This window comes from Psittacicella melopsittaci (genome assembly GCF_003585925.1).
GTDB lineage: Bacteria > Pseudomonadota > Gammaproteobacteria > Enterobacterales > Psittacicellaceae > Psittacicella > Psittacicella melopsittaci.
In genome coordinates this window covers 57,672-99,926 of the sequence record NZ_NRJH01000018.1, presented here as the reverse complement: position 1 = coordinate 99,926, position 42,255 = coordinate 57,672, and the positions used below count along the sequence as shown (strand labels likewise).

General features: G+C 36.2%; 36 protein-coding genes and 1 other RNA gene. 23 read left to right on the top strand and 14 right to left on the bottom strand.

Annotated features, from left to right (window positions below; all coding sequences use genetic code 11):
• The 5 genes from CJP74_RS08285 to CJP74_RS02530 form a co-directional block, all read left to right on the top strand.
• Positions 1 to 658: hypothetical protein (locus CJP74_RS08285; protein WP_427909962.1), on the top strand; the 658-nt coding region annotated here is incomplete at its 5' end.
• Positions 651 to 2,150, top strand: a complete 1,500-nt coding sequence (locus CJP74_RS02545; protein WP_119496714.1) for a helix-hairpin-helix domain-containing protein — start codon at positions 651 to 653, stop codon at positions 2,148 to 2,150. The genes CJP74_RS08285 and CJP74_RS02545, both read left to right, overlap by 8 nt.
• Positions 2,151 to 2,184: 34 nt before the next feature.
• Positions 2,185 to 2,763 carry a TerD family protein gene (locus CJP74_RS02540; RefSeq protein WP_119496713.1) on the top strand — a complete coding sequence of 193 codons (579 nt, stop codon included), beginning with the start codon at positions 2,185 to 2,187 and terminating at the stop codon, positions 2,761 to 2,763.
• A 13-nt stretch (positions 2,764 to 2,776) separates the two neighbouring features.
• Positions 2,777 to 3,421, top strand: a complete 645-nt coding sequence (locus CJP74_RS02535; RefSeq protein WP_119496712.1) for a stress protein — start codon at positions 2,777 to 2,779, stop codon at positions 3,419 to 3,421.
• A 247-nt stretch (positions 3,422 to 3,668) separates the two neighbouring features.
• Positions 3,669 to 4,247: a TerD family protein gene (locus tag CJP74_RS02530; RefSeq protein WP_119496711.1), complete on the top strand. Its 579-nt coding sequence runs from the start codon at positions 3,669 to 3,671 to the stop codon at positions 4,245 to 4,247.
• Between the two features lie 95 nt (positions 4,248 to 4,342).
• Here the strand turns inward: CJP74_RS02530 and rsmB are convergent, their stop codons facing one another.
• Genes rsmB through def form a run of 3 tightly spaced genes read right to left on the bottom strand, consistent with a single transcriptional unit; the run spans position 4,343 to position 7,505 of the window.
• Positions 4,343 to 5,881 carry a 16S rRNA (cytosine(967)-C(5))-methyltransferase RsmB gene (gene rsmB, locus CJP74_RS02525; protein WP_119496710.1) on the bottom strand — a complete coding sequence of 513 codons (1,539 nt, stop codon included), beginning with the start codon at positions 5,879 to 5,881 and terminating at the stop codon, positions 4,343 to 4,345.
• Positions 5,882 to 5,892: 11 nt separating this feature from the next.
• A complete protein-coding gene (gene fmt / locus CJP74_RS02520) occupies positions 5,893 to 6,912 on the bottom strand; it encodes a methionyl-tRNA formyltransferase (RefSeq protein ID WP_119496709.1) in 1,020 nt (339 codons plus the stop codon).
• 59 nt (positions 6,913 to 6,971) lie between these two features.
• Entirely contained in the window at positions 6,972 to 7,505 is a 534-nt protein-coding gene (def, locus tag CJP74_RS02515) for a peptide deformylase (RefSeq protein WP_119496708.1), read from the bottom strand.
• Positions 7,506 to 7,656: 151 nt separating this feature from the next.
• Between def and xseA the strand changes: the two genes are divergently transcribed.
• The 11 genes from xseA (at position 7,657) to CJP74_RS02460 (ending at position 20,280) form a co-directional block, all read left to right on the top strand.
• A complete protein-coding gene (gene xseA / locus CJP74_RS02510; protein WP_119496707.1) occupies positions 7,657 to 9,555 on the top strand; it encodes an exodeoxyribonuclease VII large subunit in 1,899 nt (632 codons plus the stop codon).
• Positions 9,556 to 9,561: 6 nt separating this feature from the next.
• Entirely contained in the window at positions 9,562 to 10,848 is a 1,287-nt protein-coding gene (locus CJP74_RS02505; RefSeq protein ID WP_119496706.1) for a DNA adenine methylase, read from the top strand.
• Positions 10,849 to 10,999: 151 nt separating this feature from the next.
• On the top strand, positions 11,000 to 12,976 hold the full coding sequence (locus CJP74_RS02500) for a S49 family peptidase (protein WP_119496705.1): 1,977 nt from the start codon (positions 11,000 to 11,002) through the stop codon (positions 12,974 to 12,976).
• Positions 12,977 to 12,993: 17 nt separating this feature from the next.
• Positions 12,994 to 15,039: a S49 family peptidase gene (locus CJP74_RS02495; RefSeq protein WP_119496704.1), complete on the top strand. Its 2,046-nt coding sequence runs from the start codon at positions 12,994 to 12,996 to the stop codon at positions 15,037 to 15,039.
• A gap of 140 nt (positions 15,040 to 15,179) precedes the next feature.
• Positions 15,180 to 15,854, top strand: coding sequence for an NAAT family transporter (locus tag CJP74_RS02490; protein WP_119496703.1), 675 nt, complete (start codon positions 15,180 to 15,182; stop codon positions 15,852 to 15,854).
• Positions 15,855 to 15,939: 85 nt separating this feature from the next.
• Positions 15,940 to 16,602 carry a nitroreductase gene (locus tag CJP74_RS02485; protein WP_119496702.1) on the top strand — a complete coding sequence of 221 codons (663 nt, stop codon included), beginning with the start codon at positions 15,940 to 15,942 and terminating at the stop codon, positions 16,600 to 16,602.
• A gap of 137 nt (positions 16,603 to 16,739) precedes the next feature.
• On the top strand, positions 16,740 to 17,579 hold the full coding sequence (locus tag CJP74_RS02480; protein ID WP_222986857.1) for a 5'-nucleotidase, lipoprotein e(P4) family: 840 nt from the start codon (positions 16,740 to 16,742) through the stop codon (positions 17,577 to 17,579).
• A gap of 60 nt (positions 17,580 to 17,639) precedes the next feature.
• Positions 17,640 to 18,503: a 5'-nucleotidase, lipoprotein e(P4) family gene (locus CJP74_RS02475; protein ID WP_222986856.1), complete on the top strand. Its 864-nt coding sequence runs from the start codon at positions 17,640 to 17,642 to the stop codon at positions 18,501 to 18,503.
• Positions 18,475 to 19,413 carry a tyrosine recombinase gene (locus CJP74_RS02470; protein WP_119496699.1) on the top strand — a complete coding sequence of 313 codons (939 nt, stop codon included), beginning with the start codon at positions 18,475 to 18,477 and terminating at the stop codon, positions 19,411 to 19,413. Before CJP74_RS02475 ends, CJP74_RS02470 begins: the two co-directional genes overlap by 29 nt.
• Before the next feature lie 64 nt (positions 19,414 to 19,477).
• Positions 19,478 to 19,864, top strand: a transfer-messenger RNA (tmRNA) gene (gene ssrA, locus CJP74_RS02465).
• A 14-nt stretch (positions 19,865 to 19,878) separates the two neighbouring features.
• Positions 19,879 to 20,280, top strand: coding sequence for a Ter macrodomain-binding protein MatP (locus CJP74_RS02460; protein ID WP_119496698.1), 402 nt, complete (start codon positions 19,879 to 19,881; stop codon positions 20,278 to 20,280).
• A 68-nt stretch (positions 20,281 to 20,348) separates the two neighbouring features.
• Here CJP74_RS02460 and dapD read toward each other — a convergent pair whose 3' ends face one another.
• The 3 genes from dapD to CJP74_RS02445 form a co-directional block, all read right to left on the bottom strand.
• On the bottom strand, positions 20,349 to 21,182 hold the full coding sequence (dapD, locus tag CJP74_RS02455; RefSeq protein ID WP_119496697.1) for a 2,3,4,5-tetrahydropyridine-2,6-dicarboxylate N-succinyltransferase: 834 nt from the start codon (positions 21,180 to 21,182) through the stop codon (positions 20,349 to 20,351).
• 99 nt (positions 21,183 to 21,281) lie between these two features.
• Positions 21,282 to 22,412: a DNA repair protein RecO gene (gene recO, locus CJP74_RS02450; RefSeq protein WP_119496696.1), complete on the bottom strand. Its 1,131-nt coding sequence runs from the start codon at positions 22,410 to 22,412 to the stop codon at positions 21,282 to 21,284.
• A 7-nt stretch (positions 22,413 to 22,419) separates the two neighbouring features.
• On the bottom strand, positions 22,420 to 23,433 hold the full coding sequence (locus tag CJP74_RS02445; RefSeq protein ID WP_119496695.1) for a MurR/RpiR family transcriptional regulator: 1,014 nt from the start codon (positions 23,431 to 23,433) through the stop codon (positions 22,420 to 22,422).
• A 145-nt stretch (positions 23,434 to 23,578) separates the two neighbouring features.
• Here CJP74_RS02445 and CJP74_RS02440 point away from each other — a divergent pair, with 145 nt between their 5' ends.
• From CJP74_RS02440 to CJP74_RS02420, 5 genes are all read left to right on the top strand, one after another.
• On the top strand, positions 23,579 to 25,138 hold the full coding sequence (locus tag CJP74_RS02440) for a glutamate ligase domain-containing protein (RefSeq protein WP_119496694.1): 1,560 nt from the start codon (positions 23,579 to 23,581) through the stop codon (positions 25,136 to 25,138).
• A 190-nt stretch (positions 25,139 to 25,328) separates the two neighbouring features.
• Positions 25,329 to 26,255 carry a helix-turn-helix domain-containing protein gene (locus CJP74_RS02435; protein ID WP_119496693.1) on the top strand — a complete coding sequence of 309 codons (927 nt, stop codon included), beginning with the start codon at positions 25,329 to 25,331 and terminating at the stop codon, positions 26,253 to 26,255.
• 155 nt (positions 26,256 to 26,410) lie between these two features.
• Positions 26,411 to 27,529, top strand: a complete 1,119-nt coding sequence (gene ispG / locus CJP74_RS02430) for a flavodoxin-dependent (E)-4-hydroxy-3-methylbut-2-enyl-diphosphate synthase (RefSeq protein WP_119496692.1) — start codon at positions 26,411 to 26,413, stop codon at positions 27,527 to 27,529.
• An 84-nt stretch (positions 27,530 to 27,613) separates the two neighbouring features.
• On the top strand, positions 27,614 to 28,867 hold the full coding sequence (gene hisS / locus CJP74_RS02425) for a histidine--tRNA ligase (protein ID WP_119496691.1): 1,254 nt from the start codon (positions 27,614 to 27,616) through the stop codon (positions 28,865 to 28,867).
• 62 nt (positions 28,868 to 28,929) lie between these two features.
• Positions 28,930 to 29,691, top strand: a complete 762-nt coding sequence (locus tag CJP74_RS02420; protein ID WP_119496690.1) for a YfgM family protein — start codon at positions 28,930 to 28,932, stop codon at positions 29,689 to 29,691.
• A 98-nt stretch (positions 29,692 to 29,789) separates the two neighbouring features.
• On the opposite strand, the gene deoD is transcribed toward CJP74_RS02420, so the two are convergent.
• The 6 genes from deoD to CJP74_RS02390 form a co-directional block, all read right to left on the bottom strand.
• Positions 29,790 to 30,503 (bottom strand): purine-nucleoside phosphorylase, encoded by a 714-nt coding sequence (gene deoD / locus CJP74_RS02415; protein ID WP_119496689.1) that lies wholly within the window; start codon positions 30,501 to 30,503, stop codon positions 29,790 to 29,792.
• A 41-nt stretch (positions 30,504 to 30,544) separates the two neighbouring features.
• Positions 30,545 to 31,768: a phosphopentomutase gene (locus CJP74_RS02410; RefSeq protein WP_119496688.1), complete on the bottom strand. Its 1,224-nt coding sequence runs from the start codon at positions 31,766 to 31,768 to the stop codon at positions 30,545 to 30,547.
• Between the two features lie 180 nt (positions 31,769 to 31,948).
• Positions 31,949 to 32,764: a deoxyribose-phosphate aldolase gene (gene deoC, locus CJP74_RS02405; protein ID WP_119496687.1), complete on the bottom strand. Its 816-nt coding sequence runs from the start codon at positions 32,762 to 32,764 to the stop codon at positions 31,949 to 31,951.
• 301 nt (positions 32,765 to 33,065) lie between these two features.
• Positions 33,066 to 34,184, bottom strand: coding sequence for a 1,4-dihydroxy-2-naphthoate octaprenyltransferase (gene menA, locus CJP74_RS02400; protein ID WP_119496686.1), 1,119 nt, complete (start codon positions 34,182 to 34,184; stop codon positions 33,066 to 33,068).
• 166 nt (positions 34,185 to 34,350) lie between these two features.
• A complete protein-coding gene (locus CJP74_RS02395) occupies positions 34,351 to 35,124 on the bottom strand; it encodes a DedA family protein (RefSeq protein WP_119496685.1) in 774 nt (257 codons plus the stop codon).
• A gap of 192 nt (positions 35,125 to 35,316) precedes the next feature.
• Complete coding sequence (locus CJP74_RS02390) at positions 35,317 to 35,931, bottom strand: hypothetical protein (RefSeq protein WP_147397044.1); 615 nt, start codon at positions 35,929 to 35,931, stop codon at positions 35,317 to 35,319.
• Positions 35,932 to 36,092: 161 nt separating this feature from the next.
• Here CJP74_RS02390 and nfuA point away from each other — a divergent pair, with 161 nt between their 5' ends.
• Both nfuA and CJP74_RS02380 read left to right on the top strand, forming a co-directional pair.
• Positions 36,093 to 36,683, top strand: coding sequence for a Fe-S biogenesis protein NfuA (nfuA, locus tag CJP74_RS02385; RefSeq protein ID WP_119496683.1), 591 nt, complete (start codon positions 36,093 to 36,095; stop codon positions 36,681 to 36,683).
• Positions 36,684 to 36,806: 123 nt separating this feature from the next.
• A complete protein-coding gene (locus tag CJP74_RS02380) occupies positions 36,807 to 39,290 on the top strand; it encodes a Tex family protein (protein ID WP_119496682.1) in 2,484 nt (827 codons plus the stop codon).
• Positions 39,291 to 39,333: 43 nt separating this feature from the next.
• Here the strand turns inward: CJP74_RS02380 and secF are convergent, their stop codons facing one another.
• Both secF and secD read right to left on the bottom strand, forming a co-directional pair.
• The gene (gene secF, locus CJP74_RS02375) at positions 39,334 to 40,347 is read right to left on the bottom strand and encodes a protein translocase subunit SecF (RefSeq protein WP_119496681.1); all 1,014 of its coding nucleotides are present in this window, start codon (positions 40,345 to 40,347) and stop codon (positions 39,334 to 39,336) included.
• A 16-nt stretch (positions 40,348 to 40,363) separates the two neighbouring features.
• Positions 40,364 to 42,220, bottom strand: coding sequence for a protein translocase subunit SecD (gene secD / locus CJP74_RS02370; protein WP_119496680.1), 1,857 nt, complete (start codon positions 42,218 to 42,220; stop codon positions 40,364 to 40,366).
• Positions 42,221 to 42,255: the final 35 nt, after the last annotated feature.

Genomic DNA, 42,255 nt, shown 5'->3' with positions numbered 1-42,255 from the left:
ATCAGCAGGGGCTGGAGCAGATCAAACTACACCACCAGCAGGGACTGGAGCAGTTCAAACTACACCATCAGCAGGAGCTGTAGAAGGTGAAACTACACCACCAGCAGGAGCTGGAGCAGTTCAAACTACACCATCAGCAGGAGCTGGAGAAGGTGAAACTACACCATCAGCAGGAGCTGGAGAAGGTGAAACTACACCACCAGCAGGAGCTGGAGCAGTTCAAACTACACCATCAGCAGGAGCTGGAGAAGGTGAAATTACACCAACAGCAGGAGCTGGAGCAGTTCAAACTACACCATCAGCAGGAGCTGGAGCAGGTGAAATTACACCACCAGCAGGAGCTGGAGAAGGTGAAACTACACCAACAGCAGGAGCTGGAGAAGGTGAAACTACACCATCAGCAGGAGCTGGAGCAGGTCAAACTATACCAACAGCAGGAGCTGGAGCAGTTCAAGATACAACTGCACCTCAAGCTGGGGAAGGTCAATCTGATACAGCAACACTTGCAGAAGAAACTCAAGCTACTGTAGATGAGCAAAAGTTAGATGATGACGTTCTAAAAGAGACAATGGAGTTCCAAAACAAACAGAAAAACGAACACACTTCTTCAGATCAAAGTACACCAGAAAGTGTAAATAAGGAGAAGGAAAATGAGTAAAATCGTTACTCTCACAGCAACGAATGGTGAAACTATTCAGTTTGTTGAAGAGGTAAAAGCACAAGGGGGAATGAAAGATGTTATGTTCTCCCCTAACAAAGACTATGTTGTAGCATTTTTCCGTGAACCTGCAGATCAAGCAACTAAAGAACGTTTAGAGATGATCACTGGTATTTACCGCGAAAAAATCTTTCTTCAAGAAGGTGGTGATTATCTAAAAAACCTATTTTGTTGGCCAACGGCTGTAGTGGAATATCAAGGTAAATTAGGGGTAGTAAGCCCATTCTACCGTGATTGCTTCTTCTTTACTTATGGTAGTCGTAATAACGATATGCTAAATATTAAAGGTAAGGATAAAGACGGTAAATGGTTTGCGAGTGCCTCTAACCGAAGTAAATTCCTTGATCCAAGAGAGCTTGGCGATTGGATGCTACACTTAAAAGTTTGCCTAATGTTAGCACGTGCTGTACGTCGTATGCACATGGCGGGTTTAAGTCACAGTGATCTAGGTTATAAAAACTGCTTAATCGATCCAACTACAGGACAAGCTTGTTTAATTGATATCGATGGCTTAGTTGTACCTGGTAAACACCCACCTACAGTAGTAGGTACCCCTGACTTTATTGCCCCAGAAGTTGTGGCAACACAACATTTAGATAAAAAGGATCCTAAGCGTATTCTTCCAAGTCGTACAACTGACTTACATGCTTTAGCTGTACTTATCTACATGTATCTTCTCTATCGTCATCCATTACGTGGAGACAAGGTTCACGATGTTAACGATAGTCAACGTGATGAAGAGTTAGGTATGGGAGAAAAAGCTCTTTTCATTGAGCACCCTACTGATACTAGTAATCGTATTAAAGTACAAAATTTAAGAAAAAGCGATCTTCCTTGGAAAGATACGACAAAAATTCCGTATACAGCTACGGGTGTTTACTTAAGTGATCTATTTAAGCGTGCTTTTATAGATGGCTTACATAAACCAAATGCACGTCCAACTGCCGATGAGTGGGAAAGTGCTCTAGTTAAAACTGTAGACCTTTTACAACCTTGTCAAAACCCAGATTGTGAACAAAAATGGTTTGCTTTTGATAATTCAAGATCACCTAAATGTCCTTTCTGTGGTACAAGTCACAAAGGTAAGTTACCTGTTCTTAACCTTTATTCAGCAGCACCTAATGGAAGCTATAGACCTGATAATCATCGGATTATGGTTTATAACGGCCAGTCGCTGTTTAAATGGCATGTTGATAACAGCATTTTCCCAAATGAAAAACTAAAACCCGAAGATTCTAAACGGGTTGGTTACTTTGTTTTTCACCATGGGGATTGGTGGTTAGTTAACGAAAACCTTCCTGATATGGTGGACGTTAGATCTAAAAAACCTATTCCTATTGGTGGGAATGTGAAGTTAGAAAATAATGCACAAATTTTACTGAAAAAAGGTCAAGGTGGACGCCTAATAGTTGTTCAACTAGCGGGTGTTTAAGGATTTTAATTTTATTAACAACGGAGAAATAAACATGGCTATTTCATTAACTAAAGGACAAAACGTATCATTAAGTAGAACTGATCCAAGTTTAACTAATGTACTTGTAGGTTTAGGTTGGGATGCTCGTTCTACAAACGGCAATGACTTTGACTTAGATGCAAGTGTATTCTTAACTGGTGATAATGGTAAAGTTTTATCTGATAGTCATTTCGTTTTTTATAATCAACCAAAATCTCCTTGCGGAAGCGTACAACACACAGGTGATAACCTAACAGGTGACGGTGATGGTGATGACGAAAGCATTTTAGTTAACTTAAGCACTTTACCAGCAAATGTTACTTCAATTTTTATTACCGTAACTATTCACGAAGCTGAAGCACGTGGACAAAACTTTGGTCAAGTGAGCAATGCATTTATCCGTATTGTAAATGAAAACACTAATGAAGAGTTAGTAAGATTCGACTTATCTGAAGACTATAGTATTGAAACAGCAATGGTATTTGGTCAACTCTACCGTCACAATGGTGAGTGGAAATTCCGTGCTATAGGTCAAGGTTACCAAGGTGGTCTATTAGCTCTTTGTCAACAATATGGTGTAAACATCCGTTAATTAGGGAGGACTAATGGTTTCATTAAATAAGATTACTCTTGAAAAAAAGGGTGATTCTCATAAAATTGACCTCTCAAAATCAGCGGATAAACAGATTACTATCAACCTAAACTGGAACCAAAAAGAATCAAAGGGGTTCTTTTCTAGCCTCTTTAAGGATAAATCTATCGACTTAGATTTAGGTTGTTACTGGCAATTACAAGACGGTACTGCTTCTTTAATTGATGGCGTACAGTTTTCCCATGGACGTGGTGGTTCACGCAATACGCTAACTCGACAAGGTTGTTATACCCAAGCTCCTTGGGTATGGCACTGTGGCGATGACCGTAGTGGTAGCTCAGCTCAAGGGGAAAATATTCTTGTAAATCCAGCAGGTGCACATGAGTTAAGAAAACTAGTAATTTACTGCTTTATTTACGAAGGTGCAGCTAAATGGTCTGACTCAGATGCTGTAGTTACAGTAAAAGTACCTAATCAGCCAGAAATTGTTGTAGAACTAGGTAAACAAACCACAGATAAAAAGTTCTGTGTAATTGCTTCAATTGACTTCTATGGCTCACAAATGTCAGTTAGTAAAGAAGTTACCTTCTTTGATGGACATGCAGACTGTAGCCAATACTATAATTGGGGCTTTGCATTCACTGCGGGTTCAAAATAATCCTTTTATTCGAACGTGATAATTTAGCAACTAAGGTAGACTTAGGTCTACCTTAGTTTGCTAGATTTATATCTTAGAGTAACAAGCAGTAAAAATTTTGGCCTTTGGTAATTTGGGAAAAAGAATAACCAATCTTATTTTATCTTGACATTAAAAGCTAGCGAAGAGAGCTAAAGTTTAAATAAGATTGCTTGTTTGACTTTAAGAAATATCTGTAATAAAAATACTATAAATATTGGAGAAGATAATGGCGATTTCATTAACTAAAGGACAAAACATTTCCTTAAGTAGAACAGATCCTAATTTAAAAAATATCTTAATTGGTTTAGGTTGGGATGCGCGTGAAAGTGATGGACAAGACTTTGACTTAGACGCTAGTGTATTTATGACTGGTGCTGATCGTAAAGTTCCTTCAGATAGTTATTTTATTTTCTATAACCAATTAAAATCTCCATGTGGTGGTGTTGAGCATACTGGGGATAACCTTACAGGTGACGGTGATGGTGATGATGAAAGTGTAATTGTTCACCTTGATCGCATTGAAGAGAGAATTACTTCTCTATTTGTAACCGTAACTATTCATGATTATGAAATTCGTAAGCAAAACTTTGGTCAAGTAAGTAATGCTTTTATTCGTCTAGTAAATAATGATACAGGGGAAGAAATTGTAAGATTTGATCTTTCTGAAGATTATAGTACTGAGACGGCAATGGTATTTGGTGAAGTGTACCGTAGAAACGGAGAATGGAAATTCCGTGCTATAGGTCAAGGTTACCAAAACGGTCTATACGCACTATGTAAAAACTATGGTGTAGATGTAGAATAATAAGTTAGAGAGAATTATTAGGTAGACCTAGGTCTACCTTTTTTTTACATAAAAAAATACCTCAGAACGATTAATTTGGTTCTGAGGTAAAAGATTTAATCTGCAGTTTTTGTTAGCAGACAATAGTAAAAGCCATCGCCACCTTTTGCGGTATTGATTAACTGCACCCCTAGGTTAACATCTATCCTATAGTCAGAGTCTATATGTTGGTTAACAAATGGAGTTATGTCTTCTACTTGAGCATTTTTAACTTGGCTTAAGAATTTTTCTACTACTTGTTCATTTTCTTGCCCTAAGATAGAACACGAAGTATAGAGGAGTTTACCTCCAACCTTTAAGTAAGCCCAAGATTTTTCAAGAATTTGGAATTGAATTTGGGCTAAGCGCTCAATATCATCAGGAGTACGGAGCCATTTAATATCTGGATGACGACGAATCACTCCTGTTCCCGAGCAAGGAATATCTAAGAGCATTAGATCTACGCCAGGCTTAGTTGCAGGTTGCTCAAGTTTATGTTGAGCATAAGCTTGCTCTATAGACTTTTCGAGCCAGAATTCAGGATAGCGAGCGTCTGCAGCTACTACTTGAGCTTGTAATTTGAGGCGTTGCAGATTTTCATAAACACGTTTGAGACGAGTTTTATCTATATCTGTTGCAATCATAAGCGCTTGCGGAACAAGATCAAGGAGATGGGTAGTTTTTCCACCTGGAGAACAACAAGTATCCAGAATCACTGGCTGGGTTAGACTATTGTCTTTAGTTAAGATTAAACTTGCTAATTGGGCATGTAAATCTTGCACAGAAAATAGACCTTGTTCAAAGCCAGGAATATCGCGTACATCTAAAGCTTGAGGTAAGAGAATAGCCTGTTCGAGCTGAGGATGGCTAACATACTCTATTTGGGCAAAGGTTAATAACTGCTTAAATTTCTCAGGCGAAATTTTATCTCGATTAACTCTTAGCCACATAGGAGGATTGTCATTGAGCACTTTGAGCATTTGGCTAAATTGAGGTTCAGCTACACGTTCGCTGAGCAGGTTATTTAGCCATTTTGGGAGCAGGCTTACTTTACTACTTGCCTCTAATAGACTTTCTTTTTCACGTAAGAATTTACGTAGGCAAGCGTTAATTAAGGAAGCAACCCCTTTACCAAATAGTTGCTTAACTATTTCTACATTTTCATAGACAACGGCATGTTGTGCTTGGTTCATATAAATATCTTGATATAAACCTACCATGAGAATGTATTGAGCAAAATAGTGCTCTTTTTTAAATGACTTATCTAGCAGTTGATTACTAATATAGTTTAATTGCGGTAAATAACGTAAGACGCCATAAACTAAATTAGAGGCAAAACCTAGATCTTTGCCCTTTAAAGCTGGCTCAGTAACCCCTGAAAAGGATAATTTGTCTTCCAGCACTTTTTTAATGCTTAGAGCCGCCTGAAACCTTGGGTTTTCATAAAGTTCTTTTTTTACTTTACTTAAGCCATATTTTTCTAAGGCTTCGACATGGACAAAGTTTGCATTGCTCGGCAATTTCTTTGCATTGCTTGCATTATCACGCGAGTTTTTTGCCTTAGCTTTAGGGCGAGGAGAAAAATCTTTTTTAGGCTTAATATGAGAAAATGCCATGTTAAAACTTATTAATTAATTTGTTTACCAAGAGCTAAAAGATTTGGGTAACCATTACGTAAGCTCTTAATATCGGTTGGTTTTTTGCCAGGAAGCTGGACTTGAGTTATTTCTAAGTAGCTGTCATTAGCACAGCGTACATAGATAGCTTTATCGGTTTGTAAACTAATAGTTCCTACTTGCGCTGAAGCTAGTTCTTCATACTTAGAATTAGCTTTAACTTCATCGAGGTTAGTTACTGCTTGAGCTTGGACAATTTTAATATCTTGGTTTTCTTGTTCAGGATGAGCAAAGAATAAACCTGGCCAAGGCGTGTAAGCACGGAGTTTACGTTCTTGAGTAATTGCTTCTTGATTTGGATCAAAGCGACCACTTTCTTTTTTGATTTTACGCGTATAGGTTTTTTTAGGCTCAGGAACATTTAGCGGATCTTGAGGCTTAGCGTTATCAAGATAATGTTGGATGTTATCTAGCACTTTAATTAAAATAGGTCCGCCCATTTGCGATAATTTAGCAAAGAGAGTTTCTGAGGTTTCTTTGGCATCTACAGCCACTTCTTCGCGATAAAGAATATCACCTGTGTCTAGAGTTGCATCCATTTTGATAATACAAAAAGCAGTGCTAGTATCACCATTAGCAATAGTATTTTGCACTGGAGAAGCTCCACGACCAAATGGAAGAAGCGAAGGGTGCACATTGATTGACTTATAACGCGGAAAATCAATTAGTTCTATTGGTAAAATATCCCCAAAAGCAACTACTACCATTATATCAAAGTCTAGTTTTAGGAGCTCTTGGTAATTTTCTGGATGACGTAAAGAAGAAGTAAATTGATATACAGGAATATCACGGGCAACAGCAAGTTCTTTAACTTTAGTCATTTGAACTTTTTTGCCACGTCCCGATACTTTATCTGGCTGGGTAACTACACCAATTACTTGGTGATGCGAATTTAAAATAGGCTCGAGAAAAGACGCAGAAAAATCAGCGGTACCAGCAAATAAAACTTTTAAGGAATTAGAATTGCTCATATGCCTCTTACTTTAGGGGTTATACGGAAAAAGGAACAGATCTAGCTGTTCCTTGTAGACTATTTAAGACGCTGTAATTTTTTCTTATATTTTCTTACTTTGTCTATAGCTTGATTACGTTTAAAGCTATCTAAGTGATCAAAGAACATTACACCGTTTAAGTGATCTATTTCATGTTGAATACAAATAGCTAAAATGCCATCTGCTTCAAGCGTATGTTGTTGTCCTTGTGGATCATAGTAAACACAAGTAATGCGTTCGGCACGAGTTACATAATCACGTACATTAGGAACTGATAAACACCCTTCTTCAATTGCCGTTTCCCCTTGAGCAGAGGTAATCTCAGGGTTAATCATAATGTATTGTTTACTTTTGTCTTCAGTTACGTCAACAACAATAATACGTTTAGCTAAGTTTATCTGATTGGCTGCAAGACCTATACCTTCACTTGCATACATAGTGCGAAGCATTTTTTCGCCTAGAGCTTGCAGTTGTTCACCGAATTCTTCTTCGGTGTATTCTTGAGCGCGAGCTCGAAGAATATCTTCAGGATAAATTTCAATTTCAAAAATATCTGTAAGTGTATCTGTCATAATAAAATAAGAAGAAGCTTGATCTTCTCAAGAAGGATTTGAAGAGATTTTATGATGTAGATTTTAACATAAAGAGGCTCAAAAGTCTTTTAAGGAAAAGAGAAAAATTCAGTATAATAAAGAGTAAGAAAAACCTTTACAATTTAAACATATGGACTTTGAATTAGATTTTAACGAAATTGAAGTTGAGGTTACTGAGACTAAACCTAAAATAAAGCCCATCTCGGTTTCAGCTCTATTACAAATGATCTACGCTAACTTTAGGGATAGATTTTGGGGAGTATACTTAGTTGCCGAGATTTCAAGTTTTAAAACTTCAGGTCGTCATGCATATTTAACTTTAAAAGACACAGAAAACGATGCGGTAATCAGTGCCACTCTGTGGAATTATAAAACGAGCATTAAAGATTTTGCTACTCGAACAGGAAGCAGAGAAGAAGATTTTTGTGATGGAGCTACGGTTGAAGTATATGGGGAAATGACCGTATATGAAGCACGTGGTAGCATGCAATTAAATATTAACCGCATGCGGATTGCTGGAGGTGTAGGAGAACAGCTGGCAAAAATCCAACGCATAAAAGAATATATTCTTGCGCAAGGCTGGCAAAGAAGTGAAAATAAAAAGCCTATTCCTCCTTTTCCTAAAACTGTAGGGATTATCTCTTCTTCGGCAGCTGCGGGGGTAAAAGATATGCTCAAGGTCTTTGCTGATGAAGGGGCAGATATAAAAATTATTATCTATGAATGTAATGTGCAAGGTGTTAATGCTGTACCAACCATAGTTAATGCTCTACAAACAGCAAATAGTGAACAGCGTTGTGATTTACTGATTATAGGTCGTGGTGGCGGTGCCTTTGAAGATTTATTACCTTTTTCTGAACTCGAAGTAGTTGAGGCAGTAGTTAGATCACAAATTCCGATTATTTCGGCAGTAGGGCATGAGGTAGATAATCCTCTGACCGATTTAGTCGCAGATTTTTCTTGTGTAACGCCAACAGCAGCTGCTAAATATGTTTGTGCTGCCCGCGTGCAACTGCGGACAATTCTGGTTGCTAGCTATAGAGCGATAGAAAACGCTAAAAACAATTATTTTGCTAACTTACAACGCATAGTACAAAACTTTGATCAACGCGTTTCCTATCTTGATCCGTGCAAAAAAATTAGTCTATATCAACAGCAATTTGCTCAAGCTTTAGCTGAGTTAGATTTTAAATTTGTCAATAATTTACAACATCGTAGAGCGGCTTTAGGGCAAGTACAGCAAAGATTAGTCTATAACCTCCAGCAACGTTTTATTGGTTTTAATAATTATTTAAGTTCGATAAGACAGGAAGTAGAAAAATACAATCCGCAAAGAATTGTCTTTAGTTATAGTCAAACTCTAGCTAATTTAACCAATCTCTTAAGTAGTGCTTTTAATCGCAAGATTTTTACCTATAAAAACCAACTTATGCAGTATCAGGCTCAAGTTAGTGCTCTAGGCGAAAGTGCGATTTTAAAGCGTTCTTATGAGCTAAATTTAAGTGAAAATAGATTTAAGAGCCTAGATGTACTTAAGAGCCTAAATTACAAACAAGAGAACTTACAAAATTTAGAGCAAAAGCTTAAACAACATGCTCAAGCTAAGCTTTTAGGCAAACAGCAAAATCTAACCGAGCATCAAAGCAAAATTGCTCGTCTGGACTTAGGCCGTTATTTAGCCGAGTTAGAGCATAGGGTGCAAAACTTACAACAACAGCTCGAATTTAAAGTAAGTGGCTTATATCGGAAAAAAGCTAACCTGTTAAGCAATCTGGTGCAAAAAGTTGAAATGTATGACCCTAAACTGCCTTTATCTCGGGGTTATGCCATGATCGTTGCCCAAGATAATCGCCCTTTAACTTCAATTGAGCAGGTTAAAGAAAATCAACAAATTGAGATTTTAATGCAAGACGGTAGTTTAGAAGCTCATGTTAACCGCATTAACGCCCAAAGTGAATTTGGGCAAAAGCTCTCGGCAAGTAAAAATCTCGAAAAACTAAAAACCCTACTTGAGGAATTAAAAAGATAGAATTTTATGAGTGCAGTTGAAAGCGATGATTTTAAAGAAGACGATCTATTTAGTAGTCAAAATATCGCTAAATATGATCAAAATATAGATTTCTTGTTAAATGTTCCTGCCAATACTAAAGTTCCTCTGCGTTATACGCCTCCTGCCTTAAATTATGGGGGAGAAAAGGATAAAGAACCGAAAAAGCAAGCTCAAGAGCAAGACTATACTTTTACCCCGCTATTTGATTTAGAAGAGGAAGTTGTAACCAAACCAGAAAAGGCTCCTAAAGAATTTGTTGCTTCTCCGTTTAGTTATAACTGGAGTAAAGCTTCGGTAATCGATCAAATAGTTAAATTATTTCCCCCGAATATAAACTTTTTCTATGATGTATTTTCTGGGGCTGGTAATGTTGGTATTAATACTAATGCCAAGGTAATAACCTGTGTTGATACTAACTCTTGTATGACCCAGTTATTACAATTTTTACAAAAGCATGACTTTGAAAGTTTAAGTCGCACTATCGACTTTTTTACCGAAAGATATAATCTCTCTAACTCGGCTGCTTTTGGTTATGCCCATTACCAAACTACATCTAATGATGGTTTAAATGTTTATAACCGGGAAGCCTATTTAAAACTGCGCAGTGATTTTAATCATTTACTGCGTCAACTTCGCATTAAAAACTTTTTACGTTTTATTGCCGATCAAAATAAAGAACAGCAGTCTAGTTTACGAATTAATAAGGCAACTAAACAGCACAAGCCAAAGCTTCAATATACCGATGACTTATTAATTCGCTTACTAATGCTAATTATTTTTGGTTTTAATAGTTTTGCTCGTTTTAATAGCAGTGGCGAATTTAACCTTCCGGTAGGCAAGCGAGACTTTAGTTATAAAACGCGAGAAAAGTTTAAAGCTTTCTATGAAGCAACCAAAAACAAGCATATAGAGTTTGTAGAAAATAGCTTTTTAGATTTAGATATTAATCAGTTAATTCAAGAACAGGCTTTTGTCTTTTTAGATCCACCTTGTATTTTAAATCAAGAGGATTTACAAGTTTCGACTTGGAGTGAAAAAGACGAAGAGGAATTATATTTATTTATTGAAGAGTTAGATAAGAACCAAATTCAGTTTGCTTTATCAACTTATATTCAATTTAATGGTAGATATAATTATGCACTCTTAGACTGGTGTCATACGAATAGATTTAATATAAACTTTATTCGTCGCGATACCGATGGACAAGAGTTACATAGTGAAGAAGAGTTTGCCCGTCGAACTCTTGAGGTAGTAATTACGAACTATTTTTAAGTTTTTAGTTAATAGATCTTAACATCTAGGGTTTTATGTGGTATAAAAGTATAAGAGTATTTAAAAATATTAATTATTTTTATAAACTTAGAGTATTACTAAATAAGATTTAAGATTAACTAAAAATTTTGATCTAAGGGTGAATATTAATATGAGTTTAAAGGGCGCAGTTTGCAAAATCTGGGCTACTGTTAAGTTCTTTGTTTCAATCGTATTTAATGTATATGCTGTATTAGGTGTAGTCCTGTATTTATCAGCAACTGCTATCTACGATAAGTACACTGAAACTCAGTACCCACTCAAGTCATCTACTCCAAAGGATGCAGTAGTTTTATTAAATTTAACCTCAGGGGAAATTAATGAAACTTCAGTATATGGCACTCCTGCTAGTCGCTGGGCAAACTTATTTGTTAACAGCCGTAGCAATCGTTTTTCTTTTAGTGAGCAAGTTTATGCACTTAAACAAGCCGCTACTGATGAAAAAGTAAAAGGAGTTGCGGTAACTATTGCTGCTCGTCAGTGGAATGGTGCACAAGCATATGAAATCTCAGAAGCTTTATTAGAAGTGAGAAATGCGGGTAAACCTGTATATGTATTTATTCAGGGCTCGGCAACCAATTATGATTTACTAATTGCTTCGGCAGCTACCAAACGTTATGTATCTCCAGGTACTTTTGTAAGACCTGTAAGACCTATTTACGGTGCGGTATTTAATAAAGGTTTTTACGATAAATTTAAAATTGACTTTGTTGGTCAACGTGTATCTTTATATAAAGATTTAATTCTTGATGATGTTAAATATCAAGTAGACCAAGATGTAAAATCAACTTATGATTCTTTCTATCAAATTTATCTTGATACCATTAAAACTGTAGCAGCTAACTATGATAAACAAGTAACTGACTTTGATTTATCAGACGAGGCACTATTAAAATTATTTAAAGAATACAAAGGTAACTTTGCTCAAGCATTTACAGACCAAGGTTGGTTTGATGGGGTAGTTACCAAAGCGGATTTTGATTCTCTTGTGGCAGAAGAAGTGCAAGGTAATGCAAGAAATAAAAAATTACCTAACTACTTTAGTTTAGCTTCTTATGCTTCGGCAATTGAAAATCCTCTTTTTGATCTCAACGCAAGTCGCAATAAAGATCACATTGCCTATGTAGCTTTAGTAGGAGATGTGGTATCTCGTGGTACAGCTCCTGATGTTATCTCAATTAACAATACTCTAAGATACTTACGTGCAATTTACTATAATGCAAATAATGTAAAAGCTTTAGTTTTACGTATTGACTCTCCAGGCGGCTCGGCTTCAACTGGGGTAACTATTCGTCAAGCAATTGATGATATTCGTGCTAAAGGTATTCCTGTAGTAGTTTCGCAAGGTTATCTTGCAGCTTCGGCAGGTTACATGTTATCTTCAGGTAGTGATTACATCTATGCTTCACCTACAACCATTACAGGTTCGATCGGGGTAGTAATCACTGGTTACAATGTTAACCGCTTTATTGAACAATTTGATATCCATGCAGATGCACAAGGTTATGGTAAACAATTTGCTACTGGCTTTAGAATTCCATACTTTGTTGCAGGTTGGGCAAACCCATATGGCGATCAAGTGAAAAACCTGTGGAAAGCTGGCATTACTAATTCTTATCATCATTTTATTTCTCAAGTTTACGAAGGTCGTAAATCTCACTTTGACTCTTTAGAAGCAGTACACCGCGTATCTCAAGGTCACATTTGGGGTGGTACAGATGCTAAAACTTTAGGTTTAGTAGACGGCTTTGGTAGTGTACCTGAAGCGGTAAACAAAGCTCGCGAACTTATTGTTTTATATCAAAACGAACGTGAAGAAGACAAGTTCTCTAGGGGTACGCTCAATGAAGTTAAAGTTGAAGATATTGATAAACTACCTGTAGTTTATTACAACGCAGGACGTCGTTATTCAATTACTGGTGATACTTTAACTACACGTGTTTTAAATACATTTGATGTAGTTACTGGGGGATATTTTAGTTCTGTTGTAAATCTAGTGAACAACTTAATTGCACCAGAAGATCAAGTGTTTGGTACTTACCAAGCTCGTGTTGATGATAGTTTAATTTCTCCTAACCAAGGCCAATAGTAGATAGAGGATAATTTATGTTAAAGAAATTATTATATGTATTATGGCTGCTGGTTAAAACGGTGTATAAAGCTGTATCATGGGTAGTATTTACTCTATTTGCAGTTTTTGGTTTACTCGTAGTAGTATTAGCACTTTACCTAAGCCAAAATTCAAAATTATTAACCGCTCAAGTTGATCAAAAATTTGAGGGAGAAAAATTCTTATACTTAGATTTAAATGCAGTAACGGAAAAATCAGCTCGTTCTCCAGGTTACTATAACCTAGCTTTAAATCTAGGCTTTGATGTACCTAGTCAAGTTTCAATTGCTACTTTACGTCAAGTGTTTGAGGCTGCTGCCAAAGACGATCGTATTAAAGGAATTGTAATTGATGTTGATCGTGGTGACTTTGAAACCTTTGCAATTTACGAAGAATTAGATCGTGCAATTGTAAAATTCAAACAAGATACAGATAACAAAAAACCTGTAATTGGTTATTCTGTTTACTGGTCTTTAGGTGATCTAGTTGCTTTACGCCATGCAGATACTTTAATTACGGATAAAGTAGGTGGCTTTAGTGTAAATTCAGTAGTAAGTTCATTTTTCTTAAAAGACTTCTACCAAACTTACGGCATTAAAGACTACTCTTTCCAAACAGGTAAATATGGTTTATCTGCTTTAAGATCACAATCTGGCTTTAGCGAAGATAACCAAACTTCGATTAACAACATTGCTCTAGTGCCAGTTGACTATGCTTTTGCGGATATCAATGAAGCACGTACGCAAGCACACCCAGACAAGCCTTTAGTAATAAAACCAGAAGAAAATTTTGCTTACCAGTCTTTAGTAAACGACTCGTATAGTTTAAAAAGTCATGCAGAATTATATGTAGAAAGAGGCTTATATGATAAAGCTCTTTCTCGCTTCCAATGGGGTGATTACTTACGTGAGCTAGCGGGAGTTGATGAGGATAAATTCCCTAAATTAGTATATTTAGATGAATACTTATCTGACAAACGTGTTCGTGATGCCGAAGATAAAACTGATTACTCAAGCAAAGATTATTACTTAACTTACTACTACTCAGGTATCTTTGGTCAACAAGGAGCTGGGGTTAATGCTAATGATGTAGCTTCTGCTCTTTTAGGTCGTACGGTATTAGCAAGAGCTCCTGCTGAAGGTAAAGGTAAAGTAAAAGGTATAGTTTTACGTTTAGATTCAATCGGTGGAGCTTTACCTGACTCTCAAGTACTTTTCAGTGCTTTACGTCAAATTTCTGAATCAGGTGTACCAGTTGTTGTTTTAACAGGTGATGGTCTTTTAGGTTCAGCTTATTTAGCTGCAACTGGAGCAGATGCAATTATTGCCTCTAAATATGTACCAGTAGGTGGTATTAATACTTCTTCGACTTTACTTGATACTACTGATGCTTTACGTGCGTTTTATAATATGAACCCTTCATATTTCAAAGGCTCACAATTAGTAGCACCTGGTGGTAGTTTACCTTTCCCATTAGGTTTAGTAGTAAACAATGCTTCATCTTTAGTTTCACCTGAGTTTGTAGAATATCGTCAAGTTATTGCTCAAGGTCAATATGAAACTGCAGTTGAACAATTTGCGCAAGCAAGAAAACTTGATGCTGAACAAGTAAGTAAAGTAGATCAAGGTCGTGTATTTACAGGTCAACAAGCTCTTGAATTAAAACTTGTTGATGATGTAGGTGGTATTGACCAAGCTTTTGCTTATTTAGATAAACTAAATAAAGAAAAAGATGAAAACTTTGATGCAAGTGCAATCGTTAAGTACGAAGCTAACCCAGACGACGCTCCATATAGCTCAGTACTGGCAACTTTAAACTCTGAGCTTCAAGCTTATAGAGATTTCCAAGTACGTCAAGCTTTAAATCTTTCGCAAACAGCTTATCAAGTATTAAAATTCGAACAACAAAATGCTGGTGCTATTTTAAGTATTTGTGAAGTTTGCTTAACGCCAACAGCAAAAAATACTGCTCCTTTAGCAGAAAGCAAATACAGCCAATTTAACAGCTATTTTAATGAATTATTAGTACGTATTACTCGTTAATAGAGTAGCTAAAAATCTCACTCCTGCGGGAGTGAGATTATTTTTAACTGGTACTAAAAATATTTTCGCCTTACCTTTTTATATGTTAAAATTAACAACATAAGATAAAAGTTCAAGCAAACCCATAGGTTTTTCTTAGCATGTTAGATCAAAATATCTTTGGCACCTGTTTGTCATTTTTCTTGGCAATTTTTGCTATCACAAACCCACTTAGTGGTTTGACCGTATTTATAAGTTTAACTTCTAATTTATACCCGAGAGAAAGAAACAAGGTTGCAATTTTAGCAACTATTTCTATTTTTGTGATTATTATCGTTTCGATGCTCTTAGGGTCATATATTCTTCAATTTTTCGGTATTTCCAATAGTGCCTTTAGACTTGCTGGGGGCTTAGTTATTGCTAATGCTGCCTTTCCTATGTTAAAAGGGGCTATGAGTAGCCAAAAACAAAATGAAGAAGAGAGAAATGAACTTAAAAAGGCAACTCAAGATGATTCGAATTTTCAACCTTCAAGTATTGCCGTAGTCCCTTTAGCTCTTCCTCTAATTGCAGGTCCTGGAGCTATTTCTACAGCCGTTCTTTGGGCTGAACGTGTAGAAAATATTTGGGTTTTATTAGCTCTAATAGTTACAACTCTGGTTTATTCAGTGATTGTATATTTTATGTTCTATGTTTCTCCTTATATCACAAGATTTTTAGGGCAAACTGGAATTAACGTTATTACCCGAGTAATGGGCTTATTTATGCTTGCTATAGGTGTGCAAGCAGTTATTTCTAGTTGTATAGATTTAATGCCTTCATTATTCATTAAGTAAAAGAATATCCTCTCAATTTTTTTGAGAGGATATTTTATTTTTGCCGTACAATAAAAGATGTACCTTTATATCTAGGAGAAAAAAAATGGAATTTGCTCAAGTGTTACGCCAACGTAAATCTGTACGTGCCTTTCAATCGACTTTATTAACTCAAGCACAAATTAATTTAGTGTTAGAAGAAGCTCAACTAGCTCCTTCATCACAAAACACTCAACCTTGGCAAGTGCATATAGTGTCAGGCAATAAACTAGCTCAATTACAAGAGTTATTTTGCCAATTATGGGATAAGCAAGAATTAACTCCTGACTTTACTTATGGGCTAGATGCTTATCCTGAAGAGAATAAAGTAAGAGCACAAGAAACGGCTAAACTTTTTGCTGATGTAAGAAATATATACCGTGGTGATAAAGAAGCGAGATTTAATGCAATCAAAGAAAATTACTTTTATGGAGCTCCGCATGCAGCCTTTTTCTTTTTCCCAAGTGTAGGTGACAATGTACGTCTTGCTTTTGATTTAGGTTTATATGTGGAAAACTTTTTACTGTCCTTAACTAACCATGGTTTTGCAGGTGTACCTCAAACTATGCTTACGGTTTTTGCTGAGCCTTTACGTGAGATTCTGGGCGTTGAGCCAAACTACAAATTAATTATTGGCGTATCTTTTGGTTATGAGGATCATAATGCTCCAGTTAACCAAGTTAAATCAACACGTGTGCCAGTAGAGCAAGTTGTTAAGTTTCATCAATAATTAAAATAAAAATCAGCAAAGTTTTTCAAAAAAATTATTTAAACAGTGCTAAAATACATGTACATATCTGAACCTTTTAACTTGTCTTAGAAGGCGAAGTTATAATTTCCACTTTTTAAGTAATTTTGAGGTTTTTTGTGAAAACTAAATTATCAACTCTATCAGTTGCTGCTCTAGCGGCTTTATCTTTAGCTGCATGTTCTACTGCTCCTAAAACAGCAGAACCAGTAACAACTTTAACTCCTCCTCAAGTAGCTGGTACTTATTTAGTGTCTGCAACAGCTTGGGTGCAAAATGCAGGAGAATATCGTGCTTTAGCTTATCAAGCGTTTAATACAGCTACTGTAGCTTTTGATAAAGCAAAAAGAGTACCTGGTAAAGCAAAAGCTGTTGTAGTTGACTTAGATGAAACTATGATCGACAATAGTGGTTTCCAAGGTGGAATTGCTAAATATGGTATTCCGTACAATTCTAAAAACTGGAGAAAATGGGAGCAAACAGGTAAACCAACAGCTATTCCTGGCGCACTTGAGTTTGCTCAACATGTAGTAAAAAATGGTGGGGTTGTATACTATGTATCTAACCGTACACAAGAAAATATCGAATATACTAAAGCTACTCTAATTGCTTTAGGTTTCCCTGGTGTATCTAATGATACAGTTTTACTAAAAGGCTCAGTTTCTACAAAAGAACCTCGTTTTGCCCAAGCGCAAGCTAAAAGTAATGTAGTAGTTTACGTAGGGGACAACTTACGTGATTTCCCAGGTGCAGGGCAATATACAACTACAGAAACTCGTAATGCTTGGGTAGATGCAAACAAAGCTAATTTTGGTAGCAAATACATTGTTATTCCAAACCCAATGTATGGTAACTGGTTAAGTTCTTTAGCTACAGATTTCTATAAAAACAGTTTAGCGCAACAAAATAAACTAGTTTTAGAAGCAATTGAAGCTTGGGACTTATCTAACTATCAATAGTTAGACAATTTTGTGCCCCTTACATTTTAAATGCAAGGGGCTTTATTTATACTTATAAAAATGACCAGAGAACAAGCTTTTACGGCAGCCTTAATTTTACTTATTTGTCTTGGTGAAGATGAGGTTAGCCAAATTGAAATAGATGTTAATTTTTACTCTGCTGAACAAATTTTTGGCCAACAGCTAGTTGGTGCTTTAATTTGGCAGCAGCAGTCAGCCGAATATCAGGCAGTTTGCTATCAAATTTTTAACCAAGCTAAAAGTGCGCTAAAGCAACTTGAAGTAGGAAGTATTTTAATTGATATAGATGAAACTCTGCTCGATAATTCTTTATTTGAGGCAGGCTTAAGTGTTCATGGCCTAGGCTATAAGCAAGAGTATTGGGATTATTGGGAAACCCATGGTACTCCAGGTCTAGTGCCGGGAGCTTTAGATTTTGTTTTAACGGCACATAAGCAAGGCTTTAAAATCTATTATGTTTCCAATCGCTATGGCGGCAATTTACAAGCAACTATAGATATTTTACAAAAGTTAGGTTTTCCTGAGGTAAACAAGCACACAGTGCTGTTACAATATACTTACGACTATGCCCAAACTAAACAAGAAAGAATTGCCCGCGTTTGCCAAAGAGAAAAAGTGGTAATGTATGTTGGCGACATGATTGATGATTTTTATACAGGGCAAGAGTATACTACAAATGCCCAACGCAAGGAGTGGGTTGCAGAACATAAACAAGAGTTAGGCTGTAAGTATATAATTTTACCTAATCCTGTCTATGGTAACTGGATGACTCTTTTAACGCCAGACTTTTATGGCAATAAGCTTAGTGAACAAAATAAAATAGCTGTTGCTACGCTTTTAGCTTGGGAACTTAGTAACTACGCACAATTTTTCTATGACAAAAAGCAACGCCCAACTAATTAATGAATTTATTCATTATATTTCCGTAGTTGAGCAAAAAAGCGAAAATACCGTAACTTCTTACTACTATAACTTAGCCAGTTTTTTTCAGTGGAATAGTGAGCAAGGCAATCAATCCTTTTTGCACTTCGAGACAGTGAGCCTTAATGCCTATTTAGCTCAACATTATGAGCAAGGGATTTCGGTTAATACCTTACGCCACTGGCTAGTGACCTTACGGAGATTTTTTCAGTTTTTATTGCTCAAAGGATATATAAGCAAAGATCCTACTTTACGCATGGCTTTACCTAAAGCCATAAAACCTAAGATGCTCTATTTAACCGAAGAGCAAATGCAACTGCTGTTAGCTCAACCTGACTTATCTAAAGGTAAAGGACTTAGAGATAGAGCCATGTTAGAGTTAATCTATTCTTCGGGCTTACGTATTTCCGAGCTCTTAAATTTAACGTTTAATCAAATTGACAAAGAAAATCGTGCCTTAAGAGTTAAGGGGAAGGGAGCCAAAACGCGCATAGTTCCTATGAGTGAGTCAGCTTTTGCGTATTTAAATGACTATTTGACTTTGTATCGCCACCAACAACAAGTGGCAAGCGAATATGTTTTTGCCAATGCCCAAGGCAATCCTATGACCAGAATGAATTTTTGGCAAAGAATTCGTGCTTATGCCCAAAAATGTTTTACCTTTGATTTAAGTGGCTTTGGTCCTCATAGTTTGCGTCATACTTTTGCTACTCATTTACTTAATCATGGAGCTGATATACGTAGTGTGCAAACTCTATTAGGGCATTCGAGCTTACAAGCGACCCAAGTTTATACTCATGTGGCACAAGAGCAAATTAAGCAATTGCACTCTAACTTTTCTCGACAAAAGTTACCAAATTTATCTCAACTTAAACAAAAGAAAAAAGGATAAATTTGCTTAAAATATGGTACTTGTGCTATAATGGCATATGAATTTTTCTTAATCTCAGGTTTTCGGGGCTGTTCTGGATTCGACGGGATTGTGAAGTTTCAGAATCATGTAGAGTGGGAAGACTCTTAAATAACTTCAAATTAAATATAAATGCAAAAGATGCGTTTTTTGGCCGTTCAACAAACAACGGCGTAGCTTTAGCAGCTTAATAACCTGATCTAAAGCGGTCGGTGTGGATTTCCACTAGCGATGAAACACCCACTTTTATAATTATCCTTAGCTAGTGAATAGTAATTGAGTTTTGATGGGGCTTGTTACTATTATTTACCATCTAGCGATGTAGATTTTGTTTTATTTTTTACTACTAGCGAAATTCTAAATAAAACTAAACATGTAGTATTCTGTAATGGAGTGATTTCGGACAGGGGTTCAAATCCCCTCAGCTCCACCAATTTTTATGTCTTTATGACAAAGAAATATCGCAAACACCAAAAACTCCCAATTCGTGAAGCAAAATGGAAGTGGGAATATCTCCATAGCAAGTACCTTAAAGGGGTCAATATAACCAAATATATTGAATCTGAAATGGTACGTACCTTTTCCTTGGATTTAATTAATGCTCGAGAAAACCCTGAAGCTATAGAAGCATGGGTAGAAAATCATCTTAACCCAGCTTTAGTTAAAAGCTTAGACATGGCAGTACGAGCAAGAAGAAAACGCAATAACGATAATGAAAATCTTATCTATGCCAAAAAGAGTATTTTCTTAGAATTTGAGGCGTGGGAAGCTTTATCCACTTATGCTAAAGAACACAATGTTAGTTTAAGTGAAGCGATTTTATTACTATTTAAAGAAAAAAAGAACTAGGCAATTGACCTAGTTCTTTTTTAAATTTTAAAAAAAGCCTAGATCTAGTGATCTAGGCTTATTTTTTATTAGTCTAAACGTAATAATTCGTTAATACCAACTTTGCTGCGAGTTTTTGCGTCAACTTTTTTCACGATAACTGCACAGTATAAGCTGTATTTACCATCTTTAGAAGGTAGGCTACCTGAAACTACTACTGAACCTGCAGGTACACGACCATAGTAGATTTCACCTGTTTCACGGTCATAGATTTTTGTTGATTGACCAATGAATACACCCATAGAGATTACCGAACCTTCTTCAACGATTACCCCTTCAACAATTTCAGAACGAGCACCGATAAAACAGTTATCTTCGATAATTGTTGGGTTAGCTTGTAATGGTTCTAAAACACCACCAATACCTACACCACCAGATAAGTGTACGTTTTTACCGATTTGTGCACATGAACCTACAGTTGCCCATGTATCAACCATGGTACCTTCGTCAACATATGCACCAATGTTTACGTAAGAAGGCATTAAGATTACATTTTTTGCTACGTGTGCACCTTTACGTGCAACTGCATTAGGTACTACACGTACACCTGCTTGAGCAAAGTCTTCTTGCGTGTAAGATTTGAATTTTGTATCAACTTTATCGTAGTAATTTGTTGAATCACCTTCAATAATTTGATTTTCTTTGATACGGAAAGAAAGTAAAACAGCCTTTTTTAACCATTGGTGAGTTACCCAGTTGCCATCAATTTTTTCAGCAACACGTAAAACACCTTTATCTAATTGGTTAATTACATATTCAACAGCTGCTTTTAAATCATCGCTTGCTGTTTGAGGATTAATAGAAGCTCTGTTTTCGAATTCAGCTTCAATAAAAGCTTGTAATTCAGCAAGATTGTAAGACATACTTAACCTTTAAATTTAAAATAAAAAAATAAATCTAACTAAAAATAAAATTTCTAGCCCTGTAAATGATAATTATATCATAAAAGCTCAAGTTTCCCTTTATAAGCTTTGCATTAAGCGTTTATACTCTAAGAGCTTTTCTCGTGCTAAGATAGGTCGCGTCCCTAAAAGAACACTTAAATAGATTTTACTGAGGTTAGCACTTTGTTGCAAAAAGATTTTCTTTTGCTCGTTAGTTAACGCCTCAAAGCCTGAAAATGAGTCTGTTTTTCTTTCAGGTACAACTTGCTCTTTTTCTTTTTTGAACTCTTTAATTTTAGCTTCGAGAGCTTGCTGTAAATCTTGCTCGTCAAATGAATTGTTTACTTTGTAAGTAGTTTGTTTAACCACTTGCTGTTTTTGGTCAAGCGAGATTTTAACTTGCAGTAAAGAAGCAAGATTACTGGCATTGAGTTGTAATTGCTCTTGAGTTTGAGGATTGATTTTAATTTGCCCTTGGCTAGGTGCTTCTTCGAGAAAGATTTCGTGCATAAGCTTTAAATTTTTTCCCGCAAAAGTAAGTTCTTGCTGGTACTGAAATTGTTGCTGTTGATACTCGAGATACTGTAAAGCAAGAGGGTCTACACTGTCAGGATCTTGCTCCCATTGTTGTCTGAGGCTAAGCTCTTGTTTTGTAAGCTCTTGATTAAGTAAATTAATCTCTTGGCTTTTAATAAAACCTTGCTCTTGAATTAAAAAATAATTCTGATGGTCTTCGAGCTCGAGACCGGCATAGTCCTGATTTAAAAGCGGAAGCATGCCTAAATAATTTAATAACTCAAATTCGAATTTGCGTAAGACCAGACTTTGTTCTTGCGTGCTATTAGCATAAAACAAGCCTAATAAGGCATTTTTATAAAAGTTAAAGAGAGCAAAAGACTCATAGTTATCATTAGTTGGTAAGAGCTTAAAGATTAACTCATTAACATAACAGGCACAATAAAATTGTTCGAGAGGGTAGCGAATAGCCAAACTCTCGATTTCAACTTTATTGATATAATTCAAGAGCTTACCTGCCACTTGAATTTTTAGTAAAGAAAAATATTGTAAAGCTGGCCCTAATTTTGAGCTTTTACTATTGGCTCCTTTACAATAGAGGTGTAATAAGCCTTTTTCTAAACTAAGAAAGAAAAGACGTACAGTATTATTGCCGTAGTCTTCACGGTAGAGTACAAAACCTGTATACCACATTTTTTTATTACACTATGGTTGGGGTATCATCTTTAGCTTGCACTATTTGTTCAATTACATTGAGAACATTAGTGCGTAATTCTTTAACCTGTTGTACATCTAAAGCAGTTACGAGAGCAACCAAGCATTCAACAATTAAGAGCTGACTCACGCGCACATACATGCTGTCTTGCAGTAAGTGGAAGTTTTTATCAAATGAACCCGAAGCAATAAAGGAAACATCAACGCGTACGCTAAGATCCGAGCGGGCATCATTACAAATAGCAATAGTGAACACACGTTGCTTTTGTAATAAAGAAACAATTTTTAAAACTTCACGATTATAGCCTGAGCTTTGAATAGCTATAGCTACATCACCTTTAGAAAGTAAACAAGCTTTATTAACCATATCACTTTCGCCAGTAGCGGTGATGGTTAAAATACCTATACTCATAAAACGAGCAGCTACATCTTCTATTAGCCAACGGTTAGCTTCGGTACCAAAAATAAAAAGTCGCGGAGCGAGATGAATTTTATCGGCAGCTAGGCTAAGATTACTACTATTAGCGGAAAGATTTTGCTTAGTTTCTAGCGTAATACGAGCTAAAAGGTTAGTTGTTCGTGTTAAAACATCTGCAGGATTAGATTGTACGGTTACATCTATATCGTAGATTTTATTTTTTGTTTCTACTTCGTCGGGTAAGTCAAAGTATTCTTCAATAAAATATTTTTTAAATTCAGTATAACCTTTAAAGCCAAGGTGTTTACAAAAACGCATAATAGAAGCTTCACCAAGGTTTAAAGTTTTAGCAAAACCAGATAAAATACTATTGCGTAAAAGATCAGGATTACTAATAATTTCATTAGCAATCTTTTTCATTGACTTAGTAAAGGTATCTTGTTGCGAACTAAAATATTTTTCGATCGCACTTACATTAGGCGTGCCATAAGCTTGCTTTTTTTGTTTGGCAGCACTAGTATCTACTTCCACGACAGGAGTAGCTTTACTTTTTTTAATTCTTTTTAATTTCTTTATCGTCATAGTTGCTAATTGCGGGATGGTGAAGAAAAAAACTAGCAAATGAAAGTTTTTTTAAAGAAAAAATATATCTAATGATATTATACCGCAAAAACTAGAGCGGTCTATACTGCAAAAAAATATTTTTTTGCCCAAGGATTTATTGTAAATGGACAAATATATTTCCCACCAAATTAATCGAGCTATCCAAAGTCAAAGTAGTTTAACTATTGCCGACCTGACAATTATTGCTCAGCTTTTACGAGTTTATTACTATAGCTATAATTTATGGCAAACTTATGAGCATGCCTCCCCAGAATCTCTGCAAATTCTTGAGGCTGTCAGCCAAGACTTACCCGCAAAATACAACTTTTTACCGAAGAACTTAGATACACAAAGCTTAGAGCAGGCCTTAAAACAGGTGGGAGCTCTGCCCGAGGCTAACTTTATTCCGCAAGCCCAGCCCAAGTTACCTCTAGTTATAACCGTTGGCGGCACTAATGGGAAGGGGACGACCTCTTTATTAATTACCTCGCTTCTTAGCTCTTTGCAAGTGGTGACCTTAAATAGTCCGCATTTACACCAATATAACGAGCGTACTTTACTTAACGGCAAACCTATAGCTTATGAGCATTATTTCTGGGCATTGCAAGTGTTAGATATAATTCTTGCCTTTTATTTAGCTCGTAGTGGTAAGCAAGCAACCTACTACAATTTTTCCCAGCAAAATACTTTATTAACGCAGTTATTAAGCTATTATTTTGCCGCCGATGTTTTTGTTCAAGAGGTAGGCATAGGAGGTGTTTATGATACTGCCAATGCCCTAGATGCGCATCTAGCCATAATTACCAGTATAGGCTTAGATCATACTGCTTGGTTAGGTAAGAGTTTAACTTCGGTAGCTGCCAATAAAATAGCTACAGCTCGCTTGCCAAGTGGCGTTATTTTTGTTGCTTCGCAAGATTTACTTGCCCAACAAGTGCGTGAGCACTTGCATTTTCTTCCTTTGCTTCCTTTACCAGAGGAGATAAAGCCAAGCTTAATCCCTCACTCAAATGTACAAGTTAGTCTTACGGCTTATCAATACTTAAGGGAGCTAAATGCCAAGCCTTACATCCCGCAAACTATAGCTGACTATGATTTTAATCTGAGAGCCCCAGCGAGTTATTTTACGGCTATAAGTTTAAGTAGGGTAAAACAACTGGCAAAATTAAATGCCTCAACTCTTGCTCATATTTTAGCTCGCGTAAAATTACCTGGGCGTTTAACTTTTTTACAAGCAGAACAAAAGCAACAATTTATCCAAGGCTTAGGGCTAAGGATGCCAAGTTGTTCTTTGCAAATAGTAATGGATGTAGCTCATAATCCTCAGGCAATAGAAAAATCCCTGTCCTTACTAAAGGAAAAATTTAATCAACAAGGCAAAACCTATTACTTTGTTGCCATGGGCAAAGATAAGGATTTAGTTACCGCTTTAGAGTGCTTTAAGCATGAACAGGTTTATTTATTACCTATTGCCCATGAGCAACGGGGCGTAACTCTTGCCGATTATCAAGAGCGTTTGCCTGAATTACCTGCTCATGTGCGTTTAGAGGCAGACCTAAAAACTTGCTTAGAGCAAATTTTTACTCAGAATCAGCATCGAGGGCAAGAAATTAATCTTGTTTTTATGGGCAGTTTTTATCTTTTAAGTGATATCTGTGCTAAGACCAATTTATCTTTGCTCTAAAGTGGCGAAAAAGGCTTAGTTATATGTGCATTTTCTGTGCATTTTCTTTTCATTTTTCTCTAAATGTTGGTATAATGGGAAAGACAGTAGTTTTTAAACTTTTCCCCTTTGTAAAGACAACTACCAGTTTCTTTACATTACTTTTTTGCGTTGTTAAGATATCTCTTAACCCTAATGTTTGTAAGTACCCATGACCACTTTGGAAAAAAAAGATTTAAACACAAATTTAGAAAACACGAACACAACGTTAGAAGATCAAAAGCTAAATCCAGAGAATTTTGGTAGCTACTTAAAACAAAAACGTAATGAAAAAGGCGAGTCTTTAGAAGATGTTAATAAGGCCATCCGTATCAATACGCGAGTTTTAAAAGCTTTTGAACAGAATCAGTTCACAAACATTGAAGATTTTGATAATGTTTACCTGAGAATGTATCTAAAAAAATACACTAGTCATTTAGGCATAGATGACTATTCTTTAATTGATAAACAAATTTATGAAGATACAGCCAAACAAGTAAACCGTGCTTCTAAGTTAGTAAGAGACACAGAAGTAAGCCCTAAATCTAAGCCTTCTGCCTTTACCCGAAATACTATTTCGGCGGATATGAATAGAAGACCTTCAGGAATTAGAAAAGTATTTTTCCTTTTAGTTACTTTAGTAATTATTATTGCTATTGGCGTTATAGTTGTTAAATCGGTATTCACTAATGAAGTAGCTGTAACTGCACCAACTCCTGTGCAAGAACCAGTAACTCAAGTTGAAACTCAGCCAGTAGAAGTACCAGAACCTGCTCCAGTAGTTGAAGAACCTCAAACTCCTCCAGAAGAGGTAGCTCCAGCAGAACCAACTAGTGTAACAGCTCCAGATGGCGAGCAAATTCCTTTAGAAGGTGTTTACGTAAAACTAAAAGCTGCAAGTTGGGTTGGAACTAAAGTAAATGCTAATGCTCAAGGTTGGGGAGAATTAAGAATTCCTCTAAATACCCTAACCCAAATACCTGATAATATTGCTGTTCTTCGTTTTGGTAATATTAAAGGGGTAAGCTATCTTTATATTAATGGCGTAGCCCAAGATTTAAGTTCAAATACTAATATTAAAAGTTTTACTTTACGTTAATAGAGAGGCTCACCTTAAGGTGGGCTTTTCTTTATTTAAGAATTAATATTATTAAAAGCATTAAATAGAACTTGGTTTAATGAGTTTTTTGTGGTCTTTTCCTAGTTAGGGTATAATATAGACGTGAAAAACCGCCAATTTAAATCGGTAAAAATATGAGTAGTGAATTTAATGTAATTAAAGATCGACGTCCAACTCGTAAAATCATGGTTGGAAATGTGGCTGTTGGAGGAGATGCTCCTATTTCAGTCCAGTCAATGACCAATACAAAAACTACAGATGTAGAAGCTACTGTAGGGCAAATTAAAAGTTTAGAAGAAGTAGGCGTAGACCTAGTAAGGGTTTCAGTACCTACTATGGATGCTGCCGAAGCATTTAAAGAAATTAAACAGCAAGTTTCAGTACCACTGATTGCTGATATTCATTTTGATTATCGTATTGCCTTAAAAGTTGCTGAATATGGCGTTGATTGTTTAAGAATTAACCCAGGTAACATAGGTAACGAAGAAAGAATTCGTCGCGTTGTAGAAACGGCAAGAGATAAAAATATTCCCATTCGTATCGGGATTAACGCAGGATCTTTAGAAAAAGATTTACAAGAAAAATATGGTGAACCTACGCCCGAAGCTTTAGTTGAATCAGCTTTACGTCATGTTGACTATTTAGATAGATTAAACTTTGATAACTTTAAAGTTTCAGTTAAAGCCTCAAATATAGATCTAGCGGTAGCTTCATACCGTAAACTTGCCCAAGCTCTACCTCTAGTGCCTCTGCACTTAGGGATAACTGAATCAGGTAGTTTACGTTCAGGTACGGTTAAATCAGCAATAGGTTTAGGGATGCTTTTAGCCGAAGGTATCGGTGATACAATTCGTATTTCTCTGGCTGCTGACCCTGTAGAAGAGGTAAAAGCAGGTTTTGAGATCTTAAAATCTTTAGGTCTCCGTAAACGTGGCATTAACTTTATTGCCTGCCCAACTTGTTCGCGTCAAGAATTTGATGTAATCGGAACCGTAAACGCCCTTGAAGATCGTTTACAAGATATTCTCACGCCTTTAGATGTTTCTATTATAGGTTGTGTAGTAAATGGTCCAGGTGAAGCCATAGTTGCAGACATGGGAGTTGCCGGAGGCATGCGTAAATCAGGCTTTTACGAAGATGGTAAACGTATAGATCGCCTAGACAATACGGACATGATTGACCAATTAGAAGCAAAAATTCGTGCTCGCGTGGAAATCGAAAAAAATCGTATTGCTATAAAAGATTTAAACTAGAAAAAAGAGCCAGTTTGTTAAATTTAACTGGCCTTTTTTGTTATACTATATAGCGGAAAATAACCTACTAACAGAAAGTTTATTATGAGTAAAGTAATTAAAAGTTTACGTGGTTTTAATGATGTTTTACCACAAGACACTTATCAGTTTAATAGTGTTTTAAGAACTTTAGAGCAAATTCTCGCTCAATATTGTATTAATGAAATTAAGGTTCCTTACTTAGAGTCTACGGCTTTATTTGCGCGTGGCGTAGGTGAGGCTACTGATATAGTTGAAAAAGAGATGTTCTCTTTTACCACTAATGATCAAGAAAGTGTAAGTTTAAGACCTGAGGGTACTGCAGGAACTATGCGTGCTTGTATTGAGCATGGTTTATCTTATAACCAAGAACAACGCTTATACTACTTTGGTCCTATGTTCCGCTATGAGCGTCCACAAAAAGGACGTTATCGTCAATTCCACCAGCTTGGGGTAGAAATTCTTGGTATTAGAAATCCTGCTCTAGATGCCGAAGTACTTTTAATGTGTGCGGAATTCTGGCAAGCTTTAGGTTTAAGCGAATATGTAACCTTAGAAATTAATACTATAGGGACAAGCGAAGCAAGAGCTAACTATGGTAAGGCTTTAGTTGCTTATTTAGAAGCTTATAAAGATCAACTCGATGCCGATTCCCAACGTCGTTTAACCTCAAACCCATTACGTATTCTTGACTCTAAAGATGCCAATACTCAAGCAGTATTAGCTAATGCTCCTGTTCTAGCTGACTTCTTAGATCAAGAGTCAAAAGATTACTTTGAGCAACTCAAAGCTATACTTACAGCTAATGGGCAAGAGTTTGTTGTAAATCCAAAACTAGTACGTGGTCTAGACTACTATAATGATACAGTTTTTGAGTGGACAACAACCCGTTTAGGAGCACAAGCAACAGTTTGTGCGGGTGGACGTTATGACCGTTTAGTAGAAATTTTAGGTGGTCATGCTACTCCAGGCTTTGGTTTTGGTTTAGGTTACGAACGTTTACTTCTTTTAATTGAAGAGGTACAAGGTAAACAAGAAACTCCAAGTGCTGATGTGTTTATTATTAACGAAGGTGATGTAGCTTCTTACTCATTAAAAGTTGCTCTACAATTACGTCAGGCTGGTTTTAAAGTGTTAAATAACCTTGCTGGCGGTAAACTGAAAAAACAATTTACCAAAGCAGATAAATCAGGTGCTCCTCTAGCCCTAATTATCAATCCTGAGTTAAGTGCAGCAAATCAGGTTAATGTTAAACGTTTAGCAACAGGTGAACAAGAAACGGTTGACTTAGCAAATCTAGTTGCGAGCCTTAAAGCTTAACTTTGCTATTTTGCCTATTTTAGTGTATACTTGTAGTTATTCTATTTAAAACAGGATTTTTCATGGCATATACAACAGAAGAACAAGACTTCCAGTCTTTTATGTCAAAACTTCGCCAGTATTTACCATTTATTATCTTGGCTGTTGCCATAGGTGTAACCATTTACTTTGGTATTAACTGGTTTAAAAACAATCAAGTACGTCAACAACAAGCTGAATATCAAGAGTATCAGCAAATTATGACTATCCCAAATCAGGGCGATGACGTTACTACCCGTAATAACATGTTATTACAGTATATTGAAAAGAACCCGAAAAAAGCTTTAGCTGCTTTAGGTCTATTAGACCAAGCAAAATACTTAGCTGACCAAGGGCAATATACGCAAGCTTTACAATTAGTTGAAGCTATTCCAAGCAATAATGAATTTTCTCCTGAGTTAGTAGCTATTACTAAAGCTAAACTTCTTCTTCAACTTGGTCGTGGTGAAGAAGGTATTCCTGCTTTAGATGCTATTTCTCAAGGTTCTTGGTATGTAAGTGCAAGATTATTAGCAGGTGATATTTACTTTAGTGATGGTAAATATCAACAAGCTTATAATGAATATCAAGTTGCGCAAAACTATCTGAATCAAGAATTAGCTAATGCAAATGCTAATACAACTGATATTGAAAGCTTAAATAGCCAAGTACAATTTTTACAACTGCGCATGAATATTGCTCAGTCTTATGTAAAAAATCTTGAGACTCCAGCAGCACCTGCAGCTCCTGCAGAGACAACTGCTCCTGCAGAGCCTACAGCTCCAGCAAGTGAAAGCAACAATTAATTTAAACTATAAAAAAAGGAAAGCTCTAGCAAGCTTTCCTTTTTTTTTGCATTAATTAAAGCCTTAAGTGTTACACTTAAGGCTTTAATCCATTTTAATTAAGCAACTTTAATTGCTGCATCTAAAGCAACATTCATCATTTGCGTGAATGTAGTTTGACGTTCTTCAGCGGTTGTATACTCTTCTCTTAAAATGTGATCAGAGATAGTTAAGATACAACCTGCTTTAGCACCGTATAGATCAGCAATTGGGAATAATGCTGCTGCTTCCATTTCTACAGCTAGGAAGTTATAAGTTTTTAAAGTTTGGAAAAAGTCAAAATCTGGAGAGTAGAAAAGATCTGCAGAGAAACATTTACCAACTTTTACTGGAACATTATTTTCTTTTGCTGCTTCAACTAAAGCTGCCACGTTTTCGTATGAAGCTACAGCTGAGTAGTCATGACCTTTGAAACGTTGACGGTTGATTTTTGAATCAGTAGAAGCACCAGTTACAACGATAACGTCACGTACGTGTACATCATCTAATACTGCACCAGCCGAACCAATACGGATAATGTTTTTCACACCGTAGAATTTGTATAATTCTTCAGCATAGATTGAAATTGATGGCATACCCATACCGTGTCCCATAATAGAGATACGTTTACCTTTATAAGTACCAGTAAAGCCATACATATTACGTACTGAAGTAAATTGCGTAACGTTTTCTAAGAAGTTTTCTGCAATGTATTTAGCACGAAGTGGATCACCTGGCATTAATACTGTTTCTGCGATATCACCAAATTCAGCTGCATTATGTGGAGTTGCCATAAATATTTATCCTTACAAATTAAAAATTGTCCAAAAGATGTTTAAAAGATTGGTTTACCAAAGTCAAAACCTGGAAGATTTAAGTATTTGGCAATAGTAGCACCAATATCAGAGAAGGTTTCACGTTTGCCATGATAACCAGGAACAGCACCAGAACCTGCAAATAATACAGGAATGTGTTCACGGGTGTGTTCTGTGCCTGGCCATGTTGGATCGTTACCATGGTCAGCAGTGAAGATAATTAAATCACCTTCTTCTAATAAGTTGAGAAGTTCTGGAACACGACTATCGAAGTATTCTAGAGCTTCACCATATCCTTGTGGGTCACGACGGTGACCAAAGTCTGAGTCAAAGTTTACAAAGTTTGTGAAAACAATAGTGTTATCTTGAGCTTGTTTGATTTCTTCAATAGATTTATCAAATAACTCTTCTAAACCTGTAGCTTTTACTTTTTTGGTAATGCCTTGGTGTGCGTAGATATCGGCAATTTTACCAACTGAAACTACGTGACCACCTGCTTTTTCTAGTTGTACAAGAACTGTTTCTGAAGGTGGTAAAATTGAGTAGTCACGACGGTTACCTGTACGTTTAAACTCTCCTGCTTTAGGACCAACAAATGGACGAGCAATTACACGCCCTACTGCTTCAAAGTGCTCATTTAATTCTTCACGCACTAATTCACATAAAGCTAATAATTTTTCTACCCCAAAAGTTTCTTCATGGGCAGCAATTTGGAAAACTGAATCAGCTGAAGTATAGAAAATAGGTTTACCTGTTTTCATATGCTCTTCACCTAATTGGTCAAGAATTACTGTACCTGAAGCATGGCAGTTGCCAAGATAACCAGGAAGACCAGCTTTTTTCACAATATTATCTAAAAACTCTTCAGGGAAAGAGTTTTGATGTTCTGGAAAATAAGTCCAGTCAAATCTTACAGGACAACCTGCAATTTCCCAGTGGCCTGATGGAGTATCCTTACCATTTGAAACTTCCTGAGCATAGCAGTAAGAAGCTTGTGGATCTACTAAGCTAGGATCCATTTTCGCAGGATATTGGCCAGTTGATTGTTTATAAGCTTCTAGTAAACCTAATTTGGTTAAGTTAGGTAAATTTAAAGCTGTTTGACCGTTAGTTGTTTTCCCATCAGCAAAGAATTGGGCAATGTGACCTAAAGTATCTGAACCTTTATCACCGTATTTGTCTGCATCATGAGCATGACCAATACCAAATGAATCAAGGAGCATGATAAATACACGTTTTTTCATATTAGAAAGCCTTGGACTTATCAAAATTTATAAGAATATCAAAAATAAGTTTATTTTTTTAGCAACATTTTTAAACCTATTTTTTGTAAGCTTTGCTTAACTTACATGCAAATTATACCCCATTTTAAGAGATTTTTTTTGATTAATTTGCCTAAAGCAAGCAAAAAAGAAGACAAAGAACTAATAACTCGAGTTAGTTGGCGTTGAAGTTTGATTTCCCGTGAGAATATTTACAATATCATTGTAAATTCCTGAAGCCCCAAAGCGGAAAGTCTCTGGTTTAATAAAGTCATCACCAAGAATACTTTGAGCAAGGGTAATATACTCCATAGCATTGGCAACTGTTCTTATGCCACCTGAAGCTTTAAAGCCAGTAGAGCTATTGTTTAATTTAATAAGGGTAAAAATAATTTGGGCATCACTGAGTCTTGCTCCTTTGCCGTGTTTACCAGTTGAGGTTTTAATAAAGTCTACTTGGTAATCTAGACAAATTTGACTAGCAATAGCTACTTGTAATGGAGTTAAAGAGCCCGATTCCAGAATTACTTTTACTTTAGTATCTTTTTTACAAAGCGGACCTAAGTAGTCAGCCATAATTTCTTTCATAGTTTGATAGGCTGGATTAGCTTTTACTTGGCTTAGGTCGGCAAAGGCATGCTCTTGATCTTGCGTAAGCTCTACAAGTTTACGCCATGGAAAAACATAGTCAATTTCATCTACTTTTTGGCTCAGAGCATAAGCATACTCAAAGGCAAATCTTTGCGGATCTAAAGCTCCGTCAGGAAAGTTAATAACTGTAGCTACTTTAACTTTATCTTCAACTAAATATTTAGCATAGGCTGCAAATTGTTTGTAAACGCAAACAGCTGCCGTATTACCGTATTCGCTCGTAGCTTTTTTACATAATGCTTCAATAGAAGCAAAGTTATCATTATCTTCGAGTGAAGTTAAGTCAGTTAGACTTAAAACTAATTTAGCTTGTTCACTTGGGGTCATAAATTATCTCCTTTAGTCTTTTATTCTCGTCAACATAATACTAAAACTAAGGGCAAAAGTTGGGAAAATTTTCATAAAAATGGTCAACTGACCACTTTTTTATGGGAAGAACTGATCCTTAGTTGAGCAAAATAGAAAGAATTAACTTATAAGTAAACCTAACTACTTTATAAGTAAACCTAGCCACTTTATAAGTAAACCTCACTTTTTTAGTATAGTTTCGATATTTATTACTTTTATAGGAATCGAAATTTACTTTTTTTAGGCAAAAATAAAAGTCCCCCGTAAGGAGGACTTGAATTTATTGCCATGCGTAAATTGCAATAACTGTGGTTACAATAAAAGTACCTGTAGTAACAAAATTAATTAAGTTAGCTATATACTTTTGGTTATTAAGAGCTTTAGTGCTGGCATCTGTATGGATAACATAGAGATGGAAAGCAATTAATGGTAAGCTAATAAAAAATAGATAAGCAAACCATGGTGCTGCTATAACCGTATTAAAGTAAGAATAGAAAATTAAAGCAAGAATATAAAATAGAGTTTGGAATAAACGACTTGCTTTAGTTCCTAAAACTACAGCGAGGTTGTCTTTATGGTAAGCACGAGCTACATAGCTATCTCGCATGTTAAAGAGATTTAGGGTTGCTACACATAAAAAGCCAAAGGCTAGAGCAGGGAATAATAAATAGGTATCAAAATCATGCACTTGGAGATAGAAAGAAGCATCAACCATTACCACCCCATACACGAGGAAGTAAGAGAGCTCTCCTAATACCGTAAAGTTGTACGGATTTTTTCCAATTGAATAACGAGATAAAAGATTAAGAATAACTATTATTAGTCCAGAAAATACGAGAATTGACCCTAGGTTAAGTTGAGCAACAAAAATTAGGGCAACGCAAGCTGCAATAATTAAAATAAAATTTAATTTAATAAATTGTAAAACTCGACGGCGCGTAATTATTTTTTCACCTGGGTAGGCTTCGAATTCACAAATACGACATTCGTATTTAGTGCCTAGATCTTCTGAAGAGTATTCTTTACAAAGATTAGCAAATACTTGTAAAAGAAAGCCTAAAACTAAGCAAAGAACAAATACTAACCAGTTAATCTCCGAACGAGTTAATAAAGCTAAAGAGGTGCCCAGTAAAATTGCTAAAAAGGTTTTTACTTGGCTATAAGGGTTAATAATTTGGTATAAAACAAATAAGCGTGGGTGCTTGAGATACGCCATGCGATACTTTTGTCGCCAAGCACGTTCATCTCTATAGGCTTCACGTACGGTTGAAGGTTTTAAATTACCAAATAAAATGTCTGTTTTCGACTTGTCGGCAAGGTCTGCAATATCACCAATACCATCATCGAGTGTTGGATTGATATTTTCTTCAACCTCGGTAAAAGTATTTTTTTCTGTCACAGGATTATATCCTCTTATTCGTCAAGGTCTTGAATAAAGGTCAGTTGTTTTCTCTTTATATTATATGGTTAGGAAAACAAACTTCAAATAATTATACCCTAAATTCGAAGAAAAAGAAAAAATATTGGCAAAATTAAAAGAGCCAAGAAAACTTGACTCTTTTATGTTACGGAGAAATATTATCTTCCTGATTTAATTTGTTGCTTGTTTGTTGCTTAATTTGTGCTTTCTTTTTGATAGCGCCAGAGTTAGTTCGCGCATGTGAATATAACTCATCATCATTTCTTTGACTGGCTTGAGCTTTTTTCTCATGCACTTCTTTAGCTTTTTTAGCAATTCTAATTTTAATTAAAATTATAATTAGGACTAAAGCGATAATTGCTGCAACAGATACTCCCAGACCAATACGGTGCATTAAGTGTTTTAAGTGCTCAAGGTTATTTCCGAAAAAGTAACCTAATCCCACCCATACAGGTACGGAGATAATGCAAGCAAAAAAGTCGATTAAGAAAAACTTGTGATATGTAACTTTTCTTGTGATTCCTGAGAAAAGATAAATAGCTGCTCTTAAGCCCGGTAAGAAACGAGCAACAAAAAGAAACATGGTCGAGTTATCTTGGAAACGAGCACGAATTGATTTAATTCTTTTTGCTGTTAGGATTTTACGAAGAAACTTCACACGTAAAAGTTTTACTCCGTAAATGTACCCCAAGAAGTACATAATAGAGTCACCTATTAGAACTCCAGCCATACAAACTAGGAAAATGCCAGGACCATGTGCATAGCCTTGACTTGCTAAAATTCCAGCCGTTACTAATGTAATATCTTCTGGAATTGGCACTCCTAAACCACTAATTAAGAGAACAGTAAATACTAGAACATAGGAAATAATGTTCCCATATTCAGAAAAATGTTCGAATAAATTAATTAGGCTATCCATGAAATATTAAACCCCTTAGATTAATACAATTACTTGTATTGTTAATTAGCTAACTGATTCTGTCAGCAGCTTCCCAGCTGTTGTGAAAGAGTTGCTGTATAAAAGGACAGCTTTGTTAAGGGATACAGGTTTGCCCTTTATCCCCAATGCTCTATTATACACTATTAATCTTTATAAATCTAAAGAGATTTCTTATTTCTTGTCTTTATCTTGCTCTTGCGTTGACTTTTTAAATTCTTCTTGGGCTTGCTTTTCTAACTTTTTCTTTAGTTTCTCTTGTTCTTTATCTTCTTTATCTTTAGCCTGATTTCCCGAAAACTCATCTTCGGCTTGAGAAAGCTGTTTAATCATTTTATATACTTCGGCATGTTTAACCGCTGGTAATTTATTAAAACGATTTAAAAGTACAGCCAAACCATAATAAGTCATATTTAAACCTATATTAGGATCTTCTCTTTCTGCTCCAACTAAATCGAGTAAAGTGTAATATAAAATTGATTGTTCTTGTTTAATAGGAAAAAGAGCATAGAGACCAATAGAATAGAGGCATAAACTGGTGAGTAAAATAAAAAAGATACTATAAACAATAAGAATATTTTGGCTAACATAACCAAAACGGTAATAGTAAAGTAAATTAAGGACAAGGATAATAATTATGCCTATCTTCCACATATTTAACATCCTACTATAGTTAAAGCGGAAGATAAACAGTTTTTCATACTTCTCACTGTGGTATACTTTTCCTAAGAAAATCATTAGAAAACCGTAAAAAATGTAAGTAAATACAGAATAAGATCTTCCTTGCATGTGAATCCTTATTATTTGTCTCTAATAATCTTTTATTATAATATAAATTATTTGAAGTTTTGTGTAAGAAGGGGTTATTTGTGGTAAAATAAAGACCGCTGACTTAAACTAGGCTTCTAAGTTGGCATAGTTTTTTTATTACATTTTTGCCGATAAAACTTATGGATAATTCATATATTTTAATTACAAAACCTGCGGTAAACCAATTTGCAGGTCTTTTAGAAAGTCACGAACCAGGTACTGGAATTCGTATTTTTGTGGTTCACCCTGGTTCATATAATGCCGAATGTGGAGTTTCTTTTTGCCCTCCAGATAATATTGAAGAAGTAGATCACGTAATTGATTATGATGCTTTTAAAGTATACGTTGACCCTATTTCATGGCCTTTTTTAAACGAAGCTGAAATTGACTTTGTTACCGAAGGTTTAGAGTCACAATTAACAATTAAAGCACCTAATGCAAAAATGAAGCGTCCAGAAGATGATGCTCCATTAATCGACCGTGTAGACTACTACATTGAAACGATTATTAATCCGCAATTACGTAATCACGGTGGTCGTATTACTTTAATTGAAATTAAAGACGGCATCTGCGTAATTCAGTTTGGCGGTGGTTGTAATGGTTGCTCAATGGTTGATGTTACTTTAAAACAAGGTATTGAAGGTCAACTTCTCGAACAATTCCCTGATGAAATCAAAGGGGTAAGAGATGTAACCGAACACCAAACTGGTGATCACTCTTACTATAAATAATATTTAGAGACGTCGTCTCGCCAGTACTTAAGTACTGTGGTAACTAACCCAAGAGAGAATTATTCTTTTACACAGCAAAAGAGTAATTCTTTCTTTTGTTCAAAAAGTGAAACTGTGTAGTCTATGCTGAGTATTGAAAATCGTATAGCTCTAGAATTAGAGGTAAACCCTCATCAAATAGAAGCTGCTATAAAACTTTTAAATGAAGGGGCAACTATTCCTTTTATTGCTCGTTATCGTAAAGAAGAAACTGACGGACTTACGGACGAACAATTACGTGAGTTTCAGGTTCGTTATAACTACTTAACCGAGCTAGAAGAGAGAAAGAAAAGTATTTTATCTTCAATTAGTGAACAAGGTAAATTAACCCCTGAACTTGAAGAGCAAATTAATGCTTGTTTAGTGAAAGCAGATTTAGAGTATTTATATATTCCTTATCGTCCTAAACGTAAAAGTAAAGCAACTAAAGCCCGTGAAGCAGGTCTTGAGCCTTTAGCTTTAGAGCTGTGGGAAAGTAAAGATGTAAATCTAGACCTAGACCAGGCTTGTGCTCCTTATTTAAATGAAGAGTATAATACGACCAAAGCGGCATTAGACGGAGCTCTTTTAATCCTCGTTGATAATTTTGCGGACAAGCCAGAGCTTTTAGCCGAATTAAAATCTTACCTTAATGCAGTAGCAACTATTGAAGCTAGAGTAGTTGAAGGTAAAGAAAAAGAAGGTGATAAATTCAAGGATTACTTTAACTATAGTGAAACCCTTTGTGATATTAAGAGTCACCGTTTTCTTGCTTTATGGCGAGGCAGAGCTGAAGGGGTTTTAATTCTCCATTTAAATCCTAATCCTGCAAATATTCCTGTTAATCCAGTTGACCAAATTATCGAACGTCATGCTACTAAGGATCTAGGTATTGATCTAGTACCTAATACGCCTTTAAACTCATGGCGTCGTCAGGCTTTAAGCTGGACTTGGAAAGTAAAATTAAGTTCAATTCTTGAAACAGAATTACTTAATGCTCGTCACGAGTTAGCTGAGCCAGATGCTTATAACTCTTTTGCTCATAACCTCAAGTCGTTACTGCTTAAATCTCCAGTTAAGGCACAAAATATTCTTGGTTTAGACCCAGGGATTAGAACAGGGGTTAAATTTGCCACCATAGATGCTCAAAGTAAACTCCTTGACCACGGGGTATTACATTTAATTGAAAATAAAGCTCTAGCAACGCGTAATCTTCTCGAGCAAGTTGCAAAACACCAAGTAACTTTAGTAGTTGTAGGTAATGGTACTGCTTGCCGTGAAACCTTAGAGTTTGTAGAAAAAACTTTTAAAGAGCACCAAATTAAAAATGTGCATACTTTAGTAGTAAATGAAGCTGGTGCTTCTGTTTACTCGGCTTCGGAATTAGCAATTAGTGAATTCCCTGATCTAGATGTTAGTATTCGTGGAGCTGTATCTATAGCTCGTCGTGCTCTTGATCCTTTAGCTGAGTTAGTTAAAATTGATCCTAAATCAATTGGCGTAGGTCAATATCAACATGACCTTAATAGTAAAGAGCTAACTAATCAATTAGAAGCAACGATTGAAGACTGTGTAAACTATGTTGGGGTTAACCTAAACACAGCTTCTGAGTACTTACTACGTAAAATCTCAGGGCTTAATAAGATTACTGCAGGTAATATTGTTAAATACCGTGATGAAAATGGCTTATTTAAGTCTCGTAATGAGTTATTAAAAGTAACACGTTTAGGACCAAAAGCTTTTGAGCAATGTGCGGGCTTTTTACGCGTAGTAGGTCAAGATACTAATGTTTTAGATAACTCGGCAGTGCACCCTGAAGCTTACGGGGTAGTTGAAGCTATGGCTGCGGACCTCGGCATAGATGTAGCGCATCTGGTAGGCAACAAAGAATACTTAGCTCAAATTGAACCTGCTAAGTATGTAACCAAAAAGTTTGGTTTACCGACCATTCAAGATATTATTAAAGAGTTAGAAAAACCTGGACGTGATCCACGTGGGGTATATGAGCCAATTAAATATAAAGAAGGTATAGATAGCATTAAACAACTTGAAGTTGGCATGCTAATGAATGGTTTAGTAACTAATGTGACTGACTTTGGTGCCTTTGTTGATATTGGTGTGCATACAGATGGGTTAGTGCATATTTCTCGCATGAGTGCTAAGTTCATTTCTGACCCTTATAGCTTCTTAAAATCAGGTGAGCAAATTCAGGTACAAGTTTACGAGGTGGATGTTCCACGTAATCGTATTGAGTTAACCATGCTTTTTGAAGGGCAAACTAAAGTAGCTCCAAAAGAGCGAGTTTCTAAAGTACGTGATGCCGAAGAAGCAAAACGCTTACAAGAAGTGGCACAAGAACAAAAAGCTTATGTTGAACTTGCCAAAGAAGCAGGCATTGCCGTAGATCCGAGCTTAACTCGTGTATATAGCCGTAGTTTACGTCAAGCTCCTAGGGGCAAAGCTCAAGCTCAGAAAGGCAAGGCTCAAGCTCCTCAAGCAAGAAGCAAAGCTAAAGGGAAAAAAGCAGAGAATAAAAACTCAGCATTTAATAAACTCCAAGCTTTAGCAAATAAATTTAAAAAATATTAAACAAAAAAAGAGAGTTCAGATTTGAATCTGAACTCCTTTTTTTTTATCTTTCGTATTCTTCAAGACCGTCTTTATTCACTTGACGTACTAACATATCTTCTTTAGTTAGACCTACATCATAAGAAATAGCAACCGCTACGAATACTGATGAGTAGGTACCGATAATAATACCGATAGTTAAACAGAGTGAGAAGATGTATAGTGAGCTACCACCAAAGAATAAAAGAATAACTACAGAAACTAAAGTAGTTACTGAGGTCATAATTGTACGGTTTAAGGTTTCGGTTAAGGAAATATCAATACACTCTTGTACCGAAATACGGTGCATTTTACGGATATTTTCCCTCATACGGTCATATACAACGATGGTATCGTTAATTGAATAACCTACTACCGAAAGAATAGCTGCCACAAAGTTTAAGTCAATGTCAATTTGGAACATTGAGAAAATACCTATTACGGCAATAACGTCGTGGACAAGTGAAGCTACCGCTCCTAGAGATAAACGCCATTGGAAACGGAAGGAAATGTACAAGAGCATCATGATGATTGTACATAACATGGACATTACCGAAGCGTAGATTAAGTCAGAACCTGCTTTAGGACCAACGAACTCAGCTGAAGTAATGCGAGCTTCTGGGTCTACTTTTTCTTGTAATAGTTTTTCTAACTCTTGTGTAGTTGTACTAGTTACAAGTTTTGCAGGAATACGGATAGTTGTTTCTCTTGCCCCAGTAGATGTTACTTCAATACCTGGATAGGTTTCACTTAAAATAGCATTAATATCTGGACCAGTTACAGCTCTAGAATAAGAAACTTCTGCTACAGTACCACCTGTATAGTCTAGACCTAGGTTTAGACCACGAACAAAGAACGAAATAATACAAGCGATCATTAGAACTGCTGAGAAAATATAGCAGTATTTACGTTCTTTTAAAAAGTGGATAATAGGACGAGCTAAAACTACGCCGTTTTCTGTAACATAAGCTTTTTTACTAAATCTGTTCGGATACGGAGTATCTACTCCACGTGTATAATTTTCTACATGTTTGCTCATTATGGTTCACCCTCTCCTAAATATGAAGTTTGGTTGCTTTGCGCGAACCATAAACCATGTTGAAGATCATTCTACTTGCAACTATAGCTGTAAACATTGAGATTAATACCCCTAGAGCTAAAGTAATAGCAAATCCTTTAATTGGACCTGTACCAAAGACAAAGAGGATTAACGCTGTAAGGATCGAGGTAATGTTAGCATCAAAAATTGATGTCCAAGCGCCTCGGTAACCTTCGGCCATAGCTGCTTGTGGTGAGCGTCCAATCCGGAGCTCATCAATAATCCGCGAGTAGATAAGTACGTTGGCGTCGATGGACATACCAATGGTTAGTACTATACCTGCTATACCAGGCATGGTTAGAGTTGTACCTGGGAGTATTGATAAGGCTGCTATTAGTAAAACAACGTTGAAAATTAGTACAAATCCAGCAATAAATCCAAAGAAGCGGTAAACAAGAGTCATGATAAGAATAGTACAAATAAGAGCACTAATACTTGCAAAAAGACCTTGTTCAATGTTTGCTGCCCCTAATGAAGGACCTATTACTTTTTCAGAAATAATTTGAATTGGAGCTACAAGAGCACCAGAACGAAGAACTAGGGCAAGGTTGTTAGCTTCAGCCATTGAAGATAGACCTGTAATCACAAAGCTAGCTCCAAGACGTGCTTGAATTGTTGCTACGTTTGCTACTTCATCCACTTTACGGAGAATAGGTTTACCTTCGGCATCACGACGCCCAGTATCTTTATACTCAGAGTAAACGGTTGCCATAGGACGACCAATGGCAGTTTTAGTTGCTTCAGAGATTAATCTTGCCCCTTCTGAGTCAAGACGAATACTTACTTGCGGACCACCATTTTCGGCACGACCTGCTGAAGCGTCTGTAATATTTTGCCCTGAGATAATATCGTTACGATATAACGCATATTTTTGTCCTGCTGCATTAGAAACAACCATAGTATCCACTGGGATGAGGTTAGCTGCAATTTGTTGTTGCGTTACATTAGTGTTAACGAGGTTAAAACTTAAAGTTGCTGTTGCCCCGATAATTTCCTTAGCACGAGCAACATCGTGAATCCCTGGTAATTCAACGATAATATTAGTGTCACCTTGACGTTGGATAACTGGCTCAGCTACCCCGATTTCTGTAACACGGTTACGAAGAATTAAGAGAGATTGTTCAACCGCATAGTTAACGGTTTGATCATATTTTTGGCTTGTATAAGTAACGAATACATTTAACCCTTGGGTTTGAGTTTGTACTTCGGTACCCATACCAGAAGAACCGTGCAGATAGCTATTTAAAGCACGAACAGCGTCAGTACTACTTGCAGCAATTTCAATTTGCTTTCTATCACTGTTGTAAGTAACTGAGTTTAAAGAAATGCCTTGTTGACGCGCTTGATCACGAATAAATTTAGCTAAGCTATCGTAGTTACGGTCTAAAAGAGTGTTAATGTCAACTTCCATTAAAAAGCGTACACCACCACGAAGGTCTAGACCTAGTTTCATTGGTTGTGCACCAATAGTTGTTAACCAAGCTGGTGTAGCTGGAGTATAGCTAAGAGCAGTTGTATAGTTATCACCTAATGAACTGTCTAATACTTGTGCTGCTTTTTGTTGATCATCATCACTTTCAAATACCAGGTTAACCTTACCGTCTTTAAAAGTAGACTTAGAAATAGTAATTCCTGCTTGCTCTACTCTTTGTTGAATCTGGTTGTAAGCTGCTAACTCAATTTCACGTCCTCTACTTCCGGCAATTTGTAAGGAAGGTTTTTCAGGGAAAAGGTTAGGTAAAGCATAGATACAACCGACAATGATTGTAAAAACGATTAAAAGGTTTTTCCATAAGGGATAATGGTTTTGCACTTTTTCTTACCTTTTATCTAAATGCAAGGGGTAAT

Excerpts from the sequence above, each read along its gene's own strand:
- CJP74_RS02545 (WP_119496714.1), top strand. The coding sequence starts at position 651 with ATGAGTAAAATCGTTACTCTCACAGCAACGAATGGTGAAACTATTCAG.
- CJP74_RS02540 (WP_119496713.1), top strand. The coding sequence starts at position 2,185 with ATGGCTATTTCATTAACTAAAGGACAAAACGTATCATTAAGTAGAACT.
- CJP74_RS02535 (WP_119496712.1), top strand. The coding sequence starts at position 2,777 with ATGGTTTCATTAAATAAGATTACTCTTGAAAAAAAGGGTGATTCTCAT.
- CJP74_RS02530 (WP_119496711.1), top strand. The coding sequence starts at position 3,669 with ATGGCGATTTCATTAACTAAAGGACAAAACATTTCCTTAAGTAGAACA.
- rsmB (WP_119496710.1), bottom strand. The coding sequence starts at position 5,881 with ATGGCATTTTCTCATATTAAGCCTAAAAAAGATTTTTCTCCTCGCCCT.
- fmt (WP_119496709.1), bottom strand. The coding sequence starts at position 6,912 with ATGAGCAATTCTAATTCCTTAAAAGTTTTATTTGCTGGTACCGCTGAT.
- def (WP_119496708.1), bottom strand. The coding sequence starts at position 7,505 with ATGACAGATACACTTACAGATATTTTTGAAATTGAAATTTATCCTGAA.
- xseA (WP_119496707.1), top strand. The coding sequence starts at position 7,657 with ATGGACTTTGAATTAGATTTTAACGAAATTGAAGTTGAGGTTACTGAG.
- CJP74_RS02505 (WP_119496706.1), top strand. The coding sequence starts at position 9,562 with ATGAGTGCAGTTGAAAGCGATGATTTTAAAGAAGACGATCTATTTAGT.
- CJP74_RS02500 (WP_119496705.1), top strand. The coding sequence starts at position 11,000 with ATGAGTTTAAAGGGCGCAGTTTGCAAAATCTGGGCTACTGTTAAGTTC.
- CJP74_RS02495 (WP_119496704.1), top strand. The coding sequence starts at position 12,994 with ATGTTAAAGAAATTATTATATGTATTATGGCTGCTGGTTAAAACGGTG.
- CJP74_RS02490 (WP_119496703.1), top strand. The coding sequence starts at position 15,180 with ATGTTAGATCAAAATATCTTTGGCACCTGTTTGTCATTTTTCTTGGCA.
- CJP74_RS02485 (WP_119496702.1), top strand. The coding sequence starts at position 15,940 with ATGGAATTTGCTCAAGTGTTACGCCAACGTAAATCTGTACGTGCCTTT.
- CJP74_RS02475 (WP_222986856.1), top strand. The coding sequence starts at position 17,640 with ATGACCAGAGAACAAGCTTTTACGGCAGCCTTAATTTTACTTATTTGT.
- CJP74_RS02470 (WP_119496699.1), top strand. The coding sequence starts at position 18,475 with ATGACAAAAAGCAACGCCCAACTAATTAATGAATTTATTCATTATATT.
- CJP74_RS02460 (WP_119496698.1), top strand. The coding sequence starts at position 19,879 with ATGACAAAGAAATATCGCAAACACCAAAAACTCCCAATTCGTGAAGCA.
- dapD (WP_119496697.1), bottom strand. The coding sequence starts at position 21,182 with ATGTCTTACAATCTTGCTGAATTACAAGCTTTTATTGAAGCTGAATTC.
- recO (WP_119496696.1), bottom strand. The coding sequence starts at position 22,412 with ATGTGGTATACAGGTTTTGTACTCTACCGTGAAGACTACGGCAATAAT.
- CJP74_RS02445 (WP_119496695.1), bottom strand. The coding sequence starts at position 23,433 with ATGACGATAAAGAAATTAAAAAGAATTAAAAAAAGTAAAGCTACTCCT.
- CJP74_RS02440 (WP_119496694.1), top strand. The coding sequence starts at position 23,579 with ATGGACAAATATATTTCCCACCAAATTAATCGAGCTATCCAAAGTCAA.
- CJP74_RS02435 (WP_119496693.1), top strand. The coding sequence starts at position 25,329 with ATGACCACTTTGGAAAAAAAAGATTTAAACACAAATTTAGAAAACACG.
- ispG (WP_119496692.1), top strand. The coding sequence starts at position 26,411 with ATGAGTAGTGAATTTAATGTAATTAAAGATCGACGTCCAACTCGTAAA.
- hisS (WP_119496691.1), top strand. The coding sequence starts at position 27,614 with ATGAGTAAAGTAATTAAAAGTTTACGTGGTTTTAATGATGTTTTACCA.
- CJP74_RS02420 (WP_119496690.1), top strand. The coding sequence starts at position 28,930 with ATGGCATATACAACAGAAGAACAAGACTTCCAGTCTTTTATGTCAAAA.
- deoD (WP_119496689.1), bottom strand. The coding sequence starts at position 30,503 with ATGGCAACTCCACATAATGCAGCTGAATTTGGTGATATCGCAGAAACA.
- CJP74_RS02410 (WP_119496688.1), bottom strand. The coding sequence starts at position 31,768 with ATGAAAAAACGTGTATTTATCATGCTCCTTGATTCATTTGGTATTGGT.
- deoC (WP_119496687.1), bottom strand. The coding sequence starts at position 32,764 with ATGACCCCAAGTGAACAAGCTAAATTAGTTTTAAGTCTAACTGACTTA.
- CJP74_RS02395 (WP_119496685.1), bottom strand. The coding sequence starts at position 35,124 with ATGGATAGCCTAATTAATTTATTCGAACATTTTTCTGAATATGGGAAC.
- CJP74_RS02390 (WP_147397044.1), bottom strand. The coding sequence starts at position 35,931 with ATGCAAGGAAGATCTTATTCTGTATTTACTTACATTTTTTACGGTTTT.
- nfuA (WP_119496683.1), top strand. The coding sequence starts at position 36,093 with ATGGATAATTCATATATTTTAATTACAAAACCTGCGGTAAACCAATTT.
- CJP74_RS02380 (WP_119496682.1), top strand. The coding sequence starts at position 36,807 with ATGCTGAGTATTGAAAATCGTATAGCTCTAGAATTAGAGGTAAACCCT.
- secF (WP_119496681.1), bottom strand. The coding sequence starts at position 40,347 with ATGAGCAAACATGTAGAAAATTATACACGTGGAGTAGATACTCCGTAT.